General features: G+C 43.6%; 43 protein-coding genes, 4 tRNA genes and 1 pseudogene (2 of these 48 running past the window's edge). 14 read left to right on the plus strand and 34 right to left on the minus strand.

The annotated features are described in order from the left end of the window. On the minus strand, nt 1–281 hold the beginning of the coding sequence (locus FXZ76_RS05775) for a rhodanese-like domain-containing protein (RefSeq protein ID WP_079536587.1). 592 nt of this gene lie to the left of the window's left edge; 281 of the gene's 873 nt are visible here — the first part of the coding sequence; its start codon is at nt 279–281; its stop codon lies off the left edge, out of view. Between the two features lie 139 nt (nt 282–420). Then, entirely contained in the window at nt 421–1,566 is a 1,146-nt protein-coding gene (tgt, locus tag FXZ76_RS05780) for a tRNA guanosine(34) transglycosylase Tgt (protein WP_079536590.1), read from the minus strand. A 59-nt stretch (nt 1,567–1,625) separates the two neighbouring features. On the opposite strand from tgt, the gene FXZ76_RS05785 reads away from it, so the two are divergent. The 5 genes from FXZ76_RS05785 to argS all read left to right on the plus strand — a co-directional run bounded on the left by FXZ76_RS05785 (nt 1,626) and on the right by argS (nt 5,799). Continuing rightward, nucleotides 1,626–2,342 carry an epoxyqueuosine reductase QueH gene (locus FXZ76_RS05785; RefSeq protein WP_157887303.1) on the plus strand — a complete coding sequence of 239 codons (717 nt, stop codon included), beginning with the start codon at nt 1,626–1,628 and terminating at the stop codon, nt 2,340–2,342. Further along, complete coding sequence (gene queA / locus FXZ76_RS05790; protein WP_079536594.1) at nt 2,332–3,420, plus strand: tRNA preQ1(34) S-adenosylmethionine ribosyltransferase-isomerase QueA; 1,089 nt, start codon at nt 2,332–2,334, stop codon at nt 3,418–3,420. The genes FXZ76_RS05785 and queA overlap by 11 nt, the downstream gene beginning before the upstream one ends. 242 nt (nt 3,421–3,662) lie before the next feature. Continuing rightward, nucleotides 3,663–3,739, plus strand: a tRNA-Pro gene (locus FXZ76_RS05795). 17 nt (nt 3,740–3,756) lie between these two features. Then, a tRNA-Gly gene (locus FXZ76_RS05800) sits at nt 3,757–3,830 on the plus strand. Nucleotides 3,831–4,068: 238 nt separating this feature from the next. Further along, nucleotides 4,069–5,799 carry an arginine--tRNA ligase gene (gene argS, locus FXZ76_RS05805; protein WP_079536595.1) on the plus strand — a complete coding sequence of 577 codons (1,731 nt, stop codon included), beginning with the start codon at nt 4,069–4,071 and terminating at the stop codon, nt 5,797–5,799. Between the two features lie 69 nt (nt 5,800–5,868). Here argS and FXZ76_RS05810 read toward each other — a convergent pair whose 3' ends face one another. Genes FXZ76_RS05810 through FXZ76_RS05820 form a run of 3 tightly spaced genes read right to left on the minus strand, consistent with a single transcriptional unit; the run spans nt 5,869 to nt 9,656 of the window. Next, nucleotides 5,869–7,578: an ABC transporter permease gene (locus FXZ76_RS05810; protein ID WP_079536598.1), complete on the minus strand. Its 1,710-nt coding sequence runs from the start codon at nt 7,576–7,578 to the stop codon at nt 5,869–5,871. Continuing rightward, on the minus strand, nt 7,578–8,558 hold the full coding sequence (locus FXZ76_RS05815) for an ABC transporter ATP-binding protein (RefSeq protein ID WP_079536601.1): 981 nt from the start codon (nt 8,556–8,558) through the stop codon (nt 7,578–7,580). The genes FXZ76_RS05810 and FXZ76_RS05815 overlap by 1 nt, the downstream gene beginning before the upstream one ends. A gap of 27 nt (nt 8,559–8,585) precedes the next feature. Next, nucleotides 8,586–9,656, minus strand: coding sequence for an extracellular solute-binding protein (locus FXZ76_RS05820; protein WP_197682112.1), 1,071 nt, complete (start codon nt 9,654–9,656; stop codon nt 8,586–8,588). A 232-nt stretch (nt 9,657–9,888) separates the two neighbouring features. Between FXZ76_RS05820 and FXZ76_RS05825 the strand changes: the two genes are divergently transcribed. After that, nucleotides 9,889–9,964: transfer RNA gene (locus FXZ76_RS05825), tRNA-Arg, on the plus strand. 423 nt (nt 9,965–10,387) lie between these two features. Beyond that, nucleotides 10,388–10,603: a hypothetical protein gene (locus FXZ76_RS05830; RefSeq protein WP_147571558.1), complete on the plus strand. Its 216-nt coding sequence runs from the start codon at nt 10,388–10,390 to the stop codon at nt 10,601–10,603. A 237-nt stretch (nt 10,604–10,840) separates the two neighbouring features. On the opposite strand, the gene FXZ76_RS05835 is transcribed toward FXZ76_RS05830, so the two are convergent. Further along, nucleotides 10,841–11,863 carry a bile acid:sodium symporter family protein gene (locus FXZ76_RS05835; RefSeq protein WP_079536604.1) on the minus strand — a complete coding sequence of 341 codons (1,023 nt, stop codon included), beginning with the start codon at nt 11,861–11,863 and terminating at the stop codon, nt 10,841–10,843. Between the two features lie 446 nt (nt 11,864–12,309). On the opposite strand from FXZ76_RS05835, the gene FXZ76_RS05840 reads away from it, so the two are divergent. Continuing rightward, entirely contained in the window at nt 12,310–12,579 is a 270-nt protein-coding gene (locus tag FXZ76_RS05840; protein ID WP_079536609.1) for a cysteine-rich small domain-containing protein, read from the plus strand. A gap of 226 nt (nt 12,580–12,805) precedes the next feature. On the opposite strand, the gene FXZ76_RS05845 is transcribed toward FXZ76_RS05840, so the two are convergent. From FXZ76_RS05845 to FXZ76_RS05860, 4 genes are all read right to left on the minus strand, one after another. Then, entirely contained in the window at nt 12,806–13,288 is a 483-nt protein-coding gene (locus tag FXZ76_RS05845) for a low molecular weight protein-tyrosine-phosphatase (RefSeq protein WP_079536611.1), read from the minus strand. A gap of 36 nt (nt 13,289–13,324) precedes the next feature. Continuing rightward, a complete protein-coding gene (locus FXZ76_RS05850) occupies nt 13,325–14,431 on the minus strand; it encodes an acyltransferase family protein (protein ID WP_079536614.1) in 1,107 nt (368 codons plus the stop codon). Nucleotides 14,432–14,605: 174 nt separating this feature from the next. Next, nucleotides 14,606–14,911: a hypothetical protein gene (locus FXZ76_RS05855; protein ID WP_147571560.1), complete on the minus strand. Its 306-nt coding sequence runs from the start codon at nt 14,909–14,911 to the stop codon at nt 14,606–14,608. Nucleotides 14,912–14,931: 20 nt separating this feature from the next. After that, nucleotides 14,932–16,656, minus strand: coding sequence for an HsdM family class I SAM-dependent methyltransferase (locus FXZ76_RS05860; protein WP_147571562.1), 1,725 nt, complete (start codon nt 16,654–16,656; stop codon nt 14,932–14,934). Here FXZ76_RS05860 and FXZ76_RS05865 point away from each other — a divergent pair. The 4 genes and pseudogenes from FXZ76_RS05865 (at nt 16,564) to FXZ76_RS05880 (ending at nt 18,701) form a co-directional block, all read left to right on the plus strand. After that, nucleotides 16,564–17,058, plus strand: a complete 495-nt coding sequence (locus FXZ76_RS05865; RefSeq protein ID WP_231961766.1) for a DEAD/DEAH box helicase family protein — start codon at nt 16,564–16,566, stop codon at nt 17,056–17,058. The genes FXZ76_RS05860 and FXZ76_RS05865 overlap by 93 nt on opposite strands. Next, nucleotides 16,992–17,225: pseudogene (locus tag FXZ76_RS05870) on the plus strand (MmcQ/YjbR family DNA-binding protein); the annotation flags it as partial. The gene FXZ76_RS05865 and the pseudogene FXZ76_RS05870, both read left to right, overlap by 67 nt. 38 nt (nt 17,226–17,263) lie before the next feature. Beyond that, entirely contained in the window at nt 17,264–18,292 is a 1,029-nt protein-coding gene (locus tag FXZ76_RS05875; protein WP_079536623.1) for a hypothetical protein, read from the plus strand. A 22-nt stretch (nt 18,293–18,314) separates the two neighbouring features. After that, complete coding sequence (locus FXZ76_RS05880) at nt 18,315–18,701, plus strand: hypothetical protein (protein WP_197682115.1); 387 nt, start codon at nt 18,315–18,317, stop codon at nt 18,699–18,701. Between the two features lie 374 nt (nt 18,702–19,075). On the opposite strand, the gene FXZ76_RS05885 is transcribed toward FXZ76_RS05880, so the two are convergent. From FXZ76_RS05885 to FXZ76_RS05985, 21 genes are all read right to left on the minus strand, one after another. Beyond that, entirely contained in the window at nt 19,076–20,374 is a 1,299-nt protein-coding gene (locus tag FXZ76_RS05885; RefSeq protein WP_079536625.1) for a protein kinase domain-containing protein, read from the minus strand. 14 nt (nt 20,375–20,388) lie between these two features. Continuing rightward, nucleotides 20,389–20,814, minus strand: coding sequence for a helix-turn-helix domain-containing protein (locus FXZ76_RS05890; RefSeq protein ID WP_079536628.1), 426 nt, complete (start codon nt 20,812–20,814; stop codon nt 20,389–20,391). Between the two features lie 491 nt (nt 20,815–21,305). Continuing rightward, complete coding sequence (locus FXZ76_RS05895; protein WP_079536633.1) at nt 21,306–21,968, minus strand: hypothetical protein; 663 nt, start codon at nt 21,966–21,968, stop codon at nt 21,306–21,308. A 251-nt stretch (nt 21,969–22,219) separates the two neighbouring features. Continuing rightward, nucleotides 22,220–22,861, minus strand: coding sequence for a DNA-3-methyladenine glycosylase family protein (locus FXZ76_RS05900; protein ID WP_079536635.1), 642 nt, complete (start codon nt 22,859–22,861; stop codon nt 22,220–22,222). 334 nt (nt 22,862–23,195) lie between these two features. Then, nucleotides 23,196–23,588, minus strand: a complete 393-nt coding sequence (locus tag FXZ76_RS05905; protein WP_079536637.1) for a riboflavin kinase — start codon at nt 23,586–23,588, stop codon at nt 23,196–23,198. 702 nt (nt 23,589–24,290) lie between these two features. After that, nucleotides 24,291–25,061: a transposase gene (locus tag FXZ76_RS05910; RefSeq protein WP_079536640.1), complete on the minus strand. Its 771-nt coding sequence runs from the start codon at nt 25,059–25,061 to the stop codon at nt 24,291–24,293. Between the two features lie 737 nt (nt 25,062–25,798). After that, complete coding sequence (locus tag FXZ76_RS05915) at nt 25,799–28,402, minus strand: ABC transporter permease (protein ID WP_079536643.1); 2,604 nt, start codon at nt 28,400–28,402, stop codon at nt 25,799–25,801. Nucleotides 28,403–28,413: 11 nt separating this feature from the next. Continuing rightward, on the minus strand, nt 28,414–29,118 hold the full coding sequence (locus FXZ76_RS05920; protein ID WP_079536645.1) for an ABC transporter ATP-binding protein: 705 nt from the start codon (nt 29,116–29,118) through the stop codon (nt 28,414–28,416). Between the two features lie 468 nt (nt 29,119–29,586). Continuing rightward, nucleotides 29,587–31,098 carry an alanine/glycine:cation symporter family protein gene (locus tag FXZ76_RS05925; RefSeq protein ID WP_079536648.1) on the minus strand — a complete coding sequence of 504 codons (1,512 nt, stop codon included), beginning with the start codon at nt 31,096–31,098 and terminating at the stop codon, nt 29,587–29,589. 758 nt (nt 31,099–31,856) lie between these two features. Beyond that, nucleotides 31,857–33,971: a heavy metal translocating P-type ATPase gene (locus FXZ76_RS05930; RefSeq protein WP_079536650.1), complete on the minus strand. Its 2,115-nt coding sequence runs from the start codon at nt 33,969–33,971 to the stop codon at nt 31,857–31,859. Nucleotides 33,972–33,980: 9 nt separating this feature from the next. Continuing rightward, on the minus strand, nt 33,981–34,310 hold the full coding sequence (locus tag FXZ76_RS05935; RefSeq protein WP_079536653.1) for a hypothetical protein: 330 nt from the start codon (nt 34,308–34,310) through the stop codon (nt 33,981–33,983). 918 nt (nt 34,311–35,228) lie between these two features. After that, the gene (gene serA / locus FXZ76_RS05940; RefSeq protein WP_079536655.1) at nt 35,229–36,806 is read right to left on the minus strand and encodes a phosphoglycerate dehydrogenase; all 1,578 of its coding nucleotides are present in this window, start codon (nt 36,804–36,806) and stop codon (nt 35,229–35,231) included. A gap of 120 nt (nt 36,807–36,926) precedes the next feature. Beyond that, the gene (gene serC / locus FXZ76_RS05945; protein ID WP_079536658.1) at nt 36,927–38,009 is read right to left on the minus strand and encodes a 3-phosphoserine/phosphohydroxythreonine transaminase; all 1,083 of its coding nucleotides are present in this window, start codon (nt 38,007–38,009) and stop codon (nt 36,927–36,929) included. 62 nt (nt 38,010–38,071) lie between these two features. Next, nucleotides 38,072–38,950, minus strand: a complete 879-nt coding sequence (gene prmC / locus FXZ76_RS05950; protein WP_079536660.1) for a peptide chain release factor N(5)-glutamine methyltransferase — start codon at nt 38,948–38,950, stop codon at nt 38,072–38,074. 137 nt (nt 38,951–39,087) lie between these two features. Continuing rightward, nucleotides 39,088–40,161, minus strand: coding sequence for a peptide chain release factor 1 (gene prfA / locus FXZ76_RS05955; RefSeq protein ID WP_079536662.1), 1,074 nt, complete (start codon nt 40,159–40,161; stop codon nt 39,088–39,090). Between the two features lie 9 nt (nt 40,162–40,170). Beyond that, complete coding sequence (gene thrS / locus FXZ76_RS05960; RefSeq protein WP_231961767.1) at nt 40,171–42,168, minus strand: threonine--tRNA ligase; 1,998 nt, start codon at nt 42,166–42,168, stop codon at nt 40,171–40,173. 24 nt (nt 42,169–42,192) lie between these two features. Then, complete coding sequence (locus FXZ76_RS05965) at nt 42,193–42,735, minus strand: zinc ribbon domain-containing protein (protein WP_079536665.1); 543 nt, start codon at nt 42,733–42,735, stop codon at nt 42,193–42,195. A gap of 615 nt (nt 42,736–43,350) precedes the next feature. After that, nucleotides 43,351–45,996, minus strand: coding sequence for a valine--tRNA ligase (locus FXZ76_RS05970; protein ID WP_079536667.1), 2,646 nt, complete (start codon nt 45,994–45,996; stop codon nt 43,351–43,353). Between the two features lie 27 nt (nt 45,997–46,023). Beyond that, complete coding sequence (clpX, locus tag FXZ76_RS05975; protein ID WP_079536981.1) at nt 46,024–47,481, minus strand: ATP-dependent Clp protease ATP-binding subunit ClpX; 1,458 nt, start codon at nt 47,479–47,481, stop codon at nt 46,024–46,026. A gap of 33 nt (nt 47,482–47,514) precedes the next feature. Further along, the gene (locus FXZ76_RS05980) at nt 47,515–48,123 is read right to left on the minus strand and encodes an ATP-dependent Clp protease proteolytic subunit (protein WP_079536669.1); all 609 of its coding nucleotides are present in this window, start codon (nt 48,121–48,123) and stop codon (nt 47,515–47,517) included. Nucleotides 48,124–48,145: 22 nt separating this feature from the next. Further along, nucleotides 48,146–49,318: a trigger factor gene (locus tag FXZ76_RS05985; protein WP_079536672.1), complete on the minus strand. Its 1,173-nt coding sequence runs from the start codon at nt 49,316–49,318 to the stop codon at nt 48,146–48,148. 109 nt (nt 49,319–49,427) lie between these two features. On the opposite strand from FXZ76_RS05985, the gene FXZ76_RS05990 reads away from it, so the two are divergent. Together FXZ76_RS05990 and sstT are read left to right on the plus strand one after the other, a co-directional pair. Then, nucleotides 49,428–49,512: transfer RNA gene (locus FXZ76_RS05990), tRNA-Leu, on the plus strand. Between the two features lie 38 nt (nt 49,513–49,550). After that, the gene (gene sstT / locus FXZ76_RS05995) at nt 49,551–50,837 is read left to right on the plus strand and encodes a serine/threonine transporter SstT (protein WP_147571564.1); all 1,287 of its coding nucleotides are present in this window, start codon (nt 49,551–49,553) and stop codon (nt 50,835–50,837) included. 1,247 nt (nt 50,838–52,084) lie between these two features. Here sstT and FXZ76_RS06000 read toward each other — a convergent pair. The 3 genes from FXZ76_RS06000 to FXZ76_RS06010 all read right to left on the minus strand — a co-directional run. Further along, nucleotides 52,085–52,603, minus strand: coding sequence for a transposase (locus FXZ76_RS06000; protein WP_407947008.1), 519 nt, complete (start codon nt 52,601–52,603; stop codon nt 52,085–52,087). Nucleotides 52,604–53,677: 1,074 nt separating this feature from the next. Continuing rightward, complete coding sequence (locus FXZ76_RS06005; RefSeq protein ID WP_079536682.1) at nt 53,678–54,538, minus strand: DUF4430 domain-containing protein; 861 nt, start codon at nt 54,536–54,538, stop codon at nt 53,678–53,680. 101 nt (nt 54,539–54,639) lie between these two features. Then, on the minus strand, nt 54,640–57,671 hold the 3' portion of the coding sequence (locus tag FXZ76_RS06010; protein WP_147571566.1) for an immunoglobulin-like domain-containing protein. It continues 3,151 nt past the right edge of the window; the window shows 3,032 of its 6,183 coding nt (coding positions 3,152–6,183); the start codon falls outside the window, past its right edge — the gene reads right to left on this strand; it ends in the stop codon at nt 54,640–54,642.

Raw genomic sequence — 57,671 nt, forward strand, 5'->3', positions numbered from 1 at the left:
TTTGCTTTGTCCATGTCGGCATTAACAGCTCCAATGATGTGTCCAGCAGCATAATCGTCAGCCTTGCGAACATCAAGGAAAACAACGTCAGACTTGCCAACTTCATCTTTTGCTACATCAACAGCTTCTTGCTTCATCTCAACTTCCTTAACCTCAGTGGTAGTTGTTTCTTCTTTCTTTTCCTCTGTTGAGCCAGAAGAGCAAGCAACAAGACCGAGAGAGAGTCCGCAAGCAAGTGCAACAACGATAAAAGCACTCATAAATTTTTTCGAAATTGTCATTAAATAATCCCCCTTAAAACAAAATAAATCAGTGGCGACAGTCGCCAGACTCAAATGTCACAAAACAACATCGTGAACAAACAGACTTGCAGAAACGGTTTATAGTAAAAACCATATATATAATTTTAGCATGATGGAGTTAGTAGTCGTTGGCCCCTTCGGAGTTCAGCCAAGCAGAAAGGAATTCAGAATAATTTCCGGCTATAACTGCAGCACGCGCTCTTCTCATTAAATCAAGCAGGAAGTGAATGTTATGAATTGAAAGAAGAATGCTGCCAAGCATCTCATTTTGTTTTACCAAGTGACGAATATAGGCACGAGTGAAGTTTTTGCAAGTGTAGCAATCACATTCGTGGTCAAGAGGTGTGAAGTCATGTTCAAATTTCGCATTTCGCATGTTCATGCGCCCTTTTGAAGAAAAAGCAGTGCCCATTCGTGCAGTTCTGGTTGGCAAAACGCAGTCAAACATGTCAACGCCCTCACCTACGGCACGAACTAACGTAGTGGGATTTCCAACCCCCATCAAATATCGAGGACGATCTTGAGGTAGTGCTCGAGCAACCTCCCCAAGAGTTTCAAACATGGTTTCGTGATCTTCTCCGACAGAATAACCACCGATTCCAAAACCTCCGAATCTTCTTCCGCCGTTTGCCATGCTTTCGTTTTCAATTTCGATAAGGCTGTTTATCGACTGGAGACGAAGGTCAAGATGCATTCCGCCTTGCACAATTCCAAAAAGTGTTTGATCTTTTTTAGTGTGTGATGCCAAGCAGCGCTTTGCCCACATAGAAGATAACTCCACAGCTCTAGCAACGAAGTCTTTTTCTGCTGGATAGGGTGCGCACTGATCTAGTTGCATAACGATGTCGGCGCCAATCTTTTGCTGAATTGCCATGTTCTCTTCTGGCGTCCACTTGACTCTATGTCCATCATAAATGCTTTTGAATGTGACACCATCTTCGTCAAGTTTCACTGTGTCGGCTAGCGAAAAAACTTGAAAACCGCCACTATCTGTCAGCATTGGGCCATCATAATTCATAAACTTATGAACGCCACCAGCTTCGGCAATCAAATCTGCTCCGGGGCGCATCGAAAGATGATAGGTGTTTGCAAGCACTACCTGAGAATTTAGCTCCTTCAAAACCTTTGGCGTTATTCCTTTTACAGTTGCACTGGTGCCAACAGGCATAAACATTGGCGTCTGAAAGTTTCCATGCGCGGTTTCATATGTTAGTGCCCGCGCGTGACCACATACAGCGTCAATTCGACAATCAAAAAGTGACATGTTACTCCACTCGTTGTTTAAATAATTGTTTTGCAAGCACTAAATTATAATTTATGGCTATGAGCCCAACCAAAACACAATCAAATGAGAACACAAGCTTTTTGCTGCATGCATGTTGTGGTCCATGTTCTTTAGAGCCAATTAGAATATTGCGTGATCGCGGCATCGAGCCAGTTGTTTTTTATTCAAATTCAAACATAGCTCCACTTGAAGAATATGAGCGCAGACGAGACACTATTCGCGATTGGTGCAAAATGCACGATGTTTCATTTATCGAAGATGACTACAGCCCATGCGAATGGAAAGAGGCAACAAAAGGTCTTCTTGCCCAAAAACCGAACAGATGCCGAGAATGCTATCGCATCCGTTTCGAGCGAGCAGCAAAATTTGCAAAACAAAACGGGTTTCGTGGCCTTGGAACCACACTCACGATTAGCCCCTACCAATACACCTTAACCATTAAAGAAGAGCTTAAAAAAGCATGTGAAAAAGAAGACATTGATTGTTTTTTTAAAGATTATTCAACGCATTATCGAGCGGCCCAAAAACGTGCAAAAGAAGAAGGGCTCTACAGGCAGAATTACTGTGGATGCCTGCCTTCTAAAGCAGAGGCAGAAGCTGAAAAGAAAAGAACTAAAGCGATAAAAGCAAAGCGACAGCAGGAGCGAGAAGAAAAACTTCAAAAACAACGCGAAGAGAAAGCCGACTATGCAAAAAAACGCGCAAAACAGCGCGAGATATTAAAAAAGATGAGAGAAGAGAGAGATGCTCACTAGCGATTTTGACTATGAACTACCAGAAAAACTGATTGCGCAAACTCCAGCGGAGGTTCGTGACGAATGCAGAATGCTCGTTTTGCATAAAGACTCAGGCGAAATTGAACATAAGATTTTCAAAGACATCGTTGATTATGTTAATCCGGGCGACCTGTTGATAGCAAACGAAACGAGAGTTATACCAGCGCGACTGATTGGCAAAAAGAGAGGGACTGGCGGAGTGTGTGAAATCCTGCTTCTTCGCCCCATGATTGAAAATAAAGTTAATTCAAAAGTCGCAAAATGGGAAGCACTTGTTCGTCCGGGCAAGAGGCTAAAACCTGGGTCAGATGCTGTAATTGAGTTTTTTGACATTAAAGGAAATGTAGCCATTAAAGCAAGAATTATCGACTGGGCAAAAGATCTTAAAAACGCGCAAAAGGGCGAGAGGGTTGTTGAACTCACAACAGAGCTTCCAAGCCTTGATGAGGCGCTTCATGAGGTTGGAAAAGTTCCACTACCGCCATATATTCATGATTATTCTGGCGACGAAGAAATGTATCAAACTGTCTACTCAAAACACGAAGGAAGTGCAGCAGCTCCAACTGCCGGCCTTCATTTCACGCCTGAGCTCATTTTTAAGTGCGAAGAAAAAGGGGTCGGCTGGGCCACAGTTGACTTGGAAGTGGGTCTTGACACCTTCCGCCTGGTCGATGAGGAAAATGCAGAAGATCATGCGATGCACACCGAAACATATTCGGTGCCTGAAAGCACTGTCAATGCCATAAATGAAACACGTGCTAACGGCGGACGCATTTTTGCCGTTGGCACCACAAGCGTTCGTTCACTGGAGTCATGTTTTTTGCGCACAAGCTCAATCGAACCTTGCTGCCGCGCAGCAACTTCACTTTATTTAATGCCAGGTTCACATTTTAATGTCGTGGATGCGATGATTACGAACTTTCACGTGCCAAAATCAACGCTCATGATGCTCGTCTCGGCATTTGCTGGAAGAGACAACATTATGAATGCATATGAAGAAGCAAAAAAAGTAGGTTACAGATTTTTATCATTTGGCGACGCAATGCTTTTAGTTTAAACAAATCACGATTGCATTTTGAAACTCATGATGAATGTCTAACAACTCATTTAGCGATTGCGTTCTTCACTAAAAAGTTGAGAATTCGGCTCACCGTAAACGAATAGGCGACTTTAGCTGGAAGCCAAAAAATAAATGAATAACGCGAGCTAACCATGCGCGTCATAAACAAGAAGTTCCAAAAAACTAAGATTTCTTTGTTGATTTATTAACGCATATGCTATTATTAGACGTGCTGATTTCGGGACGTGGCGCAGTCTGGTAGCGCGCTTGTTTTGGGTACAAGATGTCGCAGGTTCGAATCCTGTCGTCCCGACCAGTTTTTCACTTGGTCAAGCGGATGTGGTTCAATGGTAGAACTAAAGCCTTCCAAGCTTTCAACGCGGGTTCGATTCCCGTCATCCGCTCCAATCTTACAAGCATAAATCCGAGCAAATCTGACAACTCTTAAAAATTATCGTATAACGAATGCGCCAGGATTTTTTTCGTTCATTTATCGTGAGTTTCTGCTCTCCTCTATTCTCTAGCGCCGCTCCTAAATATGAATACCAGGCTTTTCTTTGTGCGATGTTTAACAATTTCTGCCACAAGTTATTGCATGTTATAATTCAGAGTTACGTAAAAACGCGAGATAAAAGGCAAGACGAAATGGAAATTCAAGAGAAATTAAGCTCACTTATCAAGCAAGCTTTCGAGGCTGCGATCAATGACGGTTCATTAACAATGGACTCAAACGAAATCCCTGACCCCGCTCTTGAACGACCACGAGATGAATCTAATGGCGACTGGGCATCGACTGTTGCAATGCGCAGCGCAAAAGCAGCTCATTGCGCGCCACGAACAATTGCAGAAGCAATTGTGGCACACATTCCAAACAATGAATTGATAGCATCAGCTGAAATAGCAGGGCCAGGGTTTATTAACTTCAAGCTTGCAAATGACGTATTGCAAAATGTCATCGTAAAACTGAGAAGCGAAGGCAAAAACTTCGGAAAAAGCGACTTTGGTGCAGGCGAGAAAGTTGATCTTGAATATGTATCAGCAAATCCAACAGGCCCAATGCACGTGGGTCATGGTCGCTGGGCAGCACTTGGATCAAGCATTGCAAATGTTATGAGACATGCAGGCTATGAAGTGACTGAGGAGTTTTATGTAAACGACCACGGTGTGCAAATGGATGTTTTTGGAAACTCAATTTCAGTTCGCTACATGCAACTCCTTGGACATGACGTTCAGATGCCAGAGCAGTGCTATGGAGGTGCATATGTCGCCGACATCGCGCGATCAATCATCGATGACGAAGGCAAAAAATATGAGTCAATGACTGATGATGAGCGCAAATGTGAATTCCGCGAAATTGGCTACAAAATGATGCTAGAAAATCAAAGGAAGATTTGTGCCTCAATCGGAACAACTTTTGACGTTTGGTTCTCTGAAAGAACACTTTATGTGCCTGATAAAAATGGCAAGAGCATGGTAGACCATGCAATTGCTGCCATGGAATCGAAAGGCTACATTTTTAATAAAGACGGTGCTGTTTGGTTTAAGTCAAGCGCGTTGGGTGACGACAAAGACCGCGTGCTAATTAAAGCAAATGGTGAGATGACCTATTTCATGAGCGACGTTGCCTATCACTTTAACAAAATGCAGCGCGGCTTCACTCACCTGATTAACATTTGGGGCGCAGATCATCACGGGTATGTCAAACGATGCCAGTGCATGATGGAAGCCTGGGGCTACAAAGACAAACTCGAAGTTGTGCTTGGGCAGCTCGTTAATCTATTCAGAAATGGAGAGTCGGTGCGCATGTCAAAGCGCACAGGCGAGATGGTGACCCTCGAAGAACTCATCGAAGAAGTTGGTCCTGACGCAACACGTTATTTGATGCTTGCAAAATCAAGTGACCAACCAATCGATTTCGACATCGAAGTTGCAAAGAAAAAAGACTCTTCTAACCCTGTCTATTATGTGCAATATGCTCACGCTCGCATTTGTTCAATATTAAGAAAAGCAGCGGCAGAAAGCGGAATGACAGAAGACGAAATCAAGTCGCTTTCTACCGATGAACTGGCAGAAAAACTGATTGGCGAAAACCCCGATTTGAGCCTTCTGTCACACGAATCGGAACTTGCACTGATGCGTAAAATGGCCGACTTCAAATCGTTCATTGAATCAGCTGCAAAAGATCGCGCACCCTACAGATGCACTCACTACGTTGAGGAGCTCGCTTCCCTGTTCCACAGCTTTTACACAAACTGCAAAGTCATTCAAGACGACAAGGGGCTCGAGAAGTCACGTTTGGCACTCTGCGATGCAACGCGCAAACTCATTGCTCTTGTGCTTGGGCTTCTTGGTGTTAGTGCACCGGAGAGAATGTAGAAGCTAGTCTTGTAACGCTCTTTACGATTCCAACATCAACAGGTTAGTACACTGGAGATAATGTAGAAGCTAGTCTTGTGTGAGACCTAGCTTCTTTCGGTCTAACTTCAAGATTAAGAAAAGAAGTGCAGTGCATATAACGATGACTGTTGCGCCAAGTGCCATTGCGATGCCAAGGTTGTATTCCTGCATATTTGTGATAATTGATACCGAAATTGGCCTGTTAAACACGCCATAAAGGAGAGAAGACATTGTAAACTCTCCCATCATTTTCACGAAAACAAGAATGGCGCCCGACATGATTCCGGCTGCAATCATCGGCAAAACCACGCTCATGAAAGTTCTTAACGAATTTGATCCAAGTGAGCGAGCTGCTTCTTCAGAATTCTCTGGCATGGATCCGAGGGCGATGCGTGAGGTGTTGAGCATGATTGGAAGCGCAACAATTGTGTAGGCAAGCGGAAGAATTTCAAACTTTCCAACAAGCGTAGACCCAAATGCAAAGATATTTGGAACGTTGAATGAAACAATCAATCCGACAGCCACGACTGACGCAGGTATGCACCACGGAACTGTAATTGAGAGTTGCGCGAGGCGAGCGAATGCGCCTGCTCCCCTACCCTTCACACGACTTCTAAAATAGGCAGTAGGCAAAGCAACCAGCGTTGAAACAACTACTGCAAGACCTGCCATCTCAATCGAGTTTTTCAAAGGGGCAAGGTCACGCGGATTGTTGAATAGTGCTACAAAATTGTCAAGCGTGAATTCATGCGGCACCACCTGAGTCATAATTGCTTTGCCCGATTGAAAGCTCATCCAAAAGACTAGAAACACCTGCGCCAAAATCATGAAAACCTGAATAATCACAAAAATCACGAACACAGTTTTTAGAACTTTGTGATTTTTCCCAAAGTCGGGTTCATAATTAACGTGACGAGTTGACACATTACCCGAAAAACGTGCGCTCAACCAGGAACAAAAAGCTGTCACTATAACGCCAAACAACAACAGTATCGTCACTTCTATTGAAGTGTTAAACATGTCAAAATTGAGCTTGGAATCGGCAATTTGTTTCACTAAAACTCGATAGCTTCCGCCAACAAGGGTTGGTGCAGAAAGAGAACCAATAGCTGAGACAAACGTTGTCATTGAACTAATGCAGATTGCTGGCAAAAGCGGAGGGAGTATCGCGTCTTTAAAAACCTTAAACTTGCCTGCACCAAGTGATTTGGCAGCGTCGACGGTTGAAGCATCAATTTGCTCTAACGCGGAGTGCATATTGATAAAGAAATAGACATATTGTGTGTATGTGATGACAAGGACGATGGCACCTAGGCCTTCAAACTTGTAGGGCGCGGCACCGAGACCAAGCAGTGCCTTAATCGCCTGCGTGATAACACCACTCTCGCCATACATTTGAGAAAACGCAATGACAATCACAATGCCAGGAATCATAACGGGGCTCATTAACAGAATTTGCAACAGCGCCTTTCGTTTTTTACAGAAAAAGCGCATGTAGACTGCCAACAGTGTTCCAAGAAGACCGCAACTCAACACACAACAAAAGCCAACAGTAAATGTATTAGCAAGAACAGTGAGGTTAGCAGGCTTAGAGAAATAATCTATGTATCCTTGAAAAGAAATCGCACCGTTAACAGTAACCGACTTAACAATAGTTTGAACGAGCGGCAACAAAATGTAGCCAATCGCAAACAGAATGACAAAAGCTAGGAAAATGAGTTTAAGTGGCTGTTTGCGAATGTCCGACACAAAGCCCATTATTTTGCCTCGCTCACAAACGCAGTGTCGCCAGGCTTGAATTTGCACGCCGTTTTAGTGTTTAGCATCATAACTTTAACGAGCTGATTTCCCACTTCTACAAAGCACTGGATAATTGCTCCTTCATATTTGACACGCTTGACTATGCCCTCTATTGCACACTCACTCGGATCTCGGCTAACAACAAGATGCTCAGGGCGAATAAACACTTTCCCATTTGCATCAATGTGGTCAAATGTCGACCACTGCGAACCCGCATCGAACACGTTCATGTCACCCACAAAAGTGCGCAAAAAGTCGGTGTTTGGGCTTTCATAGATTTCATAGGGCGTGCCCGTTTGCTCAATGACGCCGTTATTCATGACCGAAACACTATCAGAAATAGATAACGCTTCTGACTGCTCATGAGTAATCAGTAGCGTTGTAATTCCAATTTGCTGTTGAATATTCTTCAGTTCAACGCGCATTTTTTCGCGAAGTGAAATGTCTAAGTTGCTCATTGGTTCATCTAGCAAAAGAACATCCACGCCTCGCGCTAGTGCTCTTGCCAAGGCTACCCGTTGCTGCTGCCCTCCCGACAATTCGCGAACATTTCTGTTTTTAAACTCAGACATGTTCAAGAGGTCTAGATATTCATCAACGCGTTTAGTGATTTCGCTTGCAGGCACTTTGTCAACCTTCAAGCCATAAGCAACGTTTTCAGCAACACTCATGTGTAGGAAAAGGGCATAGTTCTGAAAAACTATGCCCATGTTGCGCTTTTCTGGTGCAAGGTTAGTAATGTCGCGACCATCTAAAAGAATTTTTCCCTTGCTGGGTGTTAAAAATCCTGCCACAAGACGAAGAAGTGTCGTTTTTCCACAGCCCGAAAGCCCAAGAAGCGAGTGAAACTCTCCTTCTTTAATGTCGAGGTTGATGTTTTTTAATACATCAGCTTCTCCATAGGAAAAAGACAAATCCTTAATTGCAATACCGCTCATTACTAACCTTTGTTCTAATCGTCCCAGTTATTTCTTTTCTGCTTCAACAACTTTGCTTGTGTCATAGGCAGTGTTGTTCCAAAGATCAAGCCACTCAGACTGATGTGATGCAATAGTTGCTGTGTCAACATCAAGCATCTTCATTTCTTTTTGCATCCACTCAGGGCTGTCTTTGAGAGCACTTTTGAGTGTTGGGATGCGTGATTGAGAATTAGCAATCTTTGCCTGTTCTTTTGCAGTTCCGCAGAATTCAACGAATTTAGCAGCTGCTTTTGAGTGAGGAGCATTCTTGAGAGCTGCAACGCAGTCAACTGAGATAACGTTGCCATCGCTAGAATCGATTGCCTTCAAAGGCATTCCGTTCTTTTCGATGTTCTTTTGTACGTCATTCAACGTTGAAACACCAATGGCAGCTTCTTTGTTGCCGATTGCCTTAAACATCATTGAGCTTGAGTTGTAGTAGTTCTTCGTGTTTGAAGCAAGGCCTTTGAGCCACTCATTTGCTTTGTCCATGTTGCCATCTTTGCTGTTTGCATAAATCATTGCGCAAATCCACTCACGCTGTGAGGAAGATGCATTGTCGCGTGTCACAACCTGATCTGCATACTTAGAATCTGCAAGGTCGTTGTAGTTCTTAGGAGCATCAGCTTCACTCATCATTTCAGTGTTGTAGAACATAACGACTGGTGTTTGAATTGTTGCGTACCACTGGCCATCTTTGTCCTTGAAGTTAGAATCAAGTTCATTTGCCCAAGATGGGTTTGTTTTCTCATAGCAACCCTGCTTAGCAAGCTCGGTGAACGTTGTTGTAGATCCACCATACATAATGTCAGCTTGTGGGTTGTCTTTCTCGCTCAAAACACGATCAGCAAGACCGCCTTTGAGGTTAATGAATTCAACTGGTACACCAGTTTCAGCCGTAAAGTCATCAGCAACTTCTTGTAAAAGTGCCTCTGGATGAGTTGAATAAATGACGAGCTTGTCTTCGAGCTGCTCGTTGTCAGAGCTGCTGTCGCTCGATTGTCCTGCACATCCAACAAGAGCAAAGCAACAAAGTGCAGCGCTCAATGCAGATGCCATAATTTTCTTAAGAGTCATGTAACCTCCCCCAATTAAAAGTCGATAACACAGCTATTCAAATATTTTTTTAGAATAGCTAACAGATTGAAAAGCCCACCAAAGCGCAGAAGTAGACCTTCCAAATCCCAAATCCTCATTATAGCCAAGTCGACGATTAAGAAATGAATCAGGCCCGTAATGTTTAAAGCTCATGAATAAAAATGTGTGTATCCTTAGCGGCTGCATTTGCTATAATATGTGAGTCTTAAGCGCGCCCGTGGCTCAACGGATAGAGCATCGGACTTCTAATCCGGCGGTTGTAGGTTCGAGTCCTACCGGGCGCACCATGTTAAAGCGATGAAGGGCATCGCTTTTTTTAAACGCTGTAAATCCTCCTGAGAAGCAACTTTTCACTGCACGACGTTACTACGGTTCAAAGGCCAGCAACAACTCCGTTCGCGAAAATCTGAATTCTCAAGACATTATTAGATGCGCTTGTTTATTCGCATCACTTTAGCCCGCTCAAACAAGACCTTTTCACTACTCGTGTTATCGCGAAAATCTGTGCGCGCAATATTGCTTTCGCTTCATTAAGAAACCGATTCGTAACTTAAGTCATTTGGAAAATAGACGCGAAATTATGAACTGTCCTTAGCACCTTTAGGAAATTTAGACGTGCACTCTTTAAATTAAGAAAACCCAAACTCAGCAGGAAAGGCAGAAGCATACGAAAAAAGGTCAATGGATTTACGATAGCATATGCTTCAGGCTTGATAAATCAGACTCACACAGCAGTGCTATCAGGGAAAACAGTTCATTATGAGGTCTCCCTGTCTGAATACCGAACAAAACATGAATTCAGAATTCCTGTTGTTGGCAAGAATGGCCGCACAAAAAAAGTATTAGCAGTTTATCAAATTGATAAAGGCTCTATGATTCAAGGAATGATAGCTAACTTCCCAGAGAGTAAAAGAAAATGGAGATAGATGAGAACAACCGAGTGAATTCGCTGATTGAACGCGGAGGTTTACCTGAGGGAACAATTCGAGTCGTAGCAAGCATATATGGGAGAATGCCCCAGATGCGAAGTCAAGTTATGAGACGAAGACGACTGCCCAATCAATGTGATTGCATATAACTTTAACGAATTGAAAAAACTCGACTAAAAGAAAAATGTCCAGGGTTACACAAGGTTTCCCTGGGCATTTGTTTTTATTCATACTTTATGCGTGAGCTGATGCTTTTTTGTCGGCGGCTTGATTGTTTGTGTTTTCTTCCTCAGCTCCTTCCTGTTTAGCATCGGAAGTTTTCCCCGCTGTAGCTGCAAGGATGTTTGCATAAACAGCTCCAGAGATGTTGTGCCAAACACTAAACACGGTGCCGGGAACAGCTGCGAGAGGCATTGATGCAAAGTGAGTCAAAGCTAGAGAAGTTGCAAGCCCAGAGTTCTGCATGCCAACCTCGATTGACAGTGTGCGCACTTGTGCCTTTGAAAGATGAAGTGCGCGACCAACACCATAACCAAGTGCATATCCAAGTACATTGTGGAGCATAACAACTGCAATAATCAAAAGTCCGCTTGTCATTATTTTTGCTGCATTAGCCGAGACAACAGCCATGATAATCAACGATATTGCGATTACAGAGATGAGTGGGAGGACCTTTCCGAACACTTCTGAAACTTTTGGAGCAACTGCGTTAATTAAAAACCCTAAAACTATTGGCACAAGAACAACTTGAACGATTGACATGAGCATACTCACATAGCTAACGTTAATTGTTTGACCTGCAAGCAGAAGAACAAGAGCTGGGGTCACAACTGGAGCCATGATTGTGGTGCAGGCGGTCATGCCGACCGACAGCGCAACATCGCCTTTTGACAGATAGGTCATGACGTTAGACGATGTTCCACCAGGACAACAACCAACAAGGATTACGCCGACTGCAAGTTCGGTTGGCAACTGGAATATGAGACATAAAACCCATGCCAGAAAAGGCATGATGATGAATTGCGAGAAAATGCCAGTGATGACAGCCTTTGGCTTTATGAATACAACTTTAAAATCGGAAAGTTTGAGCGTCATGCCCATTCCAAACATAACGATGCCTAGCAACGGATTGACCCAACTTGTGGGTAGAATAGTGTGGGTAGGTCCTGGAATAATTAGAGCAATGACTGTGACCGCCAACGCGATGAATGCCATGTACTTTCCTGCGAAATCACTTATTTTTTCAAGTGTTTTCATTTCTAACTTCCTTTCCTAATCACACTTTCGTCAAACCGAACATCCCAAGCAAAGTGGGTCGCGCAGAAATGTGGCAGAAAAGTCAGTCTAGTGCGTGCTGTATTGCTTTGGAATGCGCGACATCGACGCGCATGCCCTTTGCATGCAATGCGTAGTATATCGCTGCAAAAATGCCACACATCAAGCACAAGTGTCCTGTTTTCAAAAATTTAACATAATCAAAATAATTCGTTGCAAATGCGTTTTTTGGGCGGAAATTGGGAAGAACCAAGATAAACAAAAAAAACGAGGTGGGCTTTGGAATCGTTAAACTTTTCGTTATGCCAAGTTTTCACTGGTGTCAGACATCACTGCCTCGTCTCTACAACGTAGGAAGACAAACATAAAAAACGGATTAAAGGAATTAAAATTGAGATTGGCAGAAAGTTTGCGAAAGGGATAACAGGATGAATGTGACACATGATGAACAGCTGGTGTTCACTCACAGTGACTGTCCCTATTACCCTTGCCACTCAATAGCAGAGGGAGTTAAATTCAACTGCATCTTTTGCTACTGCCCGCTTTATGCACTAGGACCAAATTGCGGAGGAGACTTTTGCTATTTGGACGATGGCACCAAAGATTGCAGCAAATGTACAATCATGCATGAAGGCGCAAAAGGTTTTGAACGAGTCCGTGAGAAATTTCCCGAACTCGAGGATTTAGCTAAGGCGTAAAAGGGAACTACAAGAGCAATTATTGTTCAAAAACCAAAACAAACCTTTTTCAAATTCGGAGTAATCTAGAGCAAAAGAATCTAAACCCCTCTACAAAAACAAAGAAACATAAAAAACAATTTTTAAAAAATCAAAAATTTAAACAACAAACAGAAAAACCACGGGCAACAGGCACTTCCAACAACAAAGACGTCAAAAATAAAATTTGCACTGACTGTGAACTTCCTTAAGAATTTAATTTTATGAAGAGTGCCTCACAACCTTGATTAATTTCAGAATAGGCCTTTTCGAAGTCTCGCGTGTACCAAGGATCTGATATTTCATGAGGATTATTCGTGTATTCCAGTAGCAGGTGAATTTTATGGTCACCGTCACCGCCAGCAATTCGTTTCATTTCAGAAATGTTTGCGTTATCCATTCCCAAAAGAAGATCGAAATTATCATAATCGGATTTGACCATCTTTCTTGCTCTTTTTCCTTCACATGCAATGCCGTGCCTTTTTAAAAGCTCTGCTGCTTGTGGATAGACTGGACTTCCTACTCCGTTCCAAATCTCATCATTGCTTGTTGCCGCTGATTCAATTTTGTAATCACTTTCAACCCCGTGACTCATAACGATGTCTTTAAAAATAAATTCCGCCGATGGCGAGCGACAGATGTTGCCGTGACAGACAAAGAGAACGCGGTGGACGGACTTTGGGCTATTCATGACCAGATCTCTCCAAACGAAGCTAAGTACGACGCATTATCGAACGGCGTCCCTAGGCCCTGACGATGCCAGCGAGCGCGACAGGTTCATGCTGGGAACCTCGATTATGCGCCAGAACGCAACGGAGACGAGCATGCTTGCGGGCAGCGAGACCGCGGCAATCGCGAGCGGGTCGACAATCCCGAGCCTGGGCAGCAGGGCAACGAGCACACCGATGACAATGGCGTGGGTAAGGTAGAGGCTGTACGACACCTTTCCCAAAAAGACCATGGGGGCCGCAGAGAGCGCACGGCGCGTGAACCCATCGGCGATCGCGACGACAACCACCACCAGGCAGGCCGCGTTCATGGCGGTGGACTTCAACGCCTCAAGGACCCCACCGGGATGCCACACTAGCGAGAGCTCGATAACACCAACAGAGGCCACAAGCAGCGCCAGCTCGGCCAGCATTGAAAGCTTGACGGCCTTGATTTTGTCGAATCGCCGGGCCACCATGACGCCAAGCCAGAACATCAGGCAAAAGCGCAGCGGAAAGTAGCCCGTCCAGTGCGAGACAAGCACCGCAATAAAGGTCGCAACAACCGCCAGACCCGTCCGGTGAATCCTTGATATGCACCAGATGGCCAGCGGAAGCGTCAGGCTAAACCAGAGCTCCCAGCTCATGGACCAGACGGGAGAGTCAACGCGGACGAGATGCGCGCCAAAGAGGTTGTTGACGCCGTCGGACACGTTGAACAGCACGTCGAACTGCATGAGGATGTCATGAACCGCAGTGGGAAGGCCCGCGTCGTAGGCGACGGCAAGCGCGGAGCGCGACGTGGACCCCAGGCGCCAGGCCACGTAGCCCGCAGGAAGGGCCAGCGCAATCGCCACAAACAGCGGCCCGCAAAGGCGGACGACCCTTCTTGGGTAATAGCCAAGCCAGTTGTACCCGCCGTTTCCCATGTGCTTAAAGGGAACAAGAGACAGCACTATTCCAGACAGGATGAAGAACACCATAACCGATGCGGTGCCAGGGAAGAGGCTCGGACCCCCCGCGCCAAACGGCTTGACCATGATGTCGACGTGATACAGGAACACCATCAGCGCCCCGAGCCCTCGCAGGCCGTCAAGCGACAAGACGCGCTTCTCGTGACCAGGCATTATCACTCCTTCCTTCGTGCATTCCAGCAGAGCGTCCCATTATATACCCTCATGGATTTAGCGTACATTTTGATGAGCCAGACCCCCAAATCGGGCGGATTCGGGGGTCTGGCTCATCTTTATGTACGCTGTCCGGAGCCGCGGCCGCCGGCGGCAAGGGCGCCGGCACCCGCCCTAATCGGCCTCGGCCGCCTCCTCGCGGATGCCCATCTCGAGACTCTTCTGGGGCATCCTCTGCACCAGCGCCGACTCCTTGACCAGAAGGCCGTACACCACGGCAGACGCCAGCACAAAGGCGGCCTGCAGCAGGAAGAGCGGCAGGCAGTCGGGGCGCTCCACGTTGGGGACCATGACCGAGATGGCAACCAGCATGACGCCCGTGCCGGCGTAGCCCACGATCTTCTGCACGGAGTCGGCCTTGGTGCGCAGCGGGTGCGGCGTGATGTCAGCCACGATGACCACCGTCATGGTGCGGTACATGCAAGTGGCAAGCAGCGTGATCAGGATGGCGCAGATAAGCAGCGGCAGGCTTCCCGCGTTGTTTGCGATTGCGATGAGCGGCAGATGTTCCCATGCCTTACACGCAGCTTCTCAACGCAATCACGCTTTTTGGCGGTAGCGCGCGACATATCGAACCATTTGACAGTCATTCGGCGTTGTTCCAAAGCTCCGTTTGCTGTTAAGTATGGGGTTAGACCCGTTGTGTCATCAGGATTCTCCACAACAAGGCTGCGAGAGTTCCACCTTGGTCCCATATAGATGTGAATGTCTTTATCGAGCTGACCAATTGTGGTAACCGACCATCCTTCTTTTTCGTCAAACTCGTTTACGCGCTCTAAGGTAGCGTTCAATTCTGGTGAATAATGCTGGGGATTCAGATTAAGATTGTCGTCCAATTCGCTACGTTTTGCACTGAAGCACGTTTCGGACTCGATAAATGTACCATTAGCCTTGACCGTTTCATAACTATCCGAGATTTGGGTCAGATCTTCATCCAATACGTCTGTAGCGTGCCCCTTTTCATCAAGGGAGAAGACTGGTTCACCCTTTGAGTCTCTACCAACTCGCCTAGACTGAGCCATGAAGATGGTGTAGTCGCTGGGAACCTCTTCACCTTCCGAGGGTTTGGAGAGGAACAGAATACACGTACGCACCCCGGTGTCTGGCTCGAAGGTATTTTTATGAAGCGTCACAACGGCGTCAACCTTGCAATTGGAGAGCACCCATTTTCGGTAGTTTACATAGGTTTGATTATCTAGGATGCCCTTTGGCAAGACGATGCCGATACGCCCACCAGGTTTGAGCCAGTCAATGCAGCGCTCCAGGAATAGCAGCTCTGGCGCCTGCCGAGAGAGTATTGTGCCCCTGTTGGCCTCCCAGTCATCCTTTCCGCCGATTTCGGGGAAGATTCCGTCCGAAGTGGGCTTGTGACCGAAGCTGAATAGCTTAAGTATTTCCGGGTCCATCATCATAGACTCGGTTTTCTGACCCGAGAAAGGTGGATTAGTGACTATAACGTCAGGGGTGTGCCTAGGACAGTGACTTGTAATCCACCCATCAAGATTGGAATATTCATCGAGCGAATTGCCTTGCGTCATTCCGCTATTGCCGTCACCGCTGAGCAACATGGCCGTTTTGGCAATTTTGACAAGACGCTGAGAAATCTCGACTAAAAAGACCATGTTTTTGGAACGTTCAAGTTGCCTTTCCCTCTGCGCAGTGCCCTCAATCGTGCTCTCGATGACTTTGCGGCGTTTGTGGCGAAATGCTTCGGTAGCAAAACCACCACTACCGCCCGCCGGATCAAGAACGGCGTCCGTGATACTCGGATTAAGCATATGAACCATTGCTCTTACGACTAAACGGTTCGTGAAGAACTGGCCTTGTTGCCTTTTAAGCACAGAATGTGTGAACTGCTCATAAGCGGCAACCATAAGATCCCACTCATCAGCATCATCACCGCGGCTGATGAACGTATAGCGTTGCAAAACCGAGGCAGCCTCGATCAGAGTTGAGTCACCTACGGATATATCTTCATGAGCGTCAAACACATTCGGATAGGAATCAGCATATTCGCCAAAAAGAGCACGGATCTCTTTCGCAACCTGTTTTCTTCCATCTTCAGATGCATATTGTTTAGCCGTAATCCAAAACTTTGGATACTTGTCAGGGGAGGCATTGGACTCGTCCTGAATTTTCGCAAGGAGGATGCGAACCATATCCATAGTCAGTATTTTGCTGAAAGAAAGGCAATCGAATCGACCAAACTAGCTACCGTTACCGATGGTAAAGGTAGTGTGTTCTGGCATACGCAAGGCAGCGGTAAATCGCTGTCAATGGTATTCTATTCTCATCTGCTTCAGGAAGCCTTGGATAGCCCAACGATTGTTGTGCTGGCCGACAGAAACAACCTGGACGATTATCTTTTCGGACAGTTAGCAAAGTGCAAGGATTTCTTGCGTCAGGACCCGATGCACGCTCAGAGTCGTGAGAATCTGCGTGATCTCCTTGCCGGTCGTCAGGCAAACGGTATTATCTTTAGAACAATAAAAAGTGGTTTGCGTTGGTGGTTGAAGTCAATGCAAAAAAGCTGGGATTGCAAGAAGATAAAACGGTTGATGCTCTGAACATCAAGTGCGATCCGATGATGATAGGTTCACTGCGTATGAAAGAGGGATTCTTCCCCGCCTACCACATGAACAAAGAGAATTGGATCAGCATTCTTCTCGATAGTACAGTCTCGGCAGATGAAATCAAGCCCTTGCTGGAATTGAGTTATCAACTGACCCGGTAACGCAGACGAAACGGCAGATGGGTTTTAGGAGGTGCGATATGCAGATACATTATTTTCAGAGATACCACTCCAAAGAGAATGTGGATACCTCAAACACCATGCTGATGCTCTCTCGTTTGTATAACTATAACGCTGATAAGTTCTTTTCTATGCTGAACAGCCTTATTCTTGGAGAGGACGAAAGCCCGGAAATCACCTTTGATTTGCAGGTCGTTGGTGACGATAGTGTTCCGGATGCGGTTATCAGCCAAAAGAGCTTCAAAATAGTGGTGGAAACAAAGCTCTACAATCAGTTTTATAAGCAGCAGCTTGTAAATCATCTGGAGCAGTTTGGTGCTGAGGATATAAAGGTTTTGCTCACCCTTGACCCCAAGCCGATGAAACCGCAACTGTTTGATGAACTGGCGGTTGAACTGAAAAAGTATAATAGCGAAAATGCAACTCGGCTTATCCATCCGATTAAGCACGTCAACTTGACATTCGAGCAGCTTATGGACGCTATGGAGGATATTGTTGACGACAGAGATACGGAGATCATCGCCGTTTTAGACGATTTCAAGAAGTATTGCTTTGATGAAAAGCTGATACCGGATGGCTATAAATGGATGAGAGCAACCGTAGCCAGTACAACTTTTCAGGATAATATGGATTTGGATTTGTTCTATGACCGGGAGTCCCGCAACTTCTCAGAACATGGATATATCGGCTTGTATAAGGACAAGAGTATCCGTGCCATTGGTAAGCTGAAAAAAACCGTCATCGCAGTTGAAAATAACGGCAGCATGACCTATCGTGCCGAAAGCGGAGCCGAACCTACCACAGATGAGATTGAACGCATCAACGAGGCAATCCGTCGTGCAGATAATTATGGCTATAACCTTCGAACGATTAGCCATAGATATTTCATCGTTGAAAAGTTCTACCCGATGGACTTTAGAAAAAGCAGTAAGAATCCGATTCAGAAAAGCAAGTTATTCAATCTTGCTGATATGTTCGGATATAAAACAATGCCTGACACCGATGTGATCGCAAATGATCTGAACGGTCGGACTTGGGAGGAGTTTTAATCCGATTCGGAAGGAGGTCACAATGGAGTATTTAGAGCAAGTACACTTATTCGCCACAAAGTGGATTGAGAAATTCAGAGATCAAAAAATCAGCTACATAGAGCTGGTTGACCATTACTTGGCTGATGATTGTCAGGCATTGGGATTCCAGATGGATTGCGGCCATGCCTTTTCAGAAAAATATGGCGATGCAGCAAGCAGTTGTGATGCGCTAAATCGTATCATTGACGAGGTTACGGACATTAAACTGCTTGGATCGGCAATCTATTCCCAATGGCGATATTTTAATCATTGGGCATTCGATGCAGCAGCCATCTTGAACACTGAAAATCGTTCGTGGTTTATTCTGGCATTGAGCCGACTTGCCCTGCTTTCTGGCGAGAACCCCTTCCTGTTCAAAGGAGCTTAGAAAGAATCGACTGGTTTCCAACCGGCTTGGTTATGGGCCTTGCCCGGAACCAGACGAAGAAGTTGAACAGCATATAACCATCAAATCTACCGGAGAACATACAAGAACTCCAACCAAGTACGAGCTCTGATTTTTGTAACATCGAGACTCACTGGTGTGGTAGTGGTGTAGTAGCACCACCTTCAAGCCCGAAAAACCTTGATATTACAGGGAATTTTAGAGATTTCTACAAATAATGCCGTGACACACAAATAAAATTCATTTCATAAATTCCCTATCTCTCATTATTCATTTATAACGCGGGGCACCTCACAGTCAATTATTGACAAGAGAATAAATAGTTTTAAAAAGAAATTGAAAAGAATACGAAGTGCTTAGATGGGGCGAAAGTAAAACAAAGCAACCAGTAATGAAGCAACAGAGAAAATCCATGCAATTCCAATACCAATCAAAGCGAGCGATTTAATGACGGCATGTTCTTGAAAAAATTTCAAACGTTTAGAGATTCGCCTTTTGTCGTAAAAGGCAAACAGAATAAAGAAGCAAAACGGAACGAAACCAATTATATAAATGGCAACATTAAATGCAAAATCTGCCGTCGGAGTTGAACTGACAGAAGGTGGCTGAGGAACAAAAGCAAGCTTGCAGCAAACATAAAACAAGACAATGAAAAGGACAACCAGAAATGCGTTCCAAATGATTCCTGCCGATTGAAACTTGCCGCGTAGCGCTTCGCGCACTTCGAGCACTATTCCACGAAACGTACCAGCAGATGCGGCAGCTGTGGAGTCATTTTGTAGGGCAATAAGAATTTCTTGCTTAAACTGCAAAACATTTGGCTGGCGCATGTCAGGATCAAAGGAAGAAGCCTTACGCAAAACGTTTGCCACATTTTTCCCGAACAACTCATCAAGATTTTCAATTTTTGTTAGTGGCTTTTCTGCTTGATGGCCAGCAACCATGAAATAGTAGGTTTGAGCTAACTGATATAAGTCGCTTCTAACATCAGTTTGTCCGAACCCAAATTGCTCGGGCGGGGCAAAGCCCTGCGTGCCAAAAACCGTGGTGTCGGAATTCTGCAGTGCATCATAAGCGCGAGAAATGCCAAAATCGATAATCCAAACGTTTGTTCCGTTGGTTAATATGTTTGAAGGCTTTATGTCCCTGTGAATAATTGGCAGGTTCTGTGAATGGAGCTCAATTACTGCATCACATATTTTTAGAAATATGTTATTCACCGCGTCTCGTGACAATGGTTCCACTAGAATTAAGTCGCGCAATGACGGCACTTCTAAATATTCTATGAAGACTACTTCGGAATCACTTCCCTGTTTTAAATCGAGGATTCTAGGCACGAATTGGAGTGGGACGCCTTCGCGTTGCAAGTCAAACAAAAGATCATAACCGGTGCGCCTACCTCCTGTTTTTATAACTTTTCGAATACACTGCTTCCCGGCATAGAGAACGCGCTGTGTTGTCTCGTTACTCGATTCTTTGAACGTCTCTTCTACACGGACTCCATCCTGGTCGAAGGATTCTAGCAGCTGACGCAGTTCTTCAGAATAAGCAGAAGTTGCGCGAGCAGAGGAACAAGAGGTCTTGCAAAAGATGTCTTGTTTTTCTGATGAATCTTTTTTCTCTGAGTGACTATCTTTTACTGCAGTAATTTTCATGCGTTTAAAGTGGTTTAATTAAGCGTCGGTTCCTCAAATTCATAAAGAGCTTCATTTGTTCTTTGAAAAGAAAAGTTGTGTTCGATTGCAAAAATAATAATCACATCTCGACGATTCTTTGAATAAAGCTCGTTTGCTCCAGAAATCTTAAGAGCCCGGTTAGTTTCTCGAAGCGTGCAGTCGAGAGCCAAGCAAAGCGACAGGACCTTATCGCGCGATGGATTTCTCTGACCTTTGAAAATCTGATAGCCGAATGTAGCATCAATGCCAGCCTCGCGAATCACATCTACCCGCTTTTTGCGTTTAATCTCGAGCAGTTCGCAGAAATATTCAGCAAAGGTCCTGCGAGAGTAAGCCTTCGGAACACTTAAGTCCTCTATCGAATCCGACTCAAGTATTTTTCCCAACAACTCTTCAGTTAGTGGTTCCTTAAAACTCATTTATTAATGCCCTTCCAACTAATCTCTTTAAACATTAAAAGAAATGTTAGCAGAGAGAAATTAAATTATCGTTCGACCACTTTTCTACAAACACTAATCCTCTGAATAATGACAGCATTATTGCTATCAGCGTCATTCTTTGCGCACATCTCTCCATTAAACCTTTGTAACGTCAAATGGTTTGAGATAGCTATCAACAAATTCTGATACAGGTTAGATGCGGCATTGACACCTGAATGCACATATTTGCCGCAATCACTTCTGAGATCAGTTATTAATCAACATACTTCCGAGCAGCACACAAACATTGCCTCAGCGTCTTTACAAAAATCTGCTCGCCGAAACTCACTTTCGCTTACTTCTCTCTAAATTCTCCTCACCTTAGGTTACTTAATGAGCAAAAGAATAAAAACCGGCAACCCTGATATATAAGGCAGAATGACCAGGGTTGCCAGCACGCTCACGAGCAAACAAGCCAACTGAGTTAATTATTAGTACTGGCTTACCGACATTATTTTGAATGTTGCCCCTTGAAGTGATTCAACATCATCGGTAGAAACGAATTTGAAGATTTCAACATCCTGTGACTGATTCGATCCTAATTGATTGAAATAAGCTGTGTCATCTTTGATTCGCTTCCCATCTGAGTCTACCGCCTCAACCTTAATGCTGTATGACTTAGCCTCTGAATTCTTATTTGTAGCAGTCACCACTAATTTGGTGTCATAAGTTCCATAGGTGGTTGGCGAAGCAGTGAAGTCTCCGAGACTGACGTCAATGTCTGTGTTGAGTAGCTGCTCGGTCGCATCTCCAGTCATTTTGTCAGCGCTGTCTTGAAGTTGCCTGCTGGCTTCGTCCACTGAAGAAGAATAAGCCGCCTGAGATGCTAAAACAACAACTGCCGCAATCGCAGCAACTACGATTGAGGCAATTGCTATTGATTTACCGCTTTTTCGACCGTGGGATTTGGAAACGCTTACTACAGCGACTACCCCAAATATTGCAGCAAGAATTGCAATAATAAAAGAAAAGTTATTCAGGATTGGAACCCAAGAAATAATCAGCGCAATAATTGCTAATATCAATGCAACAATTGCAAGAACTGATTTGCTTTTATTTTCTCCTGAACCATTAAAGTTTTGAACATCTTCCATGAATCCTCCTTAGAAATATTAACGCTTAAGATAGCACGCATGAAAACTGAATCCATTAGCTGGCAGCTAAGAAATATCGAGAACTTATGTCTGTTGCCAGAGGGTAATGTCTGGCACTAATGAATCATGTCTGGCACCAATTAGCATGACTAAGCATGACTAGGGGGGTAATGTCTGACACTAATGAATCACGTCTGGCACTAATGCGTGATGTCTGGCACCATTAAAAAGAGAAGAGAAAGTATCTGCTTTTATCCAGATTTTTTGGGTTTAAAATCCTTCATTTCAGGGATGGCACCGCCAGAAACAGCCCAAAGATAAATGCTTGCGGTGCTGCAATAAGGGCTAAAACGTCGTCTGTATTTTTCGAATAGTTTGCGGGTAATGTTTCGGTGATGATAAACCATTCGCAAACCGCGTTGTATCGCCAAGTCGTCATAACTTAAAATGTTCGGACGCTGAAGACAGAACAACAATATCATCTCCGCCGTCCAAACACCAATGCCTCTCAAAGCTACAAGGGCCTGAATTGCGTCTTCATCAGACATCGTTTTAACAGCTTCCAAATCAAACTCTCCAGAATGCACCTTTCGCGAAAAATCACGAATATAGACCACCTTTCGAAAAGAGAGACCAAGGGACTGAAGTTGTTCTGGGACCGCATCGAGAATCGACTCTGCGTTGACAACTCCTAGTTCGTTGCGTATTCTGAGCCATATTGTAGCCTGAGCCTTGGTAGATATTTGCTGCCCTATTATATGGTGCACTACTGAGGAAAACAAATCGGGGTCAACGTTTCTGTCAACGTGCCCAATGCGTTCAATAACATCTTTTAAACGGGCGTCTTTGCTGCACAAATATGAAGTTTCGGTTTCCCCATACTCAAAATACATTTATCACACCGTTCGTAAAAAGCAATCCTAACAACCATCCTCTAAATTATGAAGCAACATTTGTGTCTGGCACCAGTGAACCATGTCTGGCACCAGTGAAAATACTTGTTCAATTATTGTTCCACCAACCATTGTGTCTGGCACCAGAGATTAATGTCTGACACCAGTGACTGTTCTCTGACATAAATGAACAAGTTAAATCGACACGCATTCCAGATAAAAAGGCGAAGATAAGATACTTCCTCGCAAAGAACTTCATGCCCCGTTCCAGTGCAGACACCATTAACGTACAAACGAAAGTGAGCGGAAGTGAAGCTGTTACGACATTTTTAGACTACAGCGGCAAAGCCCTAGCTTGATTTATGTTGTGTTGGACAGTTGAAATTAATTCCTGCGTAGACGTAAAGTTAATCATTGGGCGTAGGAATTCGACAAACTCGATTGTTATTTCATTTCCATACAAATTGCCGTCAAAATCGAGAATGTGCGCTTCGATATTAGCGTGAGTTTCTGCCTTAAAAAGGGGAGAAACCCCAACAGAAACTGCAGCGCGAAAACATTGGTTGCCAACTTCGACATAGGCGGCATAGACCCCTTCATCGACCGGAATGGAAGAGCGAGGAACTTCGAGGTTGGCAGTGCGGAATCCAAGCGAAACGCCATCTCCCCTGCCGTGTTTTACAATTCCTCTTACCTTCCCGAGATTTTCTGTTTTCTTATTGCCCATGCATTAATTATCGCACTATGAACTATTTTCATAAAATTTATGTCTGACACCAATACAAAAACTCTGGCACAACTGTGCTGAAAGCTTTTTGTTTCTCTTTTCATACCTGCAAATTTAATTAGCGTTAGCAACATCTTATCTCTGTATAGGGATCAAAGAATCCAATGGAACCTCAAGAACAGCCACACCCTCGATAAGTCTGACCCCCAATACAAAACTCTGGCACCAAGACGACCCCCCAAAGCACATACCATCTTCCTGCCAGAATAACTTGCCTGCTTTCACGGCGAAATACAGTGACGAAATATAGCGACTTACGTCTGACCCTGATGCAAAAAGTCTGACACTAGAGAGACGTGACACTAGAGAGACGCTTGGGAGACACTGGCAAAAGAAAAAAGCAACAAATAATCACATAATTCCGAATTTCCATATAAAACAAATCCCAAATTAACAGTAAAACAGCAAAAAAATGACTAATTGACGCATTGATGAAAGTTGAATTTCTAATTTAAAGGAGGCAGGAAGAGAAAGAAGAATAAACAATTAAGGATATAAGCAATTGCAAACACAGTGGCTGCTTAAACCTTTCACATGTAAAAATGAAACATCTATTCTAATGTCAAATAGAGTGCAAAGCACGAAGTCAGATATCTGAACCGTCTCTCTTAGCTTTCCAAGTGGCTGAATTAACGCTTAAACCTACGTAGCGAGGACGCTAACTTGATGACGTGTTAAAGTTGTGATTCGAGAAATTTGACTAATGTTAGACCCAAACTTCAGGAGTTCCTTAACAAGTTTCCGAAGAAAAGACCTGGACATCATTGGGATTTTACCAAGATTCTTACTTTTAACAAGTCTTTTGACTGCATCAATAACCTCAAGATCAGAGGGTGTGGTATTCGGAATAACTTCGCACTGTTTCTGGACATCTGAATCGAACTTGACCTCGGCGGCCTCGTGCGTATACTGCTTGAGATAGGCAATCGAAAGCGTCGAATCAAGTATCTCTCTTGCCTTTTCGTCGAATTTTTTTGTATCCATGTCCTTAAACGAGGACCATCTATAGTTCTCTGCTCGCTTCACGATGCCCGCTTTTACCGGGTTGTTAAAGATGTATGCCGCAGTTTGCAAGAATTGCTGTTCGTCCTGGACAGGCTTTGAGTAAAAGCGGGAATTCCAAAGCGTCCCCGTCCTGCCATATTTTCGGTTAAACCAGCGCACATAAGTTGAACCAATAGATTGAAAAACACTCGCACATTTTTCAATATCCCCGTAAAACAACGCGTGGATATGGTTTGACATCAACACATAACCAAGCAGCACTACCCCAAATTTTTTGCAGGCATTTTGCAGGCACTCAAGGTAATACTCTCGATCTTCGTCATAATAAAAAATGACCTGCCCATTGTGCCCTTTTTGCCCAATATTAAGAACACGCAGAGGCGAATCGCACCTCAAAGGTCGCGGCATAATGCCCTCCTTTCCCTGTAAGCTTTCGTTTCAACATTAGCCTACTCTGAATAGTGAAGAAAAATAAGAATAAACAGGTTATTCAAAACCGATAGAACAGATGTTGAACTAGTGTACGAGGAAATGAAGAAAAGCGAAATTGGGCTTTCAACCAGGGTGTTTTAAGTGCTAAGTTGGCTGAAATTGGTAAAAAAACTGTGTCTGACCCCTGTGTTGAAAACCTAAATCTATGGCTTGCACCATTGCAAATATGAGGTGCTTACTCGAGACTTTTTAAATTTAAAAATTAATAAATTAATACTTGGCTATTTTTTAGAGAAATGAATAATCATCAAAATCAAAGATACTCAGGTAAAACATCAAGGGAACTCAATAGTTACGGCGGAAGAAACTTAGAAGCAGATAGGCAAAAAAGAAGAAGTCAACCTAAAAAACAAGTGAACATTTAGTAAGAATGACCATTTTCAATTCATGTTTGACTCCATGGGATGGCCGTGTCTCAATCAAAAATCGGACTCAATGAATTTCCTTTACATACTGTGCGAGTTATATGTCTGGCACCGATGATTTTATGTCTGCCCCCCGTGCTAGAAGTCTGGCACCCTTGCAAGAGAGCTGTTAATCGCTATTCCCACAACTGTTTTATTCTTCGAGTTCAAGTCTGGCACTGGTGATTCATGTCTGGCACCAGTGCCGGAAGTCTGGCACCAAGGGTTCCTCACGCCGCGAGTGCAGATTTATTCCTGAACCTTTAGTGCCATAGCCATTGGCACCTTCCGAATATGTCGCAAATCAAGAATTACAACTAGCGCATAGGAAAATATACCAAGCAAAAATACTTTAATAAGTTCTATAGACGGAACCATGGTGATTAGGTTTCCAGAGTATCTCGCCATTGCAAGCTTCATAATCCAAGAAACAACAAAAATTATGATTGGCATCGAGATCAGCAAAGATGCAACAACTGTGGTAGTAATTGACGAAATGTAGAGTTTTGATATCTCTTTAGGTCGGTAGCCAAAAATCTTCATATAGGAAATTGAGCGTGCCGACTTATCAACGATGATCTTCGTGAGTAAAAACATCGCAATCAAATAAATTACAAGAGCTAAAAACACAATTATGCCTACCACGCGTGACATAACTTGGTTCATTTGTATCGCAACGCTTTCCATGTCTGCTGTGGTCATGTCACGAGCAAGATACTCTTTGTCGATATGCAAATCCTCATTGGAAACGTAGCCATTAAAATAACCTTCGTTTTCGCCAAATATTCTTCGATATTGTTCAATCGACATGTAGATGTTTGTGTTTGTGCTGCCTCCCCAAGTGTCAACCGGAATTAGGTCATATTCGTCACTCGTAAACTCGGCATTGGCGCCAAAGACGACCCCTTTTTCAACAAAACATTTATCAAGAAGACCAGGACCGCAAACTATTTCGTTTTCTGAAAGATTGTTCACCGAAAGGTTCTGCCAGTATTTTGAATTTGGCTGAATTCCGTAAACAGTAACTTCTTCTTCGCTGTCGCTGTATCGACGTGGAACTTTTAGCGTAGTAACTGCGATTTTTTCCGCCTGATCAAGGGCATCTTTTGAAAGTTCATAGGAATTGACAGGAATCGCATTCTCATCACTGATGTCAATCCTGCTTGATTTTTCAATCAAATCAACAAGATGTGAAATTGTCATATTTCCATAAACAGAATCGTCGAAACCAAGATCGCTTGGCTTGAGTGTGTCAAATTGCTCTGGCGTCTCTATGCCAAGAAGTTCAGCATGCCCAGAATGAGAAATGTAGTACTGCCTTGCCATGTTAGCTATGTCTTCTTCGTTCGCGCGAGTCATATCTACATTTTCTCGCAACTCCATTAAAGCGCTCCAAGCCTCACGCTCCTCCTGCTTACCATCCAAATTAACCTCGCTTTTAAGAGTGTAGATGTGTTCGGCAGGCATGGAGGTTTTTAAATCGTCACTATAATTGTCCATTGTTGGAATAATACAGAATCCGAAAATCAGAAGCAGGCTTGCGAAAGTGATCCCAAAGAACAGAGTTATGAAGTTACCTCTATTTTGCAAAATTACGCGCAGTCGAAAACGCGTCGTAAAAGGTAGATTTTCTGGCAAATTTATTTTTGAAGCCTTGCGATGTTTTTTCAAGTCGTGACGAAGGAATTGAAGTGGGGTCAGACGTAATTTACGAACAAGGCCAATAAAAGTAATAAAGACTAAGAGGAGCAGCGGACCAATCGAAGTTTCTACGAACGCACCCCAATCGAAATTCGCATAGAAAGGCGGAAGACTGTAACTTGAATAATAAAGACCAGCTATGTAGTCGATAACAAATAGATACCCAACGATGTTTCCCAAAATCACTGCAACAATTCCAATTAGAACAGGAGGGCTCATGTAGTGGCGAAGAAGTTCTGATTTTCGGTAGCCTGACGCAAGCAGCGTTCCAATGACGGCAGACTCAGAATCTATGGCTGAGCTATTCAGAACAGCAAAAATGAACGAAAGCAAAGCAATCACAAGAACCATTAGAACACCAACGATAGAGCTGTCGCCTTCAAAATCACTCGTTGCAAAATTGATACCATTGTTCATCGATGAATCAATAAAAGATGAAAGCGTTACTTTTTCATCGGCCAGCAAATCGGAGATTTCACTTTCGAGATCGAATCGTTTCGAATCGCTCAGTTGACGGTCGTCACAAACAAAAGAATAGGTATAAGAAACCGTTGCGCCAGAGTTTTTAATTGACGCAAAACCGTCTTTTGAAACACACCCAATGCCAAATGAAACTGAGTTTCCCATCATGTCGGAGTTATCTTTGAAAAGCATTTGCGCGTCGGGGAGCGAAATGAGCCCAACGACAGTGAACTTTAGCCCCTGAATGGCAATCACATCGCCTACGTTAATGTCATTGTTGTGGGCAAATGAAACATCAAGCGCAATTTCATTACTTTCACTTGCCAACGTTCCCTCATGAATCGCCACCTTGTCAACATTTTCTCTATTTTTAAAAACCCTAAAATCAGCTTCTTTGTTTCCTGAGCTGAATGTAGAGTTTGCCGTGAGAGAAAAAAGCTCGTTGAGGGATACACCTTTATCTTCAACCCTAGAGATTACATTGTTGGAGAGTTCAAAATTTGAGGTAAAACGCCCATCCTCAACGGTGTATGTGTCACGAACACTACCAACTATCTTTTGACATGAAGTCACTGCCGCCTTGAAGCCGGAGCAGATGCTAACAAACAGCACGAGCAACAAGAAAAGCGCAAGATACCTAGACCAGTTGTTCTTGAGTTGACGCAGATGTCTTTTTGCCAAAGGGCTCACGAATTGACCCCCTACCAGTTCAAAGAAGAAGCAGGGGCAACGTTTTCGTTGAAACTATTTTCAACGAGAAGCCCATCATGGAGTCTCAAGATTCTTGTTGCCATTTTTGAAATTGCTTCGTTGTGTGTAACAACAAGAATTGTTGTGCCGTAATTCTTGTTCACGCGCTCTAGCAGGCCAAGAATTTCTTTTGAAGTAGAAAAATCGAGGGCTCCTGTCGGCTCGTCACAAAGCAACAGCTTCGGGTTTTTTACAAGAGCTCTGCCAATTGCGCAGCGCTGTTGTTGTCCGCCGGAAACTTGATTGGGAAACTTAAGCCTGTGTTCCCAAAGGCCCAAATCGTGTAACAAATCGTCAACTGAAAGTGGGTCATTTGAAATGTGCTTTGTAACCTCAATGTTTTCGCGAATGGTGAGATCTGGCACCAAGTTGTAAAACTGAAAGATGAAGCCGAGCGTTTCTCGACGATATTCACCGAGCTGTTTATCGTTAAATTTAGTAATTTCACGCCCCTCGATTGAGATTGTCCCTGAATCACACAATTCCAAACCGCCAACGATGTTTAGAAAAGTTGATTTCCCAGATCCCGAAGGACCTAGCAAGACACAAAAATCTCCCTTATCTAACGACAGGCTTATTCCTCGTAATACTTTCGTTCGACTCTCGCCATCGCCATATGACTTCTCAAGAGCGTGAACCTTTAAAAATTCAGACATGCGTTGCACTCCACTAATCTAAGTTAATCAATGCTAACGATTGTAGCACTATGGTAACGATAATGCGGAAGTTAAAAAATCTTTTGAATGAAACAGTCAAGTCTGGCACTGGTGATTCATGTCTGGCCATTTGCTAGGGAAACATCTCTTAGGGAATTATCTCTGACCCCAGTGATTTATGTCTGACACCATTGTTAAATATCATCTTTTACATCAACTTAAAAGTGCGGATTTCCACGAAGGAAACGAAAAGAAGGCAACTATGTCTGACGCCAGTGATTTATGTCTGGCACCTTTGTTTAGGGAACTATCTCTGACCCCTGTGATTTATGTCTGGCACCAGTGATTTATGTCTGACGCCAGTGATTTTAGATTCGGTTACATCGCATAATGAAAGAACGGATGAGTAGCTAAACATAAAAAAAGGGAGTCACACGACTCCCTTCAAGTTCTTTATTATGATGAAACTTATTTAGATAAAGGATCCACAAAAAATTCTTTGACAGGCTCTCCGATTTCAGGAATGTGTTCCTCATGCCAGCAATCGCAAGCTGGGAGCCCAGGAATCGATGAAGCCAAAAACACAGGATCCTTCCCCTCTTTCTTCTGCTTCTCATAATCCTTAAGTGCGAGAATCGCCCACTTGCCAATTATCAAAATTACGATGAGGTTCATCATTGCCATGAGCCCCATAAAAATGTCGGCGAGATTCCATGCAAGGTCGAAGCTGTTGACAGCGCCGTAAAGGATTGCAGCCAGACAGAGGAAACGGAAAACGATTAGAGCATTTTTGTTCTTAGTAATGAATTTAAAGTTACTTTCTGCATAGAAATAGTTTCCTATGAGTGATGAATATGCAAACGCAAAAATAGCAAATGTAATAAAGTGGATTCCAATTGGTCCAATTGAGTTTTGAACGGCCTGCTGAACTAGAGGAATTCCTTTAAACTGAAGCGCAGTTTCAGGATCTTGCACGAGGAAGAGGCAAACCATTACAGCTGAGCAAGAGCAAATCAGAAGAGTATCAATGTAGACAGAGAGGCTCTGTACGAGTCCTTGCTTTACAGGATGAGAGACTGACGCTGTAGCTGCAGCATTTGGGGCCGAGCCCATGCCAGCCTCGTTCGAATAAAGACCACGCTTGATTCCTAGCATGATTACGCTGCCGGTAAAGCCGCCGAATATTGCTTGCCAATCAAATGCTGCTGCGAAAATCGCCTGGAACATCTGAGGAATATAGTCTGCAAAAATAATAGTCGTCCAAATTGCAACAGCGATGTATGCAAATGCCATTATTGGAACAACGATTGAGGTGATGACGCTGATTCGCTTTGCGCCACCGAAAATTACAGCAGCGGTCATGAGCACAAGAATGAGTCCAACAATCATTGCACCGCCATTTGTTTGGTAGTCAGGCATGTAATACTCAAGAGAAGAGCATGCGTTAAATGCCTGAAGGCCATTGAAACCAAAAGCAAAGCAAAGAATCAAAAGTATTGCGAAAAGGACTCCAAACTTTCTGCTACCAATTGCCTGTTCGATATAATAGGCAGGACCGCCGCGGAAAGCACCTTCGCCGTCTTTGACTTTCCAAATTTGTGCACATGTTGATTCAATAAATGCAGAAGCTGCACCAACAAGCGCCATTGCCCACATCCAAAAAATTGCGCCAGCACCGCCAGTGGCTCCAGCGCCGACTACACCAGCAATCGCACTCGCTACACCAGCGATGTTGCCAGTACCAACACGACTAGCAGTAGAAACCATGAGAGCCTGAAAAGAAGAAATCGAGCGTTCACCCTCAACATGCTTCTTTTCAGTCACCTGGCGAAACATGTCGCCAATAAAGCGAATCTGAACAAACCTTGTTTTGAATGAGAAATAGATGCCCACTGCCACGAGAAGAATTAGAAGAACGTAGGTGTACATCCAGGTGTCAATGTCGCCGGTAATCTGTACCAGCATTTCGTTGATATCCATGTCAACCCCCCTTATATTACGAAGTTTTAATTTTACCGCAGCAAGAACAATAAAGGCGGCTCGACTCGAAATCATGTCTGACACCAGTGCGTTATGTCTGACCCCATTGAAAAAGCTGGGGCAAACACAAAGAAAAGCACGAGTAGAAAAGGGCCACATAAACGAATGACAGATATTTAAATCCATGTCTGGCACCAATATCACATGTCTGACCCCAGTGTAAATTGCCTAACGCGTGATGTCTGAAACCAGTGCGTTATGTCTGACCCCATTGAAAAAGCTGGGGCAAACACAAAGAAAAGCACGAGTAGAAAAGGGCCACATAAACGAATGACAGATATTTAAATCCATGTCTGGCACCAATATCACATGTCTGACCCCAGTGTAAATTGCCTAACGCGTGATGTCTGACACCAGTGCGTTATGTCTGACCCCATTGAAAAAGCTGGGGCAAACACAAAGAAAAGCACGGGTAGAAAAGTGCCACATAAACGAATGACAGATATTTAAATCCATCTCTGGCACCAATATCACATGTCTGGCACCAGTGTAAATTGCCTAAGGTGTGATGTCTGACACCAGTGCGTTATGTCTGACACCAGTGTAAAAAGAAGTCATATAAAGGCAATTGCTGAACAACTAAAGGTTATTATGCATGGCTAAAATCCAAAAAAGCATGAGCGATGTGTGCCCACTGTAATTATCCGCAGATGCGAGGCAAACATTTCCTTTGAGAAACAGTACTTGAAACTTGATACTCAGAGCTTATTATTGTGAGGTTTCAATAGAGGTGTTGTGTTTTTTGCAGATAGCGCAATTGTAGAAAGGTTATGCAAGGTAGCCGCTTTTTCAGGAGTGAGAATTCCAGCAAGTCCAAGAAGAATCAGCATGGTGTTAAACCAAATAATGAAATTGTAAGAGCTCTTTACCCTGTTGGTTAGGGCAACCGAAAGCTTTCGCAATTCTATTAGTGGTTTCAAACTTGTGTCGAGAACGCTCACATCTGCAACGCTTCTAGCGATGTCACTAGCGTCACTCATAGCAATGGAAACATCAGCACAAGCGAGAGCTGGTGAGTCATTTATACCGTCCCCAACAAATGCAACTACATGCCCCTCTTCCTTCATTCTTTGTACATACGATGACTTTTCTTCAGGCAGAACTTGAGAATAGTAGTCATCAAGATTTAATTCCGAAGCTACTTTTTTAGCACAGTTCTCACTGTCTCCAGTGAGCATTACTATGCGGGCAAAACCTAAGTCGCGCAATGTGCTTACGACTTCAAAGGCCTCTTCTCGAATTGGGTCCTCGACAATGATTGCGCCTTCCAAAACACCATCAATTGCCATATAAACCACTGAGCCGGCATCGTTTTTCTCAGCGATCTTCGAATCAAGATTTTGTGGCTTTTCCACCAATTCGTCTTCGAACACAAAATGAGCGCTTCCGAGAACAACGCGTCTACCATTCACAGCCGAAACAATTCCGTGTGCAACGATATATTCGACATGATTATGGAGTTCCTCTTTGTGCTGTAGATTCCTCTCGTCTGCGGCACGACAAATTGCGCGGGCCATCGAGTGAGGATAATGCTCCTCGAGACATGCAGCAATCCTCAAAATGTCGTCTTCCGAATAATCCCCCAAAGAGACAACACTGTGAACTTCAGGTTTTGCATTTGTCAAGGTCCCAGTTTTATCAAAAACAATGGTATCAGCCGCAGCGAATGCCTCGAGAAATTTTCCACCCTTAGCAACTATATTGTGATTTGTCGCTTCTCGCATTGCACTCATGACAGCAATTGGAGTCGACAATTTTATTGCACAAGAATAGTCAACCATCAACACGCTCAAAGCACGCTGAACGCTGCGAGTTAAGAATAAATCAGCTAAGAAAAGGCCGAGCGAAAGAGGAACAACGCTATCAGCCAACTTTTCTGCTTTGCTCTGAGCTAACGATTTTGTCGATTGAGAATTATCGACAAGATCAACAATAGAATCAATCCTAGACTGCCCAACTTTAGAAGTTGTCTGCACAACAATCAATCCTTCTTCAACAACTGTTCCAGCGTGTACAGAATTACCCAAAGTTTTTGGAACAAGCTCGCTTTCTCCAGTCATTGTAGCTTCGTTCAATTCGGCCAATCCAGAAACAACAAAACCATCAATAGGCACGACAGAACCAGCGCGAACCCGAATCTTGTCCCCAATTTGGATGCTTTCTATCGGAACTTCGATTTCTTGCTCATTTTCCTGGACAAGCCAAACTTTTTCAACACAAATAGACAGATTTTGACGCAGTGCATTTCGAGTCCGCGCATGAGTATAATCAGCAAGAATGTCCGAGATTCCAAGCAAAAACATTACCTGACCAGCGGTTTCAACATGGCCTGATATGAGAGCAGTAGTGATTGCCGTAGCATCAAGCATCTCAACTGTCAGCTTTCGCTTTTTAAAAGCCCTAATTCCTTCTTTTATATAGGATAGCGAATTAAACAATGTCCATGCCAACCTCAATTTATATGGAAGGAAAATTTTCTTGAAATAACGAATTGCAACCGTTCGCGCCAAACTGAATATAAACGCATTATTTATTGCCGCTAAATCACATGTCACATCCTCTGGATTTTCAGGAAGACACTCAGAATCGAGAGAGCTTATGTAATCGAGTATCTTTTGACGCGTTTGTTGAGGCCGAATCTTTGAGTACTCAACAAGAACAGAACCGTTAGCAACACGAACAACAACAGACGAAACATCATCAATTTGAAGCAACTCGCAAGCTACGCCACGGGCCTGGATGTCGTTAAACACCCATTTGCCCGCACGAAGCCTGAGCCTCCCCGGCTCATCATATGCAATTCTGTAAAACACGAATTTTTGTTACTCGGAAACCTTCTCAGAGTCCGCAGAAGATTTCGTAAATTCTTTTTCAACTTCTTCGCGAACGCGCTTCTCGATTTCTGCTTTCATTTCAGCCTCTGCAGTAATCCTCTTCGCTTCTTCTCGAGCATCAGCAGTTAGATCCTCTGCGTCATCTTTAATTGACTGCACCGCCTCAGAAACGTTGTCTTTCAAAATCATTCCCTGCGCGGTGGCTTTAACAAGGCCGTTTCTTACGCATTCAGTCCTTGAAAGACCAGCTACAACGGCAGCTGCTGCCAAGCCGCCAACAAAACACCAAGCTTCTTTACAATGTGACACGAATTTCATTTTCGTCCTTTCAGTTAGTCATAACTAATCGATATTCCTATTAAAACATACTTTCACATATACGGATAAAAATCGCGAACAATAAACACTTCCGAAACATTAATTCGCCAATATTTACTAAAAACATGTCTGGCACCAGTGTTTTATGTCTGGCACCAGTGTTGCAAGTCTGGCACCAATGCAAGAGGCGCTGGAAATTATTTCAGTACTTGTCGCTAATTATGTCTGGCACCAGCGATTTATGTCTGGCACCAATGCTACAAGTCTGACACCAGAGTCGCAAGTCTGGCACCAATGCAAGAGGCGCTGGAAATTATTTCAGTACTTGTCGCAAATTATGTCTGGCACCAGTTATTTACGTCTGGCACCAATGCTGGAAGTCTGACAAAAATATACAGGGAGAAATGGTTCTCTGCAAGATTAACAGAGCACGGTTGATTTCATGTCTGGCACCAATGCTGCAAGTCTGGCACCAGTGTTGCAAGTCTGACACCAATGCAAGAAGCTGGAAATTATTACAGTAGTTGTCGCAAATTATGTCTGGCACCAGCGATTTATGTCTGGCACCAGCGATTTATGTCTGCCACCAATAATTTATATCTGGCACCAATGCTGCAAGTCTGACACCAGAGTCGCAAGTCTGGCACCAATGCAAGAGGCGCTGGAAATTATTACAGTAGTTGTCGCAAATTATGTCTGGTACCAGCGATTTATGTCAGCCACCAATAATTTATGTCTGGCACCAGTGCTGGAAGTCTGACAGAAATATACAGGGTGAAATGGTTCTCTGCAAGATTAACAGAGCACGGTTGATTTCATGTCTGGCACCAATGCAAGAGGCGCTGGAAATTATTTCAGTACTTGTCGCAAATTATGTCTGGCACCAGTTATTTATGTCTGGCACCAGCACTAAGAAATCTATAAATTTATTCTGAAGAGATTTTTCAAGTTTATGCGGTCTTGGAACTCATCAATTATATCGTCAGGAATTTCTTCTCCCACATTTACATAGACAAGAGCAGTTGAATAGTCTTCCGAAGTGGCAATCTGCATTGTCGAGATGTTTATGTCGTGATTTCCTAAGATGGTGCCGATAATTCCACAAACACCAGGCATGTCGTCATATTCAAATACAAGAGCATTTTTTGTCGGAGCAACATCAATCTTGTAATCTAGAATGGAAGTTATTCGTGGCAGTTTCTCTGTCCCAAAAACTGTGGAAGCAATGCGAATTCCATCAGCGTCAATTTCAATTCCAGCCGCATATTCGTCGGCAATATCGGTTTTGGCACACTCGATGTTGACACCATGACGATTAGCATAGCGCTTTGCTTCGAGCATGGTTGCACATTGTGCACGTTTAGAAGCTAGCATGCCCTCCAAAACGCTTGCCACCAAAGCGGTCGGATCAAGTTCCGCTAAATTGCCCATCATTTTAACTTTCACATTGCGAGGAACCGATCCCTTAATTTGGCTAACCATCCTGCCAAGCATGTTGGCTGCAGGAATAAAAGGTGCAACGTGACGAGACATTTCGGCACCAGAGCCAGTCGCTGTCAGAGCAGTGGGCACGAGCGACCCTTCAAGTCCAGCCCAAACATAGTCAGCGATCTGCACTCCACTTCTCACCTGCGCTTCTTTTGTTAAAGCAGAAATGTGAGGTGTCAAGACGGCATTCTCAAGAGAATGCAGAGGAGAATCGTGACATGGCTCATCATCAAAAACATCCACACCACATGCAGCGATTTTTCTCGCGGCAACAAAGTCAGACAAAGACTTCATATCAATAATTGCGGGACGCGAAGTGTTTACGAAAATCACGCCAGTCTTCATCTTTGAAAATTCTTCAGGTCCAAACATTCCCTCAGTAGTTTTAGTCACAGGCAAATGAATTGAAATAAAATCAGCTTGCTCCAAAATAGAATCGAGGTCGTTAATTAAAGTAACGCCAAGTTGAGTGGCACGTTCTGGATTGCAATAAGGGTCATATGCAAAGACACGCATTCCAAATGCGGAGGCGCGCTCGGCAACCATACCACCAACGCGACCTAGCCCAAACAGTGCAATCGTTTTTGCATAAAGCTCAACTCCTTTAAACTTTTCACGATTCCACTTTGCTTCGTGCATCGATTGGTTAGCCTGAGGAACTTTGCGTGCGCAAGAAAGAAGCAATGCAAAAGTGTGCTCTGCTGCAGATACAATGTTAGAAGTTGGCGCATTGCAAACAATAATGTCTAAATCGTTGGCAGCCTCAATGTCGATGTTGTCGGTTGTAACACCTGCACGACCCACAACTTTTAGCTTTTTTCCCGCGCGAAGAAGCGCGCGATTAACGCTAGTCGCACTTCTAACTATTAGTGCATCATAATCACCGATAATCTCCTTTAACGAAGCATCATCAAGGTTAAGCCGAACGTCAACTTCATACCCTTTCGATTTAAGCGAATCGAGACCTTCTTGAGCTATCACTTCCGTAACTAAAATTTTTGCTGGCATAAAAGTCCTTTATCAATGGCTTGCTACACTGGAACCTCATCGAAAAAATACAACATAAAAAGTGTCGTAAAAGTAAAAGGAAGCCTTAGTTGCACTAGCCAAGGCTTCCCAGTGAATTAATTAAGCGTTTTCTTTTTCGAATTTTTCCATAAAGTCAACGAGCGCCTGCACGCCTTCCTCAGGCATAGCGTTGTAAATACTAGCGCGCATTCCGCCCACCGATCTGTGTCCTTTTAGCGATTTCAGTCCTGCTGCTGCAGATTCAGCAACGAACTTTGCATCAAGATCAGCATCGCCTGTAACAAAAGGAACATTCATCAAAGAACGAGACTCCTTTTGAACAGCCGCTTTAAACATCTTGCTTTGGTCAAGATAATCGTAAAGAACCTTAGCTTTTCTTTCGTTTATTTCCTTGATTTTCTCAAGACCGCCCAGTTGCTTTAGCCATTTAAAGGTGAGTCCGCACATATAAATTCCCCAGCAATTTGGAGTGTTCATAAGGCTGCCAGCGTCGGCGTTCTTTTTGTAATTCAAAATCGAAGGTGTTCCAGGGAGCACCTCTTCAGTTACCAAATCATCTCTCACAATCACAATTGCAAGACCTGCTGGTCCAATGTTTTTCTGCACTCCACCGTAAAGAAGCCCATATTTTGACACGTCGTGAGGCTCGCTCAAAAACATTGAGGAAACATCAGAAACTAGAGGAATGTTTCCAGTGTCTGGAAGCTCAGGGAACTTGCAGCCATAAACCGTTTCATTTTCACAAATGTAGACATAATCAGCGTCTTTATCAAACTTCAACCCCTTAATGTCTGGAATAGCAGTGTAGTTGTTGTCCTCCGAAGATGCAACAACATTTACGTCACCATACATCTTTGCCTCAGTCAAAGCTTTCTTAGACCAATTTCCAGTCTGCAGATAATCAGCCTTTCCGTTTTTCATGAGATTCATTGGAATTGCTGCAAATTGTGCAGTTGCGCCACCCTGCATGAAAATCACGCGATAATTGTCAGGCATATGGAGCAATTCGCGAAGATCGGCTTCTGTTGTTTCAATGATTGATGCAAAATCTTTTGAGCGGTGCGACATCTCCATCACGCTCATTCCGCAACCTTTATAATCAACTAAATCTTTTTGAGCTTCTTCCAAAACACTTAATGGGAGATTTGCTGGACCTGCTGAAAAATTGAAGACACGTGTCATCTTTGAGCTCCTAACTCGAAAAGTATTAACTTCTATCAGTGTATAACAATGAAATTGAGGTGCTAGCCAATACTGGCTAAGAACCTGTTTTTACCCGCTAAATCTTTCATAATCGTAACTTTTCGCAAACCCTGCGACTCAGCAAATTGTTTAGCTTCCTCAAGGCAAGTCTCATGAAGTTCGAAAAGTAACAAACCACCCTCCTCAAGAAGCAACTTTGAGCCCAAAACAATTTCTCGGAAGACATCAAGCCCATCTTCACCGCCATCAAGAGCAATTTCAGGTTCAAAATCGCGAATTCTGTTCGGAAGTTTTTTAACAATCTCACTTGGAATATAGGGTGGATTGCTAACAATTGCGGAAAAATGATTGCGTGAGTGCTGAAAGTATTCAAAATTGTCAAGACAAGAACAGTGTTCGAAATAAATCTTGTCACTCACTTCATATTTCTGCGCATTTTCACGTGCTACATTTAGAGCAGCTGATGAAACATCGGTTGCATAAACTGTGCAATCCTTGATTTCTGTTGCAAAAGAAACAGCAAGGGCGCCACTGCCAGTTCCAACGTCAGCGATTAGCGGCTGCGTTATGCCATTTTTCTTTAGATAAAACGCCACTATGTCAACCATCATTTCAGTTTCTGGACGCGGAATTAACACATTAGGATTAACAGTTAGGTCCAGAAAGCGAAACGGCGCGTGCCTAACCACATATTGAATAGGCTCACCAGCTGCTACACGGTCACAAATCTCGTCAATAGCGTCGCATTCTTGCAAAGTGAGCATTGGTTTTTTAACAACCGACTTTGCATAGGACATGCCTGTAACTTCGCTAATAGCCAGACGAGCTAAATTTGCGGCATTCTCAACATGGTAGAAGTTAAAAAAATCAGTAATGTATTCTTCAACTAACTTTATAGATGTCGGTTGATCGTTTTTCAAAATTAAAATCGCTCACTTCTCTTCAAAAATATAAAGAAACAGGCAAAAAACAGTGCATTAAAAAAACATAAATAAACATGAATGATGTGCAGATGCTAGCAAGCCACAAAAAATTTTTTTCCAAAAATGTTTTTGCTTTACACAGCTTCTTCGAGTTTTTGTGCTCTATCGGCAGCTTGAAGAGCGTTTATCATGTCAATCAATTTGTCGCCAAGCAAAACACCATTGTAGGTCATGGAAACGCCAATTCGATGGTCGGTCACGCGATCTTGAGGTCCATTATATGTGCGAATCTTTTCCGCTCGGTCGCCGCTCCCAATTTGTGCAAGACGTTTTGCCCCCTCTTCAGCCTGTTGGTCTGCAAGCATTTTTTCATATAACCTAGCACGCAAAACTGACATAGCTGCAATTTTGTTCTGAAGCTGAGACTTCTGGTCTTGAGACTGAACAACAAGACCGGTTGGAAGGTGAGTTATGCGAACGGCTGAGTCAGTCGTGTTAACACACTGACCACCAGGGCCGCCAGCACGGAAAACATCAATTCTTAAATCACCTTCGTTTATTTCGACTTCAACTTCGTCGGCTTCAGGCAAAACCGCAACAGTGGCAGTTGATGTGTGGATTCTTCCTTGGCTTTCAGTTTTTGGAACTCGCTGTACGCGGTGAACACCACTCTCAAACTTCATGAGCGAGTAAACATAATTGCCCTTGACTTTAAACTGAATCTCTTTGTAGCCTCCAACCTCAGAAGCAGAAACATCCATAAGCTCAATCTTCCAACCTTGAGAGCCAGCAAATCGCTCATACATTTTGAACAAATCACCAGCAAAAATAGCCGCTTCATCGCCGCCTGCCGCAGCACGAATCTCGACAATAATGTCTTTTTCGTCAGCAGGGTCTTCTGGTATGAGCAAAATTTTGATTTTGTCTTCCAACTCTGGCAATTGAGGCTCAATCCTAGTAATTTCTTCCATTGCGAAAGACTTCATTTCGGAATCAGAGAGCATCTCCTTTGCTTCGTCCAAATCACTAACAAGAGAAATATACTTCTTTGCTAAATCAGCAAGTTCGCTCTGATGAGAGTACTCTTTTGCAAGCCTGTTGTATTCCTTTTGATCAGAGATAATCTCTGGGTCTGCCATTTTTTGCTCTAGCTCATGGTAGGCCTTAAGAAAATCTCCCATTTTATTTTTAAGTTCTTCGTCTGCCATAAATAGCCTTTAAATCTGAGCTTCTTTAATAATGTCAATTAGTTTTTGTTGGTCCCAAGTGCCAAGATCGCCCTCAAAACGATCTCGAACAGAAATTGTTCCATTCTCAACTTCCTTGTCGCCAATAACTACCATATATGGAATTTTTTCTGCTTGAGCCTTAGCAATTTTTACCTTCATTGGCTCATTTTCAAGAAGCAGCTCAACTCTCCCACCAACAGCCTTTAACTTCTTCTCAAATTCTTTGGCAGCATCGATGTGACGATCGGTGATAGGAAGAATTGCAACCTGCGTTGGTGCAAGCCACAGAGGGAAAGCTCCGGCATAATGTTCAATCAAAATACCTAAGAAACGTTCAATCGAACCAAAGATTGCACGGTGCAGCATCCATGGACGCTGCTCAGTGTTGTCAGCATCGCGATAGGTGAGATTAAAACGCTCTGGCATGTTGAAGTCAACCTGCACAGTGGAGCATTGCCACGTTCTTCCCAATGCGTCTTTTACCTTAATATCAATCTTTGGACCATAGAAAGCGCCATCACCTTCGTTAATGTCATATTCCAAATTGTGACGAGAGCAAGCTTCTTTCAAAGCATTAGTTGCATGTTCCCACATTTCGTCGGTGCCAATTGACTTACTTGGTCGAGTTGAAATTTCAGCCTCGTATTCAAAACCAAACGTTTTCATAATGTGATCAACCAGATCAAGAATAGCAACTACCTCGTCGACTACCTGATCTTTTGTGCAGAAAACGTGTGCATCATCTTGCGTAAAACCACGTGCGCGAAGAAGTCCATGAACAACGCCGCTCATTTCATGGCGATAAACCGTTCCGAACTCAAAATAGCGCAGAGGCAAATCACGATATGAATGGAGATTTGCACGATAAAGCATAACGTGACCAGGGCAGTTCATTGGCTTAACAGCATACTCAACAAGGTTTGGCTGCTCATCAGTTCCTTCATTAATGTTGAAGAAATACATGTTTTCCTTGTAGAAACCATAGTGCCCAGATGTCTTCCAAACATCGGCATTAAACACATGCGGCGTGATAACTTCTTCATAACCTCTGTCATAGAGATCGCGGCGAAGCCACTCTTGCATGATGCGAATCACACGTGCGCCCTTAGGCAAATAAAGAGGAAGTCCCGCTCCAGCAAGTGAATCCATTGTATAAATTCCCAGCTCTTTTCCAAGCTTTCTGTGGTCGCGTTTTTCTGCCTCTTCAATCATGCGCAGATAGTCTTGCAAGTCTTTTTTCTTAAAGAAAGCAGTGCCATAAATGCGTGTGAGCATCTCGCGGTCAGAATCACCCTTCCAATATGCGCCAGCAATTTTGGTGAGTTTAAACGCATTTGAATCAATCATTCCTGCACGCAAAACGTGAGGTCCGCCGCAAAGATCAACAAAATCTCCGTGACGCCTAATTGTAATTTGGACGTCATCATCAAAATCATCAATGTGCTCTAGCTTTAAGCGCTGGTCTTTAAAAATCTCTTTCGCCTGATCACGCGTAACAATTTCCTTGATAAAAGGCTTGTCCTCAGCAATAATTTCGCGCATCTTTTCCTCAATTTTTTCGAAATCATTGACCGATACTGGCTCAGGCAGGGCAAAATCATAGAAAAAGCCGTCATCAGTTTGAGGACCAAAACCGATTTGTGTACCAGGCCAAAGAAGTTGCACAGCCTCTGCCAAAACATGCGCACAGGAATGTCTCATTATTGGAAGAGCATCCGGCGACTTTGATGTAATGATTTCAACAGCATCGCCATTTTTTACAACATCGGTAAGATCAGCGAATGCACCGTTAATTCTTCCTGCGAGAGCGGCTCTCGCAAGACCCTCGCCTATTGATGCCGCAACATCATAAAGAGTAGCGCCTTCTGCGACCTTTTTTGCCGAACCATCTGGAAGTTTAATTTCGATTGACATATCTTTGCCCTTTCTCGTGCCGGGCGCACACAAAGCGCCTGCCTCCTTACACGCTTCGGTTTTGATTGCCAAAGCGCACTTTCCCAAAATGAATATTTAATTGTTGCCTGTGGTCCCAGGTTGAACTGAAGTTTTTGCCGCCGCAGTTGAAGCTTGTTGTGCGTGGGTTCTTCTTCTGGTGCGCTGTGTCTGCGGATGCGCCGCTGCACGGCCTGTGATAGGTGTTGCACAATATGGACAAACTGGCCAAGCTGGCTCAAGAGGTTTTCCGCAATGTGCACACATGTTCCTTAACTGTGTTTGACAATTTGGGCAAATGACATATGTGTCCTTGACAGGATATCCACAATGAGCGCATTCGCCATATTTCATGAGCTGTCGCTGTTTTAGCGCAACTTCGAGTTCTTGCTCATCGCGATCCATCGCCAACATCGGAGGGCGAAGCAACAGATAGGCAATAATTCCAGCTCCCGGAACAAGCCCGACAATCATCCATTTAACTGGAGATGTGCCACGCAATTTTGCGTCTCTTGAAATCCAAACAATGGTTAGAGCATAAAGGCAAACAATCATTAGGACGACAATCGTAAACGTGACTTGCATTTGTGGCGTCCAAATCTGTTTCAAGATTTCACTCATTTAAAAACCTTTTAAAACCTTTTCGAATTAACAATAAATAAATTCCTTAAGAATTCTAACACACGGGAAAATCAAGGACTTGTTGCCCCAGTGCAAATGGGGTCAGACATCAATGGGGTCAGACATGATTGAAAATGTGTGTAAACTGCTAGTGAATACCTGTTTTTACAATGGGGTCAGACTTAATTGCTTGTTGCCAGTTGCTGCACTCTTCAACGCTCCTTTTCCGTAGGGTCAGACATGATTGTCGAATATCAATGAGAGACATGTTGCAATGGGGTCAGACTTGATTGTTTGTTGCCAGTTGCTGCACTCTTCAACGCTCCTTTTCCGTAGGGTCAGACATAAATGTCAAATATCGACAAGTTGCAATGGGGTCAGACATGATTGAAAATGTGTGTAAATTGCTGGTGAATGCCTGTTTTCACAACGGGGTCAGACATGATTGTCAAATATCAATGAGAAACATGTTGCAATGGGGTCAGACTTGATGAGACATGATGTGGTGTGGCGCAATAAAAAAGGCCAGACCTCAATGAAACGAGGTCTGACCCCCTAGGATTAGAATTTAGGCAATTAATTTAGGCAATTAATTGATTAGCCGATTTTGTCTCGTTAATTCAACGATTCAAGTTGAGCAGTTGATTTTTCCCAAACTTCCTTTAACTCTGAATAATGAGCCTTATCCTTATCGATTATTTCTTGAGCTGCCTTAGCTAGGAAGCCAGGGTTGTTTAGTTTCTTCTCAAGCCTTTCCATATCCTTCTTCGTATCAGCAATCTTTTTCTCGAGACGCTTTTTCTCAGCTTCCATGTCAACTAATCCAGAGAGACTAACATAAATCTCCAGTGCATTTGTAACAACCACGGCTGAGCCTTGCGGTTTTTTAACATCAGGCGAGCAAACAAGCTCAGACACATTAGCAAGTTTCGAAATGAGCGCGCATTGATCGTTTACAAGTTCCGCATTTTCAATGTTTGCCTTTACAAAAATGTTGAGTGCCACTTTTGGAGAGACTCCATAGCGAGCACGAACAGAACGAGCAGTTCCAACTATTGAAGTAACAAGCTCGATTTTGTTTTCGCTCTCATCATCAACAAAACACTTGAACTCTGATGCTTTAGGCCAATCGGCAACAATTAGCATGTCATCCGGTGACTTGTTAGGCTTTATTTCTGCATAAATTTCTTCCGTAATAAAAGGCATCACAGGATGCAAAAGCTTACATGCAGTTTCAAGGATAAAAAGCAGGTTGCCTTGGCAAATAGCTTTGTCTTTGGGGTCCGCATCTTCACTCAATCGAGCTTTAGAAAATTCGATATACCAGTCACAGAACTCATTCCAGAAGAATTGATAAAGGGCGTGTGTCATTGAACCAAAGTCATATTCACCATAGGCAGCATCAACTTCAGAGATCAATTTTGCAAGTTTTGAAAGAATCCATTTGTCGGGCAAAGTAGAAGCAATTGGCTTTGGCTCAACCGTCTCGTCAAGATGCATAGTCACATATCTTGCTGCATTTTTAACCTTGTTAGCGAAATTGCGAGCTCCTTCGATTTTTCTCTCATCGAAATTGACCGCCTGATTGCCAGTAACCTGCGTCAAAAGACCAAAACGCATGCCATCAGCTGAATATTTCTCCATCAGGTCGAGAGGATTAACGCCGTTTCCTCGAGATTTACTCATCGGTTTTCCATCAGAGCCCATGACAGTTGGATGGATGATGACATCTTTAAATGGAATTTGTCCAGTGCAATATTCTGAAGCCATGACCATGCGGGCAACCCAAAGCCCCATAATGTCACGTGCCGTTGAAAGAACCTGCGTTGGATAACGCTCCTCGAGCTCCTTTTCCCCGCCGTTTGCCCAACCTTGTGTCGCAAAAGGCCACAGCTGGGATGAGAACCAGGTGTCTAAAACATCTTCATCTTGATGAACATGAGCGCCACACTTTGGGCAAACATCAATCGCGTCGACACTAGCGCCTTCCCAGCCACACTCATCGCAATAAAACATTGGGATTCTGTGGCCCCACCACAATTGGCGAGAAATGCACCAGTCTTTTAAATTGTCAAGCCAATCGAGATAAACCTGCTTCCAACGCTGAGGATGGAACTGAATCTCTCCACTAGCAACCGCATCACGCGCAGGCCCCTTTATTTTTTCAACATCGACAAACCACTGCTCAGAAAGCCACGGTTCAAGTGTCGTGTGACAACGATAACAATGCATAACTGAGTGGTTTAGGTCTTCAATGTGATCAAGAAGTCCAAGTTTCTCGAACTCTTTGACGACCTCTACGCGTGCTTCGTCGCGATCCATTCCGCTAAATCGGCCATAACCTTCAACTACATGAGCAGTTTCGTCAAAAATATTAACTACTTCAAGGTCGTGTCGCTGCCCCATTGCAAAGTCATTAGGGTCATGCGCCGGCGTCGTCTTCACACAACCAGTGCCGAATTCTGCATCTACATAGAAGTCTTCAAAAATTGGAATTTCTCGATTAACAATTGGAAGAACTACTGTTTTTCCTACAAGTTTTTTGTACCGCTCATCTTTTGGAGAAACTGCAACACCAGTGTCGCCAAGCATTGTCTCGGGTCTAGTTGTGGCTACAACCAGATATTCTATCCCGTCAACTGGCTCTTTAAGTGGATAACGCATGTACCAAAGATGGCTTGCCTCATCAACATATTCAGCTTCATCATCGGCAATTGCAGTGGTGCAATGAGGACACCAGTTTACGATACGCTTCCCGCGATAAATAATTCCGTCGTTATACCAATCAACAAACAGCTTTCTGACAGCACGGGAAAACTCTTCGCTCATGGTAAATTGCTCATTGTCATAATCGCAAGAGCAACCCATTCCAGCGATTTGTTTCACAATAGTCGTGCCATATTCACGGCGCCAATCCTGACAAGCTTCAATAAACTTTTCGCGTCCTATTTCACGACGGTTAATTCCCTGCTCTGCAAGATGTTTGTCAACTTTGGTCTGCGTCGCAATTCCTGCATGGTCAGTGCCTAACACCCAACGAGTTTGGTATCCTTGCATCCTTGCACGACGAATACAAGCATCTTGAATTGTGTCATTTAAGGCGTGACCCATGTGCAAAACGCCTGTAATGTTTGGAGGAGGGATTGTGATTGTGTAGGAATCACTTGCGTGCTTCCCTTTTCCATCACTTCTTGAAAAGAAGCCATTTGCCTTCCATGCGTCAAAAATTTCTGAATCGCGCATGCGTTCTTCGTTAGACATAATTTCTCACCTTATTTAGTTATTCGTTTAACTGTTGTCAGTTACAGACAATGTTTCAGTAGTGTTCTCGCGCTCATTCTCGGCCATTTTGTTTGAATCCTCGACTATCTCAGGTTTTGTTTCACCTTCAACGTCAGATTTTCTAATTCGAACAAAAGTTGGACATCCAAAATCTGGTACTTCAAACATTGCATCACTCAAGACTCGCTCGACAATTGCGCGAAGCCCACGAGCCCCTGTTCCGCGATCTTTCGCCTCTTCAGCAATCGCAGTCAATGCATCATCATCAAATTCGAGTTCCGACTTTTCAATTTCGAAAAGTCGCTTATATTGCTTGACCAAGGCATTTTTTGGCTCCGTCAAAATGCGAACCAGTGCTTCAACATCTAGTTCATCTAAAGAAGTCACAACAGGCACTCTTCCAATAAACTCAGGAATCAACCCGAATTTTTTAAGATCCTCAGGAGTGCATTCCTGCAACAAATCGGCTTCTTTTTGCTTGTTTATTTCAGAAACATCGCTTGTAAAACCAAGCCCCTTTTTCCCAAGCCGCTTTGAAATGATGTCAGAAAGACCAACAAAAGCTCCGCCAAAAATGAAAAGAATATTCTTCGTGTCGATGTCAATTACATCTTGTTGAGGGTGTTTTCTTCCTCCTTGAGGTGGAACCGAAACTTCGCAACCTTCAATAATTTTCAACAAAGCTTGCTGAACTCCTTCGCCCGAAACATCTCGAACGAGCGAAACGTTATCTCCCTTCTTTGCAATTTTGTCTATTTCATCAACATAGACAATTCCAATTTCTGCTTCTTCAACATTCCAATCTGCAGAAATGAGAAGTTTGCGCAAAATGTTTTCAACATCATCGCCGACATAACCAGCTTCTGTCAAAGTTGTAGCATCTGCAATTGCAAAAGGAACTTGTATAATTTTCGCCAACGACTGCGCCAGCAAAGTTTTGCCAGAACCAGTTGGTCCTAATAACATCACATTAGGAATTTGAATTTCAACATCGCTGTTAGAACCATCATCTAAAAAGATGCGCTTATAGTGGTTGTAAACTGCAATCGATAGTTTTCGTTTTGCATCTTCTTGGCCAACGACATAATCGCTTAATTCTTCATAAATCTCTTTTGGCTTTTTTAAGTGAGTTCTGTCAGCAACCTCTTTATGCAATCTTGCAGGCTCATTTACAGCATCCGCGGGATTTGAATAATAATCAGAATCAGCGACTGAAGAATCTCCATGCATCTTCATGAACTGCTCCTGCAAGAATTGCTGAAACTCTTCTTGATTTTGAAAAAAATCTTCGTCAGCTGCAAGCGTGCCAGCTCCAGGCTTGTCAGACTGCATTTCGATAGATTTAGCTATCTCAGAAACGCATTCGTCACAGATGTAAACTCCATTATGACCAGCTATAGTATTAACTTCGCTTTGTCTTTTCCCGCAAAAGGAACAGACAATCTCGTTATTTTCTGACGACATTTTCACGTTGTCTTTGCTCCTTTTTTGGAAACTCTATTCGCCGTGCTTGCTTAACACCTCATCGATAAGGCCATACTCTTTTGCTTCATCGGCAGTTAACCAATTATCACGCTCAGTGTCTTTTGAAATCGTCTCAATGTCTTGACCAGATGCCTGAGCCAAAATGTTGTTCAAACGCGCACGAGTCTTTTTCATTTGCTCGGCAATTATCGCCATGTCGGTCTCTTGTGTGCCGCTTTGCGCTCCACCCATTGGCTGATGAATTAAAACTTCAGAATTAGGAAGAGCATATCTCTTGCCTTTTGCTCCTCCCGCGAGAAGAACAGATGCCATGGAGGCACAAAGTCCGATGCAAATCGTAGAAACGTCACACTTAACGAAATTCATGGTGTCAAGAATTGCAAGCCCTGCAGTTACAGAACCACCAGGTGAATTTATATAAAGTGAAATGTCTTTGTCAGGATCTTCACTTTCAAGATGCAAAAGCTGAGCAACAACTGTGTTCGCAACTGCGTCATCAATTTGTTCACCCAAAAAAACGATTCTGTCGTTTAAAAGACGAGAGTAGATGTCATATGACCGCTCGCCTCTTGGAGACTGCTCGATAACGTATGGTATTAGTGCTGCATGTGTGTTGCTCATATTTTGCTCCTAACAAACAGGTTTATTCGTCTTTCTTCTCAGCAGTTTCTTCTGAAGGCTTCACATCTTCACTAGATTCAGCCTTATTAGCTTCATCATTTGTCTTTTGCTCGGCATCTTTGTTTTCTGCATCTTCATTTAAATAATCGAATTGATGCTCAGCTTTTTCGGCATCAAAAGTAAACTTAGCGTTTTCAACTGCGTTTTCCACAGCCTTAGAGCGCTCTATTGCTTCGCGAAGTCTCCAAAGGCGTCCACTTTCAGCCCACTGCTTCTTTGTTTTCTCCACATCTTTAATTCCTGCTTTTTCGAACTCTTCGGTGATGTCTTCATCTGTGGTTGCAAGGCCAAAATGACGAACCCAAGCATCAAGTGCCATGCGAGTCTTTGCCTCGTCAACAGCCTGCTTTTGTACATCATCATAGAACTCATCTGAACTCATCTTACGAGAAGCAAGATATTGGTCAAATGTCATGCCATACTGTTGAAGATTTTGGAACATTTCGTTAAGCAAAACATTATTAATGTAGTCAACCATCTCATCAGTGGGTTCAACTTGAACACGCTCACGAAGTTTTAATGAAACTACATCCTCTTTAAGGCGAGGTAATGCACCTTTTTTCTCATTCTCAACAAGACCCTGGATTGCCTCACGGAGCTTCTCTTCAGATTCAAAACCCATCTTTTCCTTGATGATTTCTTCTGTGAGTTCCTCTCCTTCTTCAACGCCAGCATAGCCCTTATAAAGATCTATTTGCGACTCGATGTCTTCTGCTGTGGCTTCGGTTGGTGGCAGATATGCCTCAACTGGTTCATAGCTGTCAAGCTCAACTACTGGAGAAACCTCAAGCTCAAATTCGAACTTGAAAGGCTTCTTGTCCTCAACGAGCATCTCGTTTTCTTTTCCTTCAAAATTTGGCTCCCCAACAGGACGAAGTGATTCCTGCTCAATGAGCACATGATAGGCATCATTGAGAACTTCTTCGGTAGCGTCAAGATAAACTGTCTCTTTGCCAACCGCATTGTCAATTACTGGTCTTGGAGCATGACCTGCACGAAAACCTGGGAATTTATATTTATTTGCATACTTTTTGTATTGAACATTTAACTCTTTTGAAACAGTGTCAGCGTCAACTTCTGCTGAAACCTTTACGCGCGTATCGCTTACTTTTGTTACTTCTGACTTCAATTCCATTGTCTAAAAGACTCCTATTATCACAAACTTACAAGTTCCGTTATGTTAACATATTTCCCGGTGTTCGCGTGAACTGTGAGAGGCATTGGCGCACGGAACAACGAGTTATGCGGGCGTGGCGGAATTGGCAGACGCGCCAGATTTAGGTTCTGGTACAGAGATGTGTGAAGGTTCAAGTCCTTTCGCCCGCACCACTTCTTTATCAGTTTCATCAAAAAGAGAAAGGAATGCGATGGCTGAAGAGGTTAGCCAAAATAAAAATCTTTGGCAAAAATGGATGGATATCCCTCTCGTCCTTAGGATTGTATGCGGAATTATAATTGGCATTATACTTGCGCTAACAATTCCTCAAGCAGGCGATTCTCTTGCTGCTCTGAGCGATTTTATCGAACTTCTTGGTAAATTATTCACAACAGCTCTTAAGGCAGTCGCACCTATCCTTGTTTTCTTTCTCGTGGTTTCCTCAATCATGAATGCAAAAACCGCTGGAAATCTAAAAACTGTCATCATTCTTTATTTAGTAGCAACAACGCTTTCTGCAATAGTTGCCGTTATTGCATGTCAACTTTTCCCCCTCACTCTAGTTTGGCCTTCCACAGTTGACGTAGAACAAACAAGCCCAGGTAGTGTTGGAGAGGTTTTCACAAATGTAATCGTTGGGATGGTTTCAAACCCTGTCGATGCCCTTGCTAAAGGTAGTTTCCTAAGTATTCTTTTTTGGGCAGCCATAATTGGCGTTGCACTACGTCGCGCAAAAGAACCAACCAGAACTTTCATGGAAGACATGGCTCATGCAACCACCACTGCTGTTCGCTGGGTTATAAACGTAGCACCTTTCGGTATTCTTGGTCTTGTTTACACATCTGTCAGTGAAGCAGGAATGGAAATATTCACGTCATATGGAAAAGTTGTTTTATTGCTTGTAGGATGCATGCTTTTGATGACACTGATAGTAAACCCAATAATTGTTGCAGTTTGCCTTCGCAAAAATCCTTATCCTCTCCTTTGGAGAACGCTCAAAGAATCATACATTACAGCATTCTTTACTCGTTCGAGTGCTGCGAACATCCCTGTCAACCTCGAGCTTTGTAGCAAACTAGGTCTTGATGAAGAGTCATACTCAGTATCAATTCCTTTGGGTGCAACAATCAACATGGGTGGAGCTGCTATCACAATTTCAATCATGGCAATGTGCGCAGCAAACACTCTTGGCATCACCGTTGAGCCAGCTCAAGCAGTGCTTCTTTGTATCATCGGCGCGCTTGGAGCATGCGGGGCATCAGGTGTTGCCGGCGGTTCGCTATTGCTCATTCCACTTGCATGCTCACTGTTTGGAATCGGAAATGACGTAGCAATGAACGTAGTTGCAATTGGCTTTATCATCGGCGTAATCCAAGACTCGTTTGAGACAGCTCAAAACTCATCAACAGACGTTTTATTCACCGCTACTGCTGACTACATGAAACAGAAAAAGCAGGGCAAGGAGATTCATCCTGGCAAAGATGCTGTGGCTGCCTAATCGTGGGGTCAGACATAAATTAATTAAAGCTTAAAAAAGCCGCTTAATTGGGCGGCTTTTTTGTGTTTGAAACAAGACAAGACAACTGATGGGGTCACAACTAGATGGGGTCAGACTTCTTTGTGCAGAACAAGGGGTCAGACTTCTTCGAAGCTAGGTGGGGTCAAACTTAGATCCGACCTATATCCAATACATAACGCAACTAGGGGTCAAACTTCGTCAGCAGGGGTTTCACTTAAAGGATATAAACACAAGAACACATAAGGGGTCAGACATAGAATTACATAGGCTTACACAGGTACAATCGCGTGTGCACAACAAGGGGCCAGACTTCTTCGAGGTTAGACTCAGAGGTTAACAAGGGGCCAGACTTCTTCGCAGCTAAGTTGAGGTCAGATAGCAAGATGTGGGGTCAATTACATAGGCTTACACAGGTACAATCGCGTGTGCACAACAAGGGGCCAGACTTCTTCGAGGTTAGACTCAGAGGTTAACAAGGGGGCAGACTTCTTCGCAGCTAAGTTGAGGTCAGATAGCAAGATGTGGGGTCAAAGATGGAGGTTCAGACTCCGACCCCGCAGGACGAAGGACAAGGATTACGAGGAATTACAAAAACTGGCTCAAGAGTTGAAACCAACAAATCAAAAAGTCTGACACTACTTCAATCATTTCAATCGTTCCCAACCATTCCTTAGAAATGTTCCAACCCTGTCCAATTAAAACAAGATAGACAGCCAAGAGGTCTGACCCTATCAAATGAAGCCCATCAAGAAAGCCAAAGAGAGCAAACAACAGTGACGCTACGAAAAGGGCAAGACAAAAGCTTTCCAGTTCTAATTAAAACTTAAGTCTGACCCCTTTTAAAATTGGTTGCACTACTCGCGGAATTAAGGCTAATAACAAGGATGAAAAAGTCCCTTTCGAACCTATCACGAAGAACTTTTAGCAAAGAACCTCAACAGAAATGTGATGTTTTACGATGATTTAGAAAAACTTTGCCTTTAGCGAATTTCTTTCTGTCCTTAAATAAAAGGAGTATGGAGGCCAAGGAGTATGGAGGCCAACTGGTACAAACATTATTAACGATCAGGGATGGATACGACCATACTCATTCTTCGCTTGCAATAAGCGATTACTAGTTGAAATAAAACTCAAAGTCATATACAGAAAAGCTAAGAGAAACAGGTGATTGAAAATATGTGAGGACGATTTAAGTTTCTTGCGGCATGGTCTTTAATAAAAAGGACTCATATTAATGACACAACCAAGCGCCTGTTCATGCCGGTAATTCGTGAAATTTGTGAAATGCTTGAACCCATTTTTAGCAGCTTTTTGACCAATCTTCGAAGAAGTTTCTTCGAAAGCGATGGGACTCTACCGAGGTTCTTTTTCTTGACCATCTTCTTCACAATATCAATAGCCTGCAAGTCCGATAACTTCTTCTTAGGAATTACCTCGCATACTTTCTTCACGCTCGAATCCATTGGCTCATGTGCAACTTTTTTAGTATATTTAATGATGTTGTCGATACCCAGATACTGAGCTAAAATTTGACAAGCCTCAGCATCAAACTCGCGAGACTCTAGCGCCTTTAACGAAGACCAACGATATCTTTCAGGTTCTTTAACCATTCCTGCCTTAACAGGATTGTTGAAAATGTATGCAACCGTTTGCAGCATTTGCTGTTCGTCCATAATTGGCTTTGAATAGTAGCGGGAATTCCAAAGGGTACCAGATCTTGCGTATTTTTGATTAAACCATTTCACATAAGAAGCTCCTACAGATTGAAAAATGTTCGCGCATTTCGCAATCTCTCCATAAAAAATAGCGTGAATATGGTTAGTCATCAGCGCGTAGACAAGCAAACCATGTCGTTCTCCTTGCAGGCTTTTCTTAGGCATTGCAAGTAATACGAATAGTCTTCAGGTTCATAAAAAATCACCTGGCCGTTGTGACCTTTTTGCCCAATATTCAAAACGCGAATGGGCGAATCACATCGAGGTTTTCTTGGCATGGGGACCCCCTTTAACTTCAAAAAGAATCAATAAGAGAAGAATAAGAATAAAAGTGAAGAAAAATAAGAAAGAACTGCCCATCAAAAGTGAACACTATGATGTTGAACTAGTGAAGGACAAAATGAAATAAATGTAAAAACAATACTCTATCTGGTAACTTTACTTAAATGATAGACAGAGAAGCACATTCTATGAGAAGTAAGCAATAACGGGATCAATAAAAAAAGTCTGACCCCTAATACCTGCCCCTAATACATAAAACTGCTACGAATAGAGAGAAACACTAAAAATGCATCTTACACTCGCTTTTCTTATCTCTGCAGAGGATGTCTGACCCCATTTATTGACCTGTTACTGAAGCAATGGAAAATCAATGCACTCAAACGATTTAAAGCGTGTGGCAAATTCTAGAAATGAAGAAAAGAGAATAACAGGCCTGAACTGGCCAACTTTAACTCCTTTGTAATTGGTAATTTAACTATCTTTCATTTAAGAAGATTAAGCCGCCAGGCAGACGGCTTAATCCAATGCTAAAGACGACAGCTCTATTTATATAGCATTTTTCTGAATTCTGAACCAAACAGACATAAAAAATTAATTCTCGTGTCGAAAACAATTCGGACACACATTTTCAGTGGACATTTTACAAGCAATAGCAAAGAGATCTTGTTCAAGGATTGCTATTTTGACGTGAAGAAGAGCTAAACTTTGGGAGAAATTGGAGACCATGTAAATGAAGTCTGACACCATTTGCATGGGACGCCAGTTTCAAAGGAACTCTGACCCCATTTATGGGCAGACCATTATTAATGCAAGCAAAATAAATCACTGGTTGCCATCAGTATAAAACCAAGAAACATTGTCCCCATTTTCCAAAACATAACCACTGCAGGCTATATTCGGGGTAACACCGTTAACTGCATAAAGCCACCCGCTTTTATCGCCATACTGTTTTTCAGCAACTCCTCCAATTGCGGCTACATAGATACCATAAACTGTGTTTTTAGCGTTAACAGAAAGCCCGCAAGCCATTAGTGCATCATAGGCAGTCGCACCTGGTTCAAATGTGAATGTTCCTCCTCCCGAGACACCATGTCCGTATACACTCACGTTTACGGTGACCGCCTGGCCGTTCGAATTGTTTTCATCTACAGAGCCACCGTTCGAAAGAGTCCCGACCTCAGAGGACCCTGTAGCCGCACCGTCCACTTTAACATCTGCCTCAGGGTTACTAGAGTCAGAATTCTCGGAGTCAGTATCTTCTTCTGGGTCCTCTGACTCAGAGGGGTCAGACTTCGTTTCATTAATGCCTTTTTCACCAGCACTTTGTACTTGGTTTGAATCATTGACACTTTCTTCCCCAGAGAAAACGTAGTTAATCGCAAAAACTGCCGCACATGCAAACCCTGCGCAAAAAATAGCAACTACTACCCTTAAAAGGATCTTTTTTTGCAAAGAAATTTTCTTTGAAGAGTTAGCGACAGAATCTTCTTCCAAGCTGCTAGATAGTGCAACTGTTGTTGCACTTCTAGCAGCCTTATCGCACCCAACATCTTTATTGGCACTTTCAGCGAGCGATTCCGCAAAGGGGTCAGACCTACCATTCTCATCATCTTCTATCGAGTTGTCTAAAACTTCTCCCTCAATTGGTTCAGACACTCTGGTTTCTTCATAGATTCCAGACATCGAAGCGGAGCCCCCCTCTGCTAGAGGCCTCCTTGCAGAGGGGTCAGACTTCGTGTTAACGCTATCCGTCACAATAATCCAATCGCACTACATTAAAACGATTACAAGTTTTTCTTCTTCAGCAACCTGAGAGCTGCAAGAAGCAAGATTAGGAAGAGCACGCTGCCTGCAACAACTGAAGCTACGAAAACGTCATTAGAGGTACTAGCAGGGGTTTCTTTCTTCTGAGAGCTATCACCAGAAAGGTCTGACCCCTTTTTAGAGGTTCCTTTTTTATCAGCAACACTTTCATCAGCTGCTTTCTTCTCCCCAGAAGCAGCCTTGCTTGACTGAATTAAACTTGCGCCGATTACTGCACGTTGCGCATAGCCATAATATGGAAACACTGAGGGGTCAGACTTCGTGGAACCACTAGTGTCATCGCCGCTGTTGTTTGTGTTGTCATCATCTTTAACAGCCTTGCCAACGCAGAAAAGGTTACCTGAGTCGTTGATATAGTAGAGCGTTCCGTCTGTATCGCAAATTATTGGCGAATCACAATACTGGTTATTTCCAACGGGGTCAAACATGAGTGTGGCTTCTACATCTCCGACCCTATAACGATAAATTCCGCCACCCTTCTCATAATTGCCAGTCTTTTTGTTATAGCCATCAGCGCCGTTGACGGTGAAGTAAACAAATGTTCCTTCACTCTGAGTCGACACTAATGGTGCACCCTTAACTCCTCCGCTCAGTAAAGACTGTCCGTCAGCCGATGTTACGAGCGTAACATGAGGATTGTCGGTCATAAAATCAACAACTGCTAGTGCAGATCCTCCGCGAATCTCACCTCCAACATAAACGCAATTGCCAACAATAACAGGAGTTGAGGCACTGCCACTAAAGCCAAGATCGAATGCGTTTTCAACACTAAGAGCCGCGTTATTAAGAGAAAGCACATTTAACTTGCCGTCACGGGACATCACAATAATGTTCCCACCAGGTCCTGCAACACAATCAGAGTTGACCAACTGCCCAAGAGAAACAGAGCTCAAAAGAGTACCGTCTTTATCGTTAAAAGCTTTTACCGTACCAGCACTCGTTGCAACAACCACACATCCATCTTTCACTAAAGCTCCGTTCCAGTAATAGCCCTCATTCTCGTCAACATCACTCCACGCCACAGCACCATTTTTCAAGCTTACTTTTACAAAATGACCATTGTTAAAAATTTTGTTTGTGTAGTCGACATCCACGGTTCCAAAATAGACATAGTCTCCTGAAACAGTTAAAGTTGAGTTTGACTGTGCCGCGCTGCTAAGCTCATCAGTAACCCAAACTGTCGTGAGATTGTCGGCCGTCAAAGCCTGAAGACGTCCTGTGTCAAGAGGCACTACAACAACGCCCTGCGAATAAACTGGTCGTGACGTGAACCCAACACTGCCAGCAAGATCTGCGCTTCCAACCACATCACCGCTAGCCTTGTTTATTTTTACTAGTTTTCCATCAACGGCGAGGTAAATGTAGTCATTAACAATTAGTGGCTCACTTGCATTTGGATGTTTACTATCCGAGTAATCTTTATAGCTAAATTTCCAGATCTCCTTAGCATTTTCTACTGGGGTTGATGCATTAGAAGAAGCATTTCCACCGTTGTTATAACCTGGCCAACTGCTTTGCCAATCAGGACGAGGAGCAGAGGGGTCAGACTTGATGTTGTCGGTGTTATCCTTTTTCGTTCCGTCACCTTTGTGGTAGCGGAATTCTACAAAATCACCATCATTTACGTAATAGCCTGCTGCCCCGACGGAACTCTGAGATACACCATTAAGGTAGAATTCCCACCAGCTCCAGCTTCCGTTCACCTCTTCCATAGCAAGAGTGCGCCCATCAGGAAGTTTAGCCGAAGTGAGTCCAAGGCTGTTAGAAACCAAATCGGAGCATCCAGCTTTGATCATTATCTTTTCAAGGATAGTCTCGGCTGTAACGCTGTCATCATAATCTACAGTAATTTCGCTAAATGGCGCAACAACGATGTCTGTATAGGTGCCATCGGCATTCATGTCTGACACCCCTGTAACCTTCGCGGTTACTTTTAGATCTTTGCCAGCATTGGGATCGTCTGACCCCGTTGAGCCTTTTACAACAACCGTGGCGGTGACTTCCTGGTTAGCAAGTTTTGCATAAGTTGGATTGTCGGGGTATTTTTCTGCATAACGAGCAAATTTTTCACTTGAAAGAACAGAAGTGATCTTTACCCTAGTGTTATAGACAGGCTGTTTGACAACTAGATTTTCATGTTGAACTACATTAGGCTTGCTCGATTTAAACAAGCGATAGCCTGCTGTCTCGCTTGCACCCTTGATTTCAACAGGGACAATGCCTGAGCCAGCAGAATCAGAAGTTTGTTTACTGTAGCTCCATGCAATAGTGCCATCATCTTTCAAATAGGCCTTTTGGAACGCATGTAGGTTCTCCGTAACTTCACTAGCAACCTGCCCGTCCAAGAGAGCTTCTGTATAACCAGCTTTTGCCTGCTCCATAAGCGCAAGTTCAGCTTCAAGCTCCGCCTGATCTTGTGGCTCAATGAAATAATCTAGAGTCTTTGTTGCAGATATCTCGCTATTAGATTTATCAGTTACAGTAACTGAGATTTTAGTAGCTGCGGCAGAGGTGCCAGACATTGGCTGATAGACTGCGCCTCTATAGCCATTGAATACAACGTCTTCAGTGCTTGCACTGAATTCAACCTTGTAATATTTGCCATCAACTCCAAGGTCAGAAGGACGAGGCATCTGCAAATCGTCTGTCAGCCCCTCATGATTTGCAACCAAGTCTGACCCCGCGTACTTCACCTTATCGTAGGTAAAGCCAGTATCGACTTTTTGCTGTAAAGCCTCCTTTTCAGCAGCAACTTTTTCGGGATCCCCCTTGACAACCAAATTAAAACCACAATAGCCCGACACGCCTTCTGGCCCATCTTTAATCAATTTCAGTGTGGCAGTGAGCGTTACTTCACGGTCTGTCGCCGTTCGCGTGACTTTCCCTGTGTAATCAGACCAGCCATAACCTGAAACCCAGACAGCTTCCTTATCAGAAGTCGACCATGAGACCTCAAACTTATTATTCGAACCAGCACGATATGGCAAAGTCA

It is taken from the genome of Phoenicibacter congonensis (assembly GCF_902386915.1).
GTDB classification, from domain to species: domain Bacteria; phylum Actinomycetota; class Coriobacteriia; order Coriobacteriales; family Eggerthellaceae; genus Phoenicibacter; species Phoenicibacter congonensis.

Coding starts and splice junctions, on each gene's coding strand:
- FXZ76_RS05935 (WP_079536653.1), bottom strand. CDS start 34,310: ATGAAATTCGTGTCACATTGTAAAGAAGCTTGGTGTTTTGTTGGCGGC.
- FXZ76_RS05900 (WP_079536635.1), bottom strand. CDS start 22,861: ATGTATTTTGAGTATGGGGAAACCGAAACTTCATATTTGTGCAGCAAA.
- FXZ76_RS05840 (WP_079536609.1), top strand. CDS start 12,310: ATGAATGTGACACATGATGAACAGCTGGTGTTCACTCACAGTGACTGT.
- FXZ76_RS05985 (WP_079536672.1), bottom strand. CDS start 49,318: ATGGAATTGAAGTCAGAAGTAACAAAAGTAAGCGATACGCGCGTAAAG.
- argS (WP_079536595.1), top strand. CDS start 4,069: ATGGAAATTCAAGAGAAATTAAGCTCACTTATCAAGCAAGCTTTCGAG.
- FXZ76_RS05970 (WP_079536667.1), bottom strand. CDS start 45,996: ATGTCTAACGAAGAACGCATGCGCGATTCAGAAATTTTTGACGCATGG.
- FXZ76_RS05855 (WP_147571560.1), bottom strand. CDS start 14,911: ATGTACCGCACCATGACGGTGGTCATCGTGGCTGACATCACGCCGCAC.
- FXZ76_RS05875 (WP_079536623.1), top strand. CDS start 17,264: ATGCAGATACATTATTTTCAGAGATACCACTCCAAAGAGAATGTGGAT.
- FXZ76_RS05815 (WP_079536601.1), bottom strand. CDS start 8,558: ATGAGCGGTATTGCAATTAAGGATTTGTCTTTTTCCTATGGAGAAGCT.
- serC (WP_079536658.1), bottom strand. CDS start 38,009: ATGACACGTGTCTTCAATTTTTCAGCAGGTCCAGCAAATCTCCCATTA.
- FXZ76_RS05850 (WP_079536614.1), bottom strand. CDS start 14,431: ATGCCTGGTCACGAGAAGCGCGTCTTGTCGCTTGACGGCCTGCGAGGG.
- FXZ76_RS06005 (WP_079536682.1), bottom strand. CDS start 54,538: ATGTCTGGAATCTATGAAGAAACCAGAGTGTCTGAACCAATTGAGGGA.
- FXZ76_RS05885 (WP_079536625.1), bottom strand. CDS start 20,374: ATGAAAATTACTGCAGTAAAAGATAGTCACTCAGAGAAAAAAGATTCA.
- FXZ76_RS05835 (WP_079536604.1), bottom strand. CDS start 11,863: ATGAAAACACTTGAAAAAATAAGTGATTTCGCAGGAAAGTACATGGCA.
- clpX (WP_079536981.1), bottom strand. CDS start 47,481: ATGTCGTCAGAAAATAACGAGATTGTCTGTTCCTTTTGCGGGAAAAGA.
- FXZ76_RS05890 (WP_079536628.1), bottom strand. CDS start 20,814: ATGAGTTTTAAGGAACCACTAACTGAAGAGTTGTTGGGAAAAATACTT.
- FXZ76_RS05965 (WP_079536665.1), bottom strand. CDS start 42,735: ATGAGTGAAATCTTGAAACAGATTTGGACGCCACAAATGCAAGTCACG.
- FXZ76_RS05860 (WP_147571562.1), bottom strand. CDS start 16,656: ATGGATATGGTTCGCATCCTCCTTGCGAAAATTCAGGACGAGTCCAAT.
- FXZ76_RS05785 (WP_157887303.1), top strand. CDS start 1,626: ATGAGCCCAACCAAAACACAATCAAATGAGAACACAAGCTTTTTGCTG.
- FXZ76_RS05895 (WP_079536633.1), bottom strand. CDS start 21,968: ATGGAAGATGTTCAAAACTTTAATGGTTCAGGAGAAAATAAAAGCAAA.
- FXZ76_RS05925 (WP_079536648.1), bottom strand. CDS start 31,098: ATGGATATCAACGAAATGCTGGTACAGATTACCGGCGACATTGACACC.
- prfA (WP_079536662.1), bottom strand. CDS start 40,161: ATGGCAGACGAAGAACTTAAAAATAAAATGGGAGATTTTCTTAAGGCC.
- FXZ76_RS05980 (WP_079536669.1), bottom strand. CDS start 48,123: ATGAGCAACACACATGCAGCACTAATACCATACGTTATCGAGCAGTCT.
- FXZ76_RS05810 (WP_079536598.1), bottom strand. CDS start 7,578: ATGGGCTTTGTGTCGGACATTCGCAAACAGCCACTTAAACTCATTTTC.
- queA (WP_079536594.1), top strand. CDS start 2,332: ATGCTCACTAGCGATTTTGACTATGAACTACCAGAAAAACTGATTGCG.
- tgt (WP_079536590.1), bottom strand. CDS start 1,566: ATGTCACTTTTTGATTGTCGAATTGACGCTGTATGTGGTCACGCGCGG.
- FXZ76_RS05905 (WP_079536637.1), bottom strand. CDS start 23,588: ATGGGCAATAAGAAAACAGAAAATCTCGGGAAGGTAAGAGGAATTGTA.
- sstT (WP_147571564.1), top strand. CDS start 49,551: ATGGCTGAAGAGGTTAGCCAAAATAAAAATCTTTGGCAAAAATGGATG.
- FXZ76_RS05880 (WP_197682115.1), top strand. CDS start 18,315: ATGGAGTATTTAGAGCAAGTACACTTATTCGCCACAAAGTGGATTGAG.
- serA (WP_079536655.1), bottom strand. CDS start 36,806: ATGCCAGCAAAAATTTTAGTTACGGAAGTGATAGCTCAAGAAGGTCTC.
- FXZ76_RS05910 (WP_079536640.1), bottom strand. CDS start 25,061: ATGCCGCGACCTTTGAGGTGCGATTCGCCTCTGCGTGTTCTTAATATT.
- FXZ76_RS05820 (WP_197682112.1), bottom strand. CDS start 9,656: ATGACTCTTAAGAAAATTATGGCATCTGCATTGAGCGCTGCACTTTGT.
- FXZ76_RS05920 (WP_079536645.1), bottom strand. CDS start 29,118: ATGTCTGAATTTTTAAAGGTTCACGCTCTTGAGAAGTCATATGGCGAT.
- FXZ76_RS05845 (WP_079536611.1), bottom strand. CDS start 13,288: ATGAATAGCCCAAAGTCCGTCCACCGCGTTCTCTTTGTCTGTCACGGC.